At 60.7% G+C, this 48,982-nt stretch carries 46 protein-coding genes (1 of these 46 only partly in view); 21 read left to right on the forward strand and 25 right to left on the reverse strand.

The features are described 5' to 3' along the window. The 6 genes from VJ369_RS11730 to VJ369_RS11755 form a co-directional block, all read right to left on the reverse strand. Positions 1-17: the 5' end (the start) of a class I adenylate-forming enzyme family protein gene (locus tag VJ369_RS11730; protein ID WP_324092252.1), read on the reverse strand. It extends 1,540 nt beyond the left edge of the window; 17 of the gene's 1,557 nt are visible here — the first part of the coding sequence; the start codon lies at positions 15-17; its stop codon lies beyond the left edge, outside the window. Positions 18-26: 9 nt separating this feature from the next. After that, a complete protein-coding gene (locus tag VJ369_RS11735) occupies positions 27-1,028 on the reverse strand; it encodes a branched-chain amino acid ABC transporter permease (protein WP_324092298.1) in 1,002 nt (333 codons plus the stop codon). A 179-nt stretch (positions 1,029-1,207) separates the two neighbouring features. Continuing rightward, positions 1,208-2,080 (reverse strand): branched-chain amino acid ABC transporter permease, encoded by an 873-nt coding sequence (locus VJ369_RS11740; RefSeq protein WP_324092253.1) that lies wholly within the window; start codon positions 2,078-2,080, stop codon positions 1,208-1,210. Beyond that, positions 2,077-2,841: an ABC transporter ATP-binding protein gene (locus tag VJ369_RS11745; RefSeq protein WP_324092254.1), complete on the reverse strand. Its 765-nt coding sequence runs from the start codon at positions 2,839-2,841 to the stop codon at positions 2,077-2,079. Before VJ369_RS11745 ends, VJ369_RS11740 begins: the two co-directional genes overlap by 4 nt. Continuing rightward, positions 2,842-3,606: an ABC transporter ATP-binding protein gene (locus VJ369_RS11750; RefSeq protein ID WP_324092255.1), complete on the reverse strand. Its 765-nt coding sequence runs from the start codon at positions 3,604-3,606 to the stop codon at positions 2,842-2,844. Positions 3,607-3,648: 42 nt separating this feature from the next. After that, on the reverse strand, positions 3,649-4,848 hold the full coding sequence (locus VJ369_RS11755) for a substrate-binding domain-containing protein (protein WP_324092256.1): 1,200 nt from the start codon (positions 4,846-4,848) through the stop codon (positions 3,649-3,651). Positions 4,849-5,213: 365 nt separating this feature from the next. Between VJ369_RS11755 and VJ369_RS11760 the strand changes: the two genes are divergently transcribed. Continuing rightward, a complete protein-coding gene (locus tag VJ369_RS11760; protein WP_324092257.1) occupies positions 5,214-6,104 on the forward strand; it encodes a dihydrodipicolinate synthase family protein in 891 nt (296 codons plus the stop codon). A 12-nt stretch (positions 6,105-6,116) separates the two neighbouring features. Here the strand turns inward: VJ369_RS11760 and VJ369_RS11765 are convergent, their stop codons facing one another. Then, positions 6,117-7,253: an acyl-CoA dehydrogenase family protein gene (locus tag VJ369_RS11765; protein WP_324092258.1), complete on the reverse strand. Its 1,137-nt coding sequence runs from the start codon at positions 7,251-7,253 to the stop codon at positions 6,117-6,119. 199 nt (positions 7,254-7,452) lie between these two features. Between VJ369_RS11765 and VJ369_RS11770 the strand changes: the two genes are divergently transcribed. Then, complete coding sequence (locus VJ369_RS11770) at positions 7,453-8,142, forward strand: NUDIX hydrolase (RefSeq protein WP_324092259.1); 690 nt, start codon at positions 7,453-7,455, stop codon at positions 8,140-8,142. Between the two features lie 94 nt (positions 8,143-8,236). Here the strand turns inward: VJ369_RS11770 and VJ369_RS11775 are convergent, their stop codons facing one another. Beyond that, positions 8,237-9,730 (reverse strand): aldehyde dehydrogenase family protein, encoded by a 1,494-nt coding sequence (locus tag VJ369_RS11775; protein WP_324092260.1) that lies wholly within the window; start codon positions 9,728-9,730, stop codon positions 8,237-8,239. Between the two features lie 127 nt (positions 9,731-9,857). Further along, positions 9,858-10,223: a helix-turn-helix domain-containing protein gene (locus tag VJ369_RS11780; RefSeq protein ID WP_324092261.1), complete on the reverse strand. Its 366-nt coding sequence runs from the start codon at positions 10,221-10,223 to the stop codon at positions 9,858-9,860. Positions 10,224-10,304: 81 nt separating this feature from the next. Between VJ369_RS11780 and VJ369_RS11785 the strand changes: the two genes are divergently transcribed. The 5 genes from VJ369_RS11785 to VJ369_RS11805 all read left to right on the forward strand — a co-directional run bounded on the left by VJ369_RS11785 (position 10,305) and on the right by VJ369_RS11805 (position 16,043). After that, the gene (locus VJ369_RS11785; protein ID WP_324092262.1) at positions 10,305-10,913 is read left to right on the forward strand and encodes an NAD(P)-dependent oxidoreductase; all 609 of its coding nucleotides are present in this window, start codon (positions 10,305-10,307) and stop codon (positions 10,911-10,913) included. 138 nt (positions 10,914-11,051) lie between these two features. Next, entirely contained in the window at positions 11,052-12,710 is a 1,659-nt protein-coding gene (locus tag VJ369_RS11790; RefSeq protein ID WP_324092263.1) for an ABC transporter substrate-binding protein, read from the forward strand. Between the two features lie 17 nt (positions 12,711-12,727). Next, entirely contained in the window at positions 12,728-13,660 is a 933-nt protein-coding gene (locus VJ369_RS11795; protein ID WP_324092264.1) for an ABC transporter permease, read from the forward strand. Next, positions 13,657-14,454 (forward strand): ABC transporter permease, encoded by a 798-nt coding sequence (locus VJ369_RS11800; protein WP_324092265.1) that lies wholly within the window; start codon positions 13,657-13,659, stop codon positions 14,452-14,454. Before VJ369_RS11795 ends, VJ369_RS11800 begins: the two co-directional genes overlap by 4 nt. After that, on the forward strand, positions 14,451-16,043 hold the full coding sequence (locus tag VJ369_RS11805) for an ABC transporter ATP-binding protein (protein WP_324092266.1): 1,593 nt from the start codon (positions 14,451-14,453) through the stop codon (positions 16,041-16,043). Before VJ369_RS11800 ends, VJ369_RS11805 begins: the two co-directional genes overlap by 4 nt. A gap of 31 nt (positions 16,044-16,074) precedes the next feature. On the opposite strand, the gene VJ369_RS11810 is transcribed toward VJ369_RS11805, so the two are convergent. After that, on the reverse strand, positions 16,075-17,763 hold the full coding sequence (locus VJ369_RS11810; RefSeq protein ID WP_324092267.1) for a long-chain-fatty-acid--CoA ligase: 1,689 nt from the start codon (positions 17,761-17,763) through the stop codon (positions 16,075-16,077). Between the two features lie 105 nt (positions 17,764-17,868). After that, complete coding sequence (locus tag VJ369_RS11815; protein ID WP_324092268.1) at positions 17,869-18,789, reverse strand: EamA family transporter; 921 nt, start codon at positions 18,787-18,789, stop codon at positions 17,869-17,871. A gap of 90 nt (positions 18,790-18,879) precedes the next feature. Between VJ369_RS11815 and VJ369_RS11820 the strand changes: the two genes are divergently transcribed. The 3 genes from VJ369_RS11820 (at position 18,880) to VJ369_RS11830 (ending at position 21,553) form a co-directional block, all read left to right on the forward strand. Then, a complete protein-coding gene (locus VJ369_RS11820; protein WP_324092269.1) occupies positions 18,880-19,815 on the forward strand; it encodes a LysR family transcriptional regulator in 936 nt (311 codons plus the stop codon). Between the two features lie 34 nt (positions 19,816-19,849). Beyond that, positions 19,850-21,298 (forward strand): nuclease-related domain-containing DEAD/DEAH box helicase, encoded by a 1,449-nt coding sequence (locus VJ369_RS11825; protein ID WP_324092270.1) that lies wholly within the window; start codon positions 19,850-19,852, stop codon positions 21,296-21,298. A gap of 63 nt (positions 21,299-21,361) precedes the next feature. Continuing rightward, complete coding sequence (locus VJ369_RS11830; protein ID WP_414652652.1) at positions 21,362-21,553, forward strand: hypothetical protein; 192 nt, start codon at positions 21,362-21,364, stop codon at positions 21,551-21,553. Between the two features lie 9 nt (positions 21,554-21,562). On the opposite strand, the gene VJ369_RS11835 is transcribed toward VJ369_RS11830, so the two are convergent. Further along, positions 21,563-22,663: a D-TA family PLP-dependent enzyme gene (locus tag VJ369_RS11835; protein ID WP_324092272.1), complete on the reverse strand. Its 1,101-nt coding sequence runs from the start codon at positions 22,661-22,663 to the stop codon at positions 21,563-21,565. A gap of 69 nt (positions 22,664-22,732) precedes the next feature. After that, the gene (locus VJ369_RS11840; protein WP_324092273.1) at positions 22,733-23,521 is read right to left on the reverse strand and encodes an IclR family transcriptional regulator; all 789 of its coding nucleotides are present in this window, start codon (positions 23,519-23,521) and stop codon (positions 22,733-22,735) included. 150 nt (positions 23,522-23,671) lie between these two features. Between VJ369_RS11840 and VJ369_RS11845 the strand changes: the two genes are divergently transcribed. Genes VJ369_RS11845 through VJ369_RS11855 form a run of 3 tightly spaced genes read left to right on the forward strand, consistent with a single transcriptional unit; the run spans position 23,672 to position 26,195 of the window. Next, positions 23,672-24,376, forward strand: a complete 705-nt coding sequence (locus tag VJ369_RS11845; protein ID WP_324092274.1) for a CoA transferase subunit A — start codon at positions 23,672-23,674, stop codon at positions 24,374-24,376. A gap of 2 nt (positions 24,377-24,378) precedes the next feature. Further along, positions 24,379-25,029, forward strand: coding sequence for a 3-oxoacid CoA-transferase subunit B (locus VJ369_RS11850; protein WP_324092275.1), 651 nt, complete (start codon positions 24,379-24,381; stop codon positions 25,027-25,029). After that, entirely contained in the window at positions 25,026-26,195 is a 1,170-nt protein-coding gene (locus VJ369_RS11855) for an acetyl-CoA C-acyltransferase (RefSeq protein WP_324092276.1), read from the forward strand. The genes VJ369_RS11850 and VJ369_RS11855 overlap by 4 nt, the downstream gene beginning before the upstream one ends. 75 nt (positions 26,196-26,270) lie before the next feature. Here VJ369_RS11855 and VJ369_RS11860 read toward each other — a convergent pair whose 3' ends face one another. From VJ369_RS11860 to VJ369_RS11870, 3 genes are read right to left on the reverse strand one after another with little or no spacing between them, the layout of a single operon-like run. Further along, positions 26,271-26,831 carry a histidine phosphatase family protein gene (locus VJ369_RS11860; RefSeq protein ID WP_324092277.1) on the reverse strand — a complete coding sequence of 187 codons (561 nt, stop codon included), beginning with the start codon at positions 26,829-26,831 and terminating at the stop codon, positions 26,271-26,273. Continuing rightward, positions 26,828-27,688 carry a metallophosphoesterase family protein gene (locus VJ369_RS11865; RefSeq protein ID WP_324092278.1) on the reverse strand — a complete coding sequence of 287 codons (861 nt, stop codon included), beginning with the start codon at positions 27,686-27,688 and terminating at the stop codon, positions 26,828-26,830. Before VJ369_RS11865 ends, VJ369_RS11860 begins: the two co-directional genes overlap by 4 nt. Next, positions 27,685-28,347, reverse strand: coding sequence for a tyrosine-protein phosphatase (locus VJ369_RS11870; RefSeq protein ID WP_324092279.1), 663 nt, complete (start codon positions 28,345-28,347; stop codon positions 27,685-27,687). The genes VJ369_RS11865 and VJ369_RS11870 overlap by 4 nt, the downstream gene beginning before the upstream one ends. 252 nt (positions 28,348-28,599) lie before the next feature. Here VJ369_RS11870 and VJ369_RS11875 point away from each other — a divergent pair, with 252 nt between their 5' ends. Next, entirely contained in the window at positions 28,600-29,550 is a 951-nt protein-coding gene (locus VJ369_RS11875) for a beta-ketoacyl-ACP synthase III (protein WP_324092280.1), read from the forward strand. Between the two features lie 90 nt (positions 29,551-29,640). On the opposite strand, the gene VJ369_RS11880 is transcribed toward VJ369_RS11875, so the two are convergent. Next, positions 29,641-30,738 carry an NAD(P)-dependent alcohol dehydrogenase gene (locus tag VJ369_RS11880; RefSeq protein ID WP_324092281.1) on the reverse strand — a complete coding sequence of 366 codons (1,098 nt, stop codon included), beginning with the start codon at positions 30,736-30,738 and terminating at the stop codon, positions 29,641-29,643. Positions 30,739-31,194: 456 nt separating this feature from the next. On the opposite strand from VJ369_RS11880, the gene VJ369_RS11885 reads away from it, so the two are divergent. From VJ369_RS11885 to VJ369_RS11900, 4 genes are all read left to right on the forward strand, one after another. Next, on the forward strand, positions 31,195-31,899 hold the full coding sequence (locus VJ369_RS11885; protein WP_324092299.1) for a FadR/GntR family transcriptional regulator: 705 nt from the start codon (positions 31,195-31,197) through the stop codon (positions 31,897-31,899). Beyond that, on the forward strand, positions 31,896-32,894 hold the full coding sequence (locus VJ369_RS11890) for an asparaginase (protein WP_324092282.1): 999 nt from the start codon (positions 31,896-31,898) through the stop codon (positions 32,892-32,894). Before VJ369_RS11885 ends, VJ369_RS11890 begins: the two co-directional genes overlap by 4 nt. A gap of 74 nt (positions 32,895-32,968) precedes the next feature. After that, positions 32,969-34,384, forward strand: coding sequence for an aspartate ammonia-lyase (locus VJ369_RS11895; RefSeq protein ID WP_324092283.1), 1,416 nt, complete (start codon positions 32,969-32,971; stop codon positions 34,382-34,384). 15 nt (positions 34,385-34,399) lie between these two features. Next, a complete protein-coding gene (locus VJ369_RS11900) occupies positions 34,400-35,902 on the forward strand; it encodes an amino acid permease (RefSeq protein WP_324092284.1) in 1,503 nt (500 codons plus the stop codon). Between the two features lie 78 nt (positions 35,903-35,980). On the opposite strand, the gene VJ369_RS11905 is transcribed toward VJ369_RS11900, so the two are convergent. Continuing rightward, positions 35,981-36,748, reverse strand: a complete 768-nt coding sequence (locus VJ369_RS11905; RefSeq protein ID WP_324092285.1) for a hypothetical protein — start codon at positions 36,746-36,748, stop codon at positions 35,981-35,983. 187 nt (positions 36,749-36,935) lie between these two features. Here VJ369_RS11905 and VJ369_RS11910 point away from each other — a divergent pair, with 187 nt between their 5' ends. After that, positions 36,936-38,993, forward strand: coding sequence for a S9 family peptidase (locus VJ369_RS11910; protein WP_324092286.1), 2,058 nt, complete (start codon positions 36,936-36,938; stop codon positions 38,991-38,993). A 79-nt stretch (positions 38,994-39,072) separates the two neighbouring features. On the opposite strand, the gene VJ369_RS11915 is transcribed toward VJ369_RS11910, so the two are convergent. The 7 genes from VJ369_RS11915 to VJ369_RS11945 form a co-directional block, all read right to left on the reverse strand. Then, positions 39,073-41,631 carry a DUF5129 domain-containing protein gene (locus VJ369_RS11915; RefSeq protein ID WP_324092287.1) on the reverse strand — a complete coding sequence of 853 codons (2,559 nt, stop codon included), beginning with the start codon at positions 41,629-41,631 and terminating at the stop codon, positions 39,073-39,075. After that, entirely contained in the window at positions 41,628-42,434 is an 807-nt protein-coding gene (locus VJ369_RS11920; RefSeq protein ID WP_324092288.1) for a hypothetical protein, read from the reverse strand. Before VJ369_RS11920 ends, VJ369_RS11915 begins: the two co-directional genes overlap by 4 nt. Before the next feature lie 42 nt (positions 42,435-42,476). Continuing rightward, the gene (locus VJ369_RS11925; protein WP_324092289.1) at positions 42,477-43,088 is read right to left on the reverse strand and encodes a hypothetical protein; all 612 of its coding nucleotides are present in this window, start codon (positions 43,086-43,088) and stop codon (positions 42,477-42,479) included. Between the two features lie 100 nt (positions 43,089-43,188). After that, positions 43,189-44,613 carry a dihydrolipoamide acetyltransferase family protein gene (locus VJ369_RS11930; RefSeq protein ID WP_324092290.1) on the reverse strand — a complete coding sequence of 475 codons (1,425 nt, stop codon included), beginning with the start codon at positions 44,611-44,613 and terminating at the stop codon, positions 43,189-43,191. 23 nt (positions 44,614-44,636) lie between these two features. Then, the gene (locus tag VJ369_RS11935; RefSeq protein ID WP_324092300.1) at positions 44,637-45,602 is read right to left on the reverse strand and encodes an alpha-ketoacid dehydrogenase subunit beta; all 966 of its coding nucleotides are present in this window, start codon (positions 45,600-45,602) and stop codon (positions 44,637-44,639) included. Between the two features lie 13 nt (positions 45,603-45,615). Then, positions 45,616-46,761 carry a pyruvate dehydrogenase (acetyl-transferring) E1 component subunit alpha gene (gene pdhA, locus VJ369_RS11940; RefSeq protein WP_324092291.1) on the reverse strand — a complete coding sequence of 382 codons (1,146 nt, stop codon included), beginning with the start codon at positions 46,759-46,761 and terminating at the stop codon, positions 45,616-45,618. A gap of 121 nt (positions 46,762-46,882) precedes the next feature. Next, positions 46,883-47,998 carry a histidinol-phosphate transaminase gene (locus VJ369_RS11945; RefSeq protein ID WP_324092292.1) on the reverse strand — a complete coding sequence of 372 codons (1,116 nt, stop codon included), beginning with the start codon at positions 47,996-47,998 and terminating at the stop codon, positions 46,883-46,885. A gap of 81 nt (positions 47,999-48,079) precedes the next feature. Between VJ369_RS11945 and VJ369_RS11950 the strand changes: the two genes are divergently transcribed. Both VJ369_RS11950 and VJ369_RS11955 read left to right on the forward strand, forming a co-directional pair. Further along, positions 48,080-48,466: a phage holin family protein gene (locus tag VJ369_RS11950; protein ID WP_096254787.1), complete on the forward strand. Its 387-nt coding sequence runs from the start codon at positions 48,080-48,082 to the stop codon at positions 48,464-48,466. 138 nt (positions 48,467-48,604) lie between these two features. Further along, positions 48,605-48,982: hypothetical protein (locus VJ369_RS11955; RefSeq protein WP_324092293.1), on the forward strand; the 378-nt coding region annotated here is incomplete at its 3' end.

A 48,982-nucleotide genomic window follows, 5' to 3' on the forward strand; every position in this document is an offset into this window, starting at 1 on the left:
CCAAGATCTCTTGTCATCGCCGCTTCCTAATTCCGCTTGGCTGCTGAATTAGCTGAAAGACGCTCACGCAACCGGCGCACCGCACCGGTGAGACCACCAGGCATGAAGAGCACCACCAGCACAAACAGTGCGCCAAGGATAAACAGCGGCTCGGACAGTGGCACATGCAAGATGGCTGGTAATGACTCGACGGCGATGGAGTTCGCGAAGGCACTCAACCGCTGATCAAGTAGCGTGTACAGCACTCCACCAATCACCGCGCCCCACTTCGACCCGACCCCGCCGAGCACCACCATCACCAGCAAGGTGATCGTGAAGTCAGCAGAAACTTGCCGAGGCACGGTTCCCGATTGCAAGAGCACAAACACCATGCCCACCGCTGCGGCCAGGACACCTGCCACCACAAAAATCAGCAGTTTCGCCCAATAGGGCTGCAACCCCAGCACCCGCACACGCAACTCATTCTCGCGTACGGCCGCCGCCACATGTCCGGCACGTGACGACTGCACCCAAGTGACCACCACAATCACTATCAGCAAGGTCAGCAGCGAGAGCCAATAAAGGTTGCGGGTATTGGCCACGCCAATCAAAAAGTCTGGGATACCAGCGGCATCAGGGCTCACCCCCTCCTCACCACCGGTAGCTCCGCCGGGATTACGGCGAACCAGCACGCTGCCGGCCTGTGCGAAAGCCAGAGTCACCATGGCAAAAGGAATACCCGTCACCCGTAACGCGACCATGCCCGTCACTGCGGAAAGCGCCAACGCCACCACCAGGGTCAACCCCATAGCCGGCAACAACGGCAAACCGAAGTTATTCAAAATAATCGCCAGCCCATAGGACCCTGCACCAAAGTACAGCGCGTGCCCGAAGGACAATAGCCCGGCCACGCCAATGAGCAGGTGATAGCTCAGCGCCGCAGCAGCCATCAACATGCACATCGCCAGGAGCTGCAAGGACCCCGGCTGATAAGTGGGGGTAGGCAAGATGCCCGGAATTGAGATGTTCAACAGCGGCAACGCCGCCATAAGCAGCAATCCGGCCAGACCCAATCCCCAGGCGCCGACCTTTGAACGCGGGCCTTGAGCGCTGCGTGCTGGTTGGACGCGAACCCGGCGGGCTACTTTATCCACGGTATTGACCGCAGAGGTGTTGTTGCGCTCGCCGGTAGATTCTTCAGAAGGCAAAGTATTTGTAGGTTCAGGGCTCATGCTGTCTTCCCCATCAGTCCGGTGGGCTTAGTCAATAGGACAACCGCCAACAACACGATCACCACGAAGTCACCCACGCCCCAGTAGAAGTTTGTAATCTGTTGCAGCACCCCGACCACCACGGAGGCTATGGCAGCTCCCGCCAACGAGCCAAGCCCGCCGATCACGGTCACGATGAACGCGAAGATCAGCAGTGAACCACCCAGTGCCGGGGACACATACCCGAAGTAGTGGCTTGCCAGTACCCCGCCAATGCCGGCCGCGGCCCCACCAATGGTGAACACCAAGGTGAAGGCCTTGCGTACATCGATGCCCAGCGCGGTCACCATTGAACGGTTCTCCACGCCGGCTCGGATGATCATTCCGTAGCGGGTCTTCTTCAAAAACAGCACCACGCCTAGCAACACCAGGGCCGCCACAATTATGGTGACAAATCGATCGTTGGGCACCTGGGCCCCGAGTACGTCTGTGGTCCGGGTGAACCATTCGGGTCCCTTGGTGTACTGCGGGTCGGTTCCCCACACACCTTCGAAGATCGCTACGGCCGCCAGCGATAAACCAACGGTCACCAGTACCTGTTCAATATGCCGGTTGTACAGCGGACGAATCAGCGCAAATTCGGTCAGGGCCGCAAATACTCCGCCGACCGCGGCACCAATGACCAGCGTAATAATAAAGGTCAGCCAGGTACCCTCGCCAATACGCCGGGACATCTCCCAAGAGACAAAGGCTCCTAGCGTCAAAAAGGCGCCGTGGGCAAAGTTCAGCACGCCCATCAGTCCGTAAATCAGTGACAGCCCGGAGGCCACCAAGAAGTACAAGGCGCCAAGCCCAACACCGGTAATCAAAAGAAGTATCAGGGTGCTCATAGCATCCCTCCGCTAGTTGTTTCGGCAGATTGCTCCACCGCGCCTTCGCTTTGCACACCTAAGAACCGCTGGGTCAGTGCCTCGTCATTGAGAAAATCGGCGGCAGATTCGGTACGGTGCACTACCTTGCCTCCGGAGAGGATGATCGCGCCAGCCGCCAGTTGGCGGACCACCGCGAGGTTCTGCTCCACCAGCAGGATCGGCACACTTTGAGCTGCTATGGCAAGCGCCTGCGCAACCTCCTGCACGATTTTTGGTGCCAGGCCCTTGGTCGGCTCATCGACCAGCAGCAATTTGTTGTTGTTCAATAATGCACGCGCCAGCGAGACCATCTGCTGCTGGCCGCCCGAGAGCGAACCGGCCGCCTGATGTGCACGCTTGACCAGGTCGGGGAAGAGCTCGTCAACTAATTGGCGGTTGGGGTGCTCATCACGTTCTGCAAGTTTCAGGTTTTCGGCCACGCTCAGCGCGGAGAACACCTCCCGGTCTTCGGGTACATATCCCACACCACGTTGGATGATCTTGTGCGTCGGAACCTTTTCGATTCGTTCTCCGGCCAACTCGATGGTTCCGCCAGTGCGCGTAATCAGACCGATGATTGACTTGATGGTGCTGGTCTTACCCACACCATTGCGGCCAAGAAGCGCGGTAATGCCCGTGGCAGGGACGTCAAAGTCGACCCCGTCCACGACCTGGGAGCCGTCGATGGCGGCGCGCAGGCCCTGCACGCGGAGGATTGGTTCAATATTGTCCGGGCTCATCTAAGCTGCTCCCTGTCCGAGATAGGCGCTTTGTACCGTCTCATTAGCGATAATCGCATCCGGTTCATCGATGGCCAGTAGGCTGCCGTTGTGCATCACAGCGACCCGGTCAGCCAGCCCGAGCACTACGTCCATGTGGTGCTCGACCATCATCAGCGTGCGTCCTGATTCTCGGTGCATGCGGCGGATGATCTCTACCAGGCCGGGGACATCACCGGAGCCGACTCCCGCCATCGGTTCATCGAGCAGGATCACCGCTGGGTCTGCCGCGAGCAGCATCGCAATCTCAACCTTGCGTTTATCGCCATGGGAAAGATCTGCCGCACGGGCGTGAGCCTTAGCCTCTAGGCCCACTTGCCTGATGCAGTCCTCGGCAATCTCGCCAGCCTGATCCCCGCTGCGCGGGAAGCTGAGCAAAGACAGTGACTTTCCGAGTTTGGATTGGGCGGCCAGCCGGATATTTTCGGTGACGTCCAATCCTGGGAATAGTGAAGAGGTCTGAAAGGTGCGCCCCAGCCCGGCGGCTGCACGAGCGTGAATCGGTAGCTTGTCCATGGTTCGTCCGGACATCGCGATGGTACCGCTGGTTGCCTTGAGCACCCCCGAGATGAGGTTGAACAAGGTGGTTTTTCCGGCGCCGTTGGGTCCGATCACGCCGATCATTTCGCCGGGCTGCACGGTGAAGCTGACATCTTCGAGGATGCGAGCTCCACCGATCTGCAGTCCCACGCCTTGAAGCTCCAAGGCTGGTGTTGTCTTCTGCATGGGGTTTACCTTTGTGAGTTTTTGGTGCGTGAGGCGCGGGGATTAATTAACAACCTCTGGAGGTGCGACTTCTTCGCCCGGCACCGTCTCCACAAGTTCTGGAATCCACTTCTCGCCGTCCTTGGACAGGGACACCTGGTACATGTTCTGGATCAATGCGTGGTCCGAGGCGCGTACGGTTGTTTCGCCCTTAGGGCCTTCAAAGGTCCACCCTTCGAGCGAGGTGACCATTTTTTCTACGTCGTCCCCGCCCTCGGAGACCGCCTGGGCAATCATTTGTCCGGCGACAAATCCGTCAGGAGAGAACAGGTCAACTTCCTTGCCTGCTTCTTCAATCGAAGAAATCATAGACTTTTCAATCTCGGTGCCGGCAGCACCCGGGAAGTAGTGGTTGAGGAAAGAGATCTTTTCCCCTGCGTCGCCGAAGGCACCGTAGGTTGCCACATCGCCCAGACCGGTGACGATTGGTGCGACATCAAAGGCGCTTTGCTGATCCAGTGCCTGCCACATGGAACCGGAGGTTGCACCGGCCCAGGCTGCGAAGACCAGGTCTGGTTTGGCGTCGACTAGCTGGCGTGCGAAGGGGGTGAACTCGGTGACGTCCTCGGGAACGAGGATGGAGCTGACCTTGGCGCCCTCCGCGCCGAGGATCGCGTCAACGGCGGCCAAGTTACCTTGCCCAAAGGCGTTGTCCTGAGCGAAAACCGTGACCTTTTTGTCCTTTAGATCATCAACGAAGGTACCCGCGGTAGCCACATCCTGCATGGATTGGCGTCCCGAGCGGAAGGTGTACTTGTTCGCACCTGTAATGGCATCCGAGGCTGCCGGACCGGAAATGTAAAGCACCTTGTTCTGTGCCGCCTGCTCCACGAGTTTCAGCGCGATACCAGATGAGGCGGTCCCGGCGAGGATCTTGTAGTCCTTGCCGATCAGCTCTTTGGCGACGGTCACCGCCTTATCCGGATCTCCGCCATCATCGTGATAGGTAATGTTCAGTTCGGTATCGCCGACCTTGTTGGTACCATCGGTGGCGTAGTCGAGGCCTGCTTTCAGCCCCTCGTAGTAGGCATCCCCGTAAGCGGCCAGAGGGCCGGTCTTCGAGTAAACAATGCCGACGTTGACAGTCTTCGCGGCGTCGCCGCCTGCTGTACTGGTTCCGGTTTCGGCGGTGGGTGCGCAGGCGGTTAATGCCAACCCGGCACTAAGTGTCAGTGCCGTTACGACCTTGCTGCTTCGCTTCACGTGTCTAGCCTTTCCTCGCGGGGCGTCCAATGCCTGGAACAGGTCCCGAAGTGAAATTGTGCGGAGTGTGATTCCCCAAACCTGAAAGGTGATTCAGGTTACACATCAAAGCTATGGCGGCCGCTCGGGCCAGTCAATGGATTTTGCGCACAGAATGCTTGAAAGCTCGTGCATTTTTGCAAAGCCCTCGTGCACTCTTGGCCCCTCCAGAACCGGAACAGGCCGCCCAAGTCAGAAATTTTGGACCTGCAGGTAACCCTTTTTGTCACCTCGCTGGCACTCGGAGAGCACCGTGCTAACCTACGAATTGGCGCTCGAAAGGCGTTCTAACCTCCATCGACTCGGCAACCGCGAAAGACTCGATCATGTTTACCGGCCTCAGTGCATTCCCACTTACCCCGCTGATCGACGACCAATTAGATGAAGCCGCATTCTCCACACTCATCGGACGTCTGAGCCGCGCAGGAGTAGATTCTATTACCGCGCTTGGCTCCACCGGATCCTATGCTTATCTCTGCGCGCAAGAACGCGCCCGGGTTGCGCACCTGGCGGTTGAGCATGCCGGGGACACACCGGTCTTTGTCGGAGTTGGTGCGCTGCGCACCTCACAGGTTCTAGCCCATGCCACGGCGGCACAACGCGCGGGAGCTTCAGGACTGCTGCTGGCACCCATGAGCTATCAGCCGCTGACCGAAGCCGATGTTTTCGAGCTGTTTCGCACGCTTACCGAACACAGCGACCTACCGGTGATTGTCTATGACAATCCCGGCACCACGCATTTCTCCTTTAGCCTCGACCTCTATCGGCGTCTGACCGAGCTACCGGGTATTGCCTCTATCAAAATTCCGGCAGTTCCACCCGTAGCGGCCAAAGCCCGAGAACACGTAGCCAGAATTCGGGCAGTCATTCCCGAGCACGTGAGCATCGGGGTATCCGGTGACGCTTCGGCCGCCCAAGGCTTAACTGCAGGCTGCGACGCGTGGTACTCGGTTATCGGCGGAACCTTACCCGAGCTCGCATTACGGATCACCCGCGCAGCCCAAGTGGAAAACACTGCCGAGGCGCTGGCCGAATCGGCTCAACTAGCCCCACTATGGGCGTTATTCACCGAATGCGGCGGAAGCCTGCGCGTAGTCGCAGCAATCGCAGAACAGCTGGGTCTGGCTCAGCGATCCTGCCTTCCACTGCCAATTTTAGGACTGGACGATAGTGACCGGGGACGCGTTGCCGCATGCCTGACGCAATTAGGACTCTAAGTTTGCCAGCGGCTAGGACTCGATTAGTCCGCGCCCCACGATCAACTGCATGATCTCGTTGGTACCCTCCAGAATCTGGTGCACCCGCAGATCACGGACAATCTTTTCCAGCCCATATTCGCAGAGGTATCCGTATCCGCCATGTAGTTGGATCGCCGTATTGGCAGCGTTAAAACCGGCGTCGGTGGCCACTCGTTTCGCCATCGCACAAAGCCGCACGGCATCCGGCGCCTTCGCATCCAGCGCCGCAGCAGCCCTGCGCAACAGGCTTCGCGCGGCTTCTAATTCCATATCCATGTCGGCAAGCTTGAACACCAAAGCCTCTTGCTTGGTCAGCGGGCCGCCAAAAGCTTCGCGTTCTTTAAGGTAGGCCACCGACTTTTCCAGAGCGAGCTGCCCGCCGCCGATGGAGCAAGCACCGATATTCAGCCGGCCACCGTTGAGGCCACTCATTGCAATCGAGAAACCCTGCCCCTCAGCACCCAAGAGGTTGCTGGCGGGAATACGCACGTCCTGCAAGAAGACCTGCCGGGTGGGCTGGGCATTCCAGCCCATCTTCTTTTCCTTCGGGCCAAATGACAGCCCTTGAGTATCTGCTGGAACGAGGAAAGCACTGACCCCTTTCGCACCCGTATTGGCGGTGCGTGCCATCACTAGATACAGCGCGGACGAGCCAGCCCCAGAAATGAACTGCTTGGCACCATTGAGGACGTATTCATCTGCGTCCAAGACTGCACTGGTACTTAGCGCCGCCGCGTCCGAGCCGACACCGGGTTCGGTTAAGCAATAGGATCCCAGGTCCGACATGGCTGCCATCCTCGGGAGCCAGGTGGAACGCTGTTCGCGGGTTCCATAACTATCGATCATCCACACCACCATGTTATGGATGGAAATGTAGGCGGCGATGGTAGGGCAGGCCTTCGATAATTCTTCGAAAATCAGGACGGCGTCGCTACGCGTAAGCCCGGAACCGCCGTACTCTTCGCTGACGTAGATACCCCCGACGCCAAGTTCGCCAGCCTCGGCCAGCACATCAACGGGGAAATGTTCCTTCTGATCCCATTCCAAAGCATGAGGGGCAATTTTCTCTGCGGCAAAATCTCGAACCGCTTCAACTAGCTCACGTTGTTCCTCGTTGAGCTCAAACATGACAAACCCTTCCTGACCACCACTCGTTGTGATCCACACTACATCGATTGTGTAGTCATTAAATCCGCAGGACAACTAAGGATCAATGAAACTTGCTCTCACCTGAACACGTCGTGCAGCTTGGGCCATAGGTTCCCCCGGCTCCACCTGCGCGTCATAGTGCTCCCTGCTCCGGAACATCTCGGCCATACTAGGAATCATGGACCCCAGCTCACCTGCACCGAAAAACCAGCCAGTGATACCGCGACGTGCCGCCAGCGTCCTGATGATTCGGGAAGGCGCTCAGGGGTTGGAAGTTTTCATCCAGCATCGCGTGTCCACCATGGACTTCGCCGCCGGAATGGTTGTTTACCCTGGCGGTCGGGTTGATGCCCAAGACGTGGCCGAGGCCCAATCGGAATCAATCCCGCATGCGTTAGCCGTGGAGCACGCAACGTTGTGGAAAGACTCATCGATCTGGGAGAAGGACGAACAGCAAGCTGTACTGGATGCCGGAACACTACTGGCAGCTGCCCGACGTGAAATCTTCGAAGAAACCGGCGCACAATTAGACGTCACTCAGCTGCGCCCGTGGGCCAATTGGATTACTCCCCCGGATAACCCCAAGCGCTTCGACACCTTTTTCTACGTGGCCCAGGTTCAGCCAGGCCAGGAGCCGAGACACCAGACCACCGAGGCTGACAATTCAGAATGGATCAGGCCAGCGGAGCTATTCGCCAAGTTCAAGCGTGGCGAAGTGGGACTCATGCGCCCGACCCGAACCACACTGGAAGACCTTGCGGCGTTAGGAACTGTGGCAGCCGCGATGAGCGTAGCAACTCCCATCGTGACGGTTCGTCCTCAGCGCATGCCACCGGCAACGGATTCCAAGAAGGAAGTGACCAGCTAATCGCAGACGCCGGCTGGCTCAACAGCGAACAACCCCGAGATGCTCTTGCGCATTTCGGGGTTGTTCGCTGTGCTCTAAGAACGCTTACCGCGGTCTAAAACGGGTACTGCTTATCCGTGGTCTGCACACCGATCCAATGGTCGGTGGTGAATTCCTCGATGGCCCATTCGCCGTTGAAGCGGCCCAGTCCGGAGTTCTTTTCTCCACCGAACATCACATGTGGTTCATCGTTGACGGTGATGTCATTAATATGGGTCATCCCTGCCTTGATCCCCCGGGCAAAGCGCACGCCCTTTTCAATGTCGGTGGTGAAGACCGCGCTGGATAATCCGAACTCGGTATCGTTAGCCAACGCAAGCGCGTGCTCCTCGTTATCTGCCTTAACGATGCCCACTACCGGACCGAAGATCTCTTCACGGAACAACTCCATTTCGCTGGTGACATCAGCAAACACGTGGGGTGGAATCACCCGGCCAACAATCTCTCCAGCCAGCACCTCGCGGGCGCCTTCACTTCGTGCCTGGTCGATCTTGCCGCGCACGCTGGCCACCTGCGAGTCGTTGATGATCGGTCCCACAACGTTTTCAGGGTTGGCCACATCGCCATATTTGATGGTGGCCGCGTGGGCCGCGAACTGCTCGACAAATTGGTCGTATACCGGGGCTTCGACAATTATTCGGTTAATCGCCATGCAGATCTGACCTTGGTGCAGGAACTTACCCATTGCCGCCGCGCGAACCGCTTGCTCCATATTTGCGTCGGCAAGCACCACAAACGGTGCGTTTCCGCCCAGCTCCAGTGCCACCCGCTTCATATGCTTACCGGAGACGGCCAGCTTTCCAACATTTTGCCCTACCGGGGTGGACCCGGTGAAGGAAATGAAGGACGGAGTCTTATGACCTACGAAGTGATCACCAATTTCCGAGCCAGAACCAATCACCACGCTGAACACACCGGCAGGGATTCCAGCAGCTTCGAACGCCTTAGCCAAAACCAGCGCACCGACCAGAGGCGTGTCACTGGCTGGCTTGAGCACTACCGCGTTGCCCAGCGCTAAAGCGGGGGCTACCGAACGCTGGGAGAGCAGCATCGGGAAGTTCCATGGGCTAATCACCCCGACTACACCTACCGGTTCGCGGTACACCCGGTTTTCCTTTCCAGCGCTGTTGGAAGGAAGGATCTGGCCGTGCACGCGCGTCGGATAGGTCGCGGCCTCACGGGTTGCGGCGATAGTTCCAGAAACTTCCACATTGGCCTTGAGCACCGAGGAACCAGACTCAGCCACGAGTAGCTCAACGAGGTCATCATAATTAGCTTGCAGGTAGTCGGCGGCCTTGTTCAGCACTGCTGCGCGTTTGGCAGGAATGAGCGCCGCCCACTCTCGCTGCGCTTCGGCAGCCTTCTCATAGGCTTCGTCGACGTCCTCGGTGGATGCCTGGCTAATTTCAGCAAGTACCGAATCATCAAATGGATTGCGGGTGACCAGCGTTGCGGCGCTACGTCCTTCGCTCCATTCTCCGGCAATAAAAAGCTGTGCCGGGAGTTGATCTAAGAACGCCGGTCGGTTGGATACTACTTGATCGGTCATGGACTATCCCTTCCCACGGTGAGGCGCTAGCCCCACTTCGAATCGAGCTCTTAGCCCCATTGTTCGCGGGAAGCCAGCGATCTTCAAGACTCTTATCGCACAGCGCAATTACCAGCAGCAGGTGAGCTTACATTTCGTCAAAAGCATCTCTCGCGGTGAGCACTTTGCCCGCATGCTTTTCGGCCCAGATGCGGATCGCGTCCATGGGTTCGAGCAGGCTACGGCCTAAATCTGTCAGTTCATAATCAACCCGGATGGGAACCTGCGCGGTTACCTGACGATCCACCAGGCCATCACGTTCCAAGGTCCGTAGTGTGCTGGTGAGCACCTTCGGGGTCACCGCGCCGATCTGTTGACGTAACCCGGAGAAACGAAGCGGCCCGTTAGCTAGGGTAAGCATCACTAAAGGGGTCCATTTATCTCCCAAACGTTGCATAATTTCACGTGAGGGGCAGTCCTGGATGAGTACGTTAAATGTCTCGTCACTATCCATCAGGTAACCTAGTTTCGTTGAAGTAGTCAGTATCCAAAGGATACTATAAATGCGTACGACACATCTAGCGAGAGGACCATCATGAAGATTGCAGTTTACGGAGCCACCGGAATGGTAGGCAGCCAGATCACCGCCGAAGCACTAAGCCGAGGGCACGAAGTTACCGCCGTGAGCAGCACCGGCAAAACCGTCGAAGGCACCACCGCGGTCACCGCGCAGCTGAACGACACCGCTGCCTACCGCGATCTGGGTAAAAACCACGACGTCGTAGTCATCTCCGTACCCCCATCGCGCACCGGCGGCGATCATCAGGAATACGTTGATGCCTTCGAGGAAATCACCGAAACCCTCATCCCTGCGCGTCTGCTCGTCATCGGCGGTGCCGGAGCCACCGAGGTTGACGGAGTACGCCTCTATGACACTCCCGGATTCCCTGAAGCCTACCTCGCCGAGGCAGTCACCAGCGGCAAGGTTTATGACATGCTCACCTCGGTCTCCGGGATCACCTGGACCATGGCCGCCCCGGCGCCGGTCATTGAGCCGGCCACCCGCACCGGCAACTACACTCTCGGCGCAAATTCACCTGCTGGCGACTTCGTATCTTCTCAGGACTTCGCCGTAGCCATCGTTGATGAGATCGAAACCCCGGTTCACGAGAACCGCCGCTTCACCGTCGCCAGCGAAAAGTAAGCAACTGACAGCCAGTCAGCCAAGTCCCGGGTTGTCTTCTAAATTCCGCGCTCTAAGGCACGGAATCGGGACTTTGGGTCTTGGTTGACTAAGGTTGTCTACGACATCACTCACTCGCTCAAAGGTATATCTGCGTTCATGCGACGAAATCAGCGCGCCACCCGCCTGTTCACCGGGGCACTAGCCCTTCCGTTGGCTGCAGCCCTCATTGCTGGCTGCTCCTCCACCAACGATCCAGCCGCTTCCAAAGACGCGGAACCCGTTGCCGGCGGGACCTTGGTTTACGCCTCGGGTGATGCCGAGCCAAGCTGCTTAGACCCGCACGTGGGTGGCAACTACCCGCAGGCGCTGGTCGCATCCCAGTTCATGGAATCGCTGTTCACCAAGGACGCAGAGGGGAAGATCATCCCCTGGCTGGCCGAAAAAACCGAGGTCTCCACCGATGGCCTGACCCGCACCATTACAGTGCGTGACGGGATCACCTTCCACGACGGAACCAAGCTCACCTCAGAGGCGATCAAAGCCAATATCGAGCACCTGCAGAATCCAAATACCGCTTCGTCCACCGGCTATCTAGCCGTGGGCAAGGTGGATCGGATCAAACTCGTCGACGAGCTCACCGCAGAACTTAAGCTTTCCGCGCCAGATAATGCATTGCTCGAATCGCTATCGATGCCATGGACCGCAATTCAGTCCCCCCAGGGACTGAAACGTGATCAGGCAGCAAACTGCGCCGCCCCTGCAGGCACCGGCCCTTTCAAGGTTGAATCCTGGGACCGCCAGCAAGCTGTCAATCTGGTGCGTTACGAAGATTATGTCTCCCCGGCAGCAGATGCCGAGCGAGCCAGCGCAACCTCCTATCTGGACGGCATCACCTGGCGCTTCATCCCTGAGGCCGCCAGCCGTTATGCAGCACTGCAGTCCGGCGAGGTTGACGTCATTGACAACCCGCAGCCAGACACCATCTCCACCGCCGCCGATAACGGGCTGGGCCACCTGGACGCGCCTCGCCCGGGCGCATCAAATCGTCTCGAGCTGAACAGCTCCAAGGCACCATTTGATGATGTGCGTGTGCGCGAGGCGTTCATGCACTCTGTCGATGTGAACTCCGGAATCAACTCGCTGTACTTCAACACCGCAAAGCGCAGCTACTCATTGCTCTCCAGCGTTGAACCACTGGGCATCTCGGATGAATCAAAGTTCACCACCGACGCCACGAAAGCCAACGAGCTGCTCGACGCTGCCGGCTGGACTCAGCGCGATTCCGAAGGTTACCGGGTTAAGGACGGCAAACGGCTGACTCTGAAGTTCCCGGTTTCCACCAACCAGTCGGTTCCTGCCGAGCAGTCATTGTTCGAACAGATGCAGGCCGCCGCTAAGCCGGTTGGTTTTGAGATCAAGATCGAGTTGCTGGACCTGTCCAGTTGGTACGGCGCACTGGCAAAGCACGAATATGACCTTGTTTCCGCTCCGTACACCAAGGTCGGCCCGAGCGTCCTGCGCATCTTGTTCCACTCCGATTCAACGGTTCCCGCACCCAGCGGTTACTTCGCCAATAATGCACAGGTGAAGGATCCTAAGCTCGATCGACTGCTGGTTGACGCGGAGCAGACCAACGACGAAACTGAGCGTGCCGAACTCTACAAGCAGGCTCAGCAGATCGTGCTGGACGGCTATTACGTAATGCCGCTCTATGATCAGCAGAACCACTTCCTGTATTCGAAGAACGTCCACGGCATGGGCCAGACCACCGCGGTCTCCTCCCCGATCTACTACAACGTATTCCTCGATAAATAAGCGGTAAACACCTCATCATGAAACTGCTCGCTTGGTTGGGTCGCAAGGTTGGCGGCGCGCTGGTGGTGCTGTGGCTGGTTGCCACCGCCATCTTCATCGGCGTACGCCTCATCCCCGGCGACCCAGCCGAAGCGATCATGGGTGGTCCAGGTTCACAGGCTTCGGCCGAAGCGCTGGCCAACGCCCGCTCCGAGTACGGTCTTGATCTGCCGATCGTCAGCCAATATTTTCTGTTCCTCGCCAAACTCATCCGCTTGGACTTCGGGACCTCTTACTCCTTCAAGGATCCGGTCCTGCAGATCATGGGCGAGGTTCTTCCGCCGACCATCAACCTGGCGTTAATGGCGCTGGCAGTGGCGTGGCTGTTGGCATTGCTCCTTGCGCTGCTAGCGATGCGCGCCAATAAATTCGGTCAGCTGTTGGGTAACGCGGTAGAGATTGTGGCAGCGGCGGTCCCGCATTTTTGGCTCGGCGCGGTACTCATCATGCTGTTCTCCTCGATGCTCGGCTGGCTTCCCGCCGTCGCCAACGGAACTGCCGCCGGACTGGTCTTGCCGGTACTCACCTTGGCGCTTCCGCTGGCCGGATTCCTCACCCAGCTGATGCGCGATTCGCTGAATACCGCGATGGGCAGCCAGTTTGCGCTGGCGGCCCGCGCCCGCGGCGAAAGCCGGCTGACGGTGTTCCGGCGTCACGGTTTGCGCCATGCAGCGCTGCCGGCTCTTGGGCTGACCGGTTGGGCTTTTTCTTCACTGCTTTCCGGTGCGGTAGTCGTCGAGGCGATTTTCGCTCGTCCGGGGTTGGGCCGGTCCTTGCTTTCCGCGGTGCTTGCCCGCGACATTCCCATGGTCACCGGCATCGCATTGTTCTCTGCACTTGTTTATATCGTGGTGATGGCGTTGACCGAGGCCATCGAGCGGCTCATCGACCCGGCGGGGGCAGAATCATGAGCCGCACCGCAAAAATTCTCAGCTTACTTTTCATTGCCTTCTGGGTACTCACGGCGTTTGTCCCCGCCCTTATTGCTCCGGCGGATCCGCTGGCGATCAATCCGTCCCAGGCTTTCCAAGCGCCCAGCGGAGCGCACATTTTTGGCACCGACGAGTCCGGCCGCGACGTATTCACCCGGGTGATCCACGGCGCCGGAGATTCGCTCTACATTGGTTTGGCCGCCACCGCACTGGGCATGGGTTTGGCATTGGTCTTAGGAACCGCGGCCGCTTTGGCTCCGCGCTGGCTCGACGAGGTGATCCTGCGGGTGCTCGAAGCTCTCTACTCGGTTCCTTCGTTGCTCATGGCGTTACTGATCATCGCCTTTACCGGGCCAGGAGTGGGCCCGGCGATTGTCGCGGTGGGCTTATCCACGGCGCCAGGTTACGCACGGCTGGTACGCAGCCAGATCCGCACCTTGAAAAACTCGGAAATGCTGGAGGCAGCTACCGTACTTGGCCGCGGCACCTGGCGCAAGGTCCGTAATCACCTCGTGCCCAACGCATTGCAGCCGTTGCTCGCACTGGTCACGCTGGGCATTGGCCAAGCGGTGATCTGGGCGGCGGCACTATCCTTCCTCGGCCTGGGCACTCCCCCACCGGCGCCCGAATGGGGTGCGATGCTCTCGGCAGGGCGCACCTACCTGCATCTTGCGTGGTGGCTCAGCTTCTTCCCTGGACTTGCCATCGTTGTTGTTGCCGCCGGTGCCACGCTGATTGGACGCGCCCTCGGCGGGAAGGTGAAAGCCATATGAATCCACTACTGGCAGTTGAGAACCTCTGCGTCAGTTTTGCCGGCCAACACGCCGTGGACGCCGTATCCTTCGAGCTCAACGCGGGCGAATGCCTAGCGCTGGTGGGCGAATCCGGTTCGGGAAAGTCGGTCACCGCGCGCAGCCTTTTGGGGCTGAGCGGCGGAAGAGTCAGCGCCGAAAAACTCGTGGTCTGCCAAGAAGATGCGCTGACATTGACCGAACCGGCATGGCAAAAAATCCGTGGCAGTTCGGTAGTCATGATTCTGCAAGACGCGCTGATGGCCTTGGACCCGCTGCGCCCGGTGGGACGCGAGATCGAAGATGTCCTGAAAGAGCACGGCACGCTGAACCGTGCAGCGCGCAGCACCAAGGTGCTTGAGGCTTTGGCCTCCGTGGATCTGCCGGATCCCGAGCGTCGCATGAAACAGCGCAGCACCCAGCTCTCCGGTGGCATGCGCCAGCGCGTCCTGATCGCCCAAGCTCTGATTGGCGACCCACAAATTGTCATCGCCGACGAGGCCACCACCGCGCTGGATTCTCGTCTCGCAGCCCTCGTACTTAAACAGTTAGCCGCGCTCAAGGATGAGGGCCGTGCGGTGTTGATGATCAGCCATGATCTCGCTCAAGTGGCCCAGCTGGCAGATCGCATCGCGGTGATGCGATCCGGAAAAATCGTCGAGTCCGGGACCACCGAACAGATTTTGAACCACCCGCAGCATGAATACACGCGCACCTTGTTGCGGGCCATTCCCTCTGGGGTGCCACGCTTTGCTCCCTTGAGCACCAAGGCCATAACAAGTGAACCCCGCCAGTTGCCGCCGACCGACCCTGATGCCACTCCCGCCTTGGTCGTAGAAAACCTGTCTAAGTCCTTCTCAAGGCACCCCGCCGTGATCGAGGCAGGCTTTGTGCTTCCCCGCGGTTCGACTCTAGGCCTGGTGGGAGAATCTGGCTCCGGAAAAACCACCACCGCACGGATGATCCTTGGATTAGAACGCCCCGATGCCGGCAGCGTCACCCTGCTCGGTGAGCGTTTCGCCCCGCACGGCGAAGCAGCCCGGCGCAACTTACGAGAGAATATTGGCGCCATCTATCAGAACCCACTGGGCTCTTTTGATCCGCGCTACTCGGTGGGCCAGATCCTCACCGATGCGTTATCAGCAGGTCGCAGCAAGCGCGGCTCAGGATACAAAGATCAGGTGGCCCGGCTACTGGAACAAGTGGAGTTGGATCCCGATTTAAGCGGGCGTAATCCTCGTGAACTCTCCGGTGGGCAACGCCAACGCCTGGCGATTGCCCGCGCGCTGGCACCGGAGCCCCAGGTACTCGTACTCGACGAACCCGTATCTGCCTTGGACGTTTCGATTCAGGCAACCGTTTTGGATCTGCTGGACCGTTTACAGCAAGAGACCGAAACCAGTTATCTGTTCATCAGCCATGACCTGTCAGTCATCGAGCATATGAGCGATTTGGTAGCCGTGATGTATCAGGGCCGAATCGTTGAGCAGGGCAGCACTGCGGAAGTCTTCGGCGATCCACAGCATGAATACACCCGGTCTCTACTGACAGCAATGCCGCGGCTGCGTTAGCAACCGCGGCACCACCAGCCGTAAATTCGATTTAGACTTTGTCGCTGAATTCTTCACGGACCTGCTTGCGCAAGATCTTGCCCAGCATGGAGCGTGGCATCTCTTCGATAGCGACGATGCGCTTTGGCACCTTATAAGCCGCCAATTGACCGCGACAGTGCTCGCGCAGTGCCGCCTCATCCAAGGTTGCCCCCTCGTCGAGTTGAACCGCTGCCACCACCATTTCACCCCCGCGTTCCAGCGCCTTGCCGAAGACCGCAGCGTCCGAAACATCTGCGTGTTGACGCAGTGCATTTTCAACTTCAGTAGGTGAGACGTTAAACCCGCCGGTGATAATCAGTTCCTTGGCTCGGTCCACGATCTGAGTGAAGCCATCTTCGTCCACGGTGACCACATCCCCGGTGTGCAGCCAACCGTCTTCGGTCAGAGTTTTTGCGGTCTCTTCCGGGTTGTTCCAGTAGCCCGCAAACACCTGCGGTCCCTTGATCAGTAATTCGCCTGGTTCACCCTGAGCAACTTCTCGGCTCGGATCATCCACGTCGACTACCTTCATCAGGGTCGAGGGGAAAGGTACTCCAATGGTCCCGTTACGCCGCGAAGGATGGAATGGGTTGCCCAAGGCCACCGGTGAGGACTCGGTCATCCCGTAGCCTTCCACCAACAAGCCGCCGGACATCGATTCCCACAGTTCCACCACGTGATCTGGCAGGTTCATCGCCCCGGAGATGCAGTACTTCGCCGAACGCAACGAAATACCCTGTTCCTTGGCTGCCATCGCGGTGCGTTCATAAATGGGCGGAACCGCACAGTACACGGTGGCCGGGGACTTCTTCCAGGCATCCAAGATCAGCTGCGGATCAAACTTCGGGAAGAGCACCAGTAGTCCTTGCTTCTTGATCCCGAAAGTCAGATACAAGGTCATCCCAAAAGCGTGGAACATCGGCAGGATCGCGTAGAGAATTTCCTTGCGCTGCTGCGCACCTTCCATCCATGCTTCACCCTGCAATGCGTTGGAATACAAGTTGAAGTGCGTGAGCATCGCACCCTTTGGACGGCCCGTGGTACCCGAGGTGTACTGAATAACCGCAAGGTCTTCCACAGCTGGGAATGGATGCTCGGCGTCCAAGCTTCCGGAGGCCAACAGCTGCTTCCAGGCCATGGTGCCGGTGGTAGCGGCGGTCAATGATTTTCTGGTTTCACGCAGTTTTTTCAGTGGAAGATTCAGCGCCATACGCTTGACCGCAGGGAACGCTTCGAGCAGGTTCACCGCAATGATCGTATCGATCTGCACGTCGCCGGGGAACTTCTGCACGCTGGAGACTACCTTGTCCCAGGCGATGACCACGCGTGCTTGGTGGTCTTCAAACTGGTGGCGAAGTTCGCGAGAGGTGTAGAGCGGATTGTGCTCCACCACGACCGCTCCCAGACGCAGCACCGCGTAAAACGCGACCACGTGCTGTGGGCAGTTCGGCAGGATCAGCGCCACCCGGTCTCCGGCTTTCACGCCGAGTTTGCGCAGCCCCTCGGCTGCTTGCAAAACTTGTTCGCCAAGCTGCGCGTAGCTGACCTGGCGGCCGAAGAATTCGGTAGCCGGACTCGGACCGGCTTCGCGCACGGAACGTTCGAACATATGGCTCAGCGATTGTGTGGGAAGCTCAATCTGTGCAGGAACGCCTGGCTGATAGTTGGCTACCCAGGCCGGTGCGGCAGTATTATCCATGAATCTAATCATGCCCGATACCGGTGGTTTCGGGTTACACGACGAGGCGGATTTCGGCCGAATTTTCGCCACTGCGGGACCAGAAACCTTAGACCAGGAGGGTGACTAGCTGCGTCTTGCAGGCTCTTCGGTTCGGTTTCCGGCCGAAGCTGCAAGCGCGAGGGCCCCGGGATCAATGAGCCGCTGGCCGGTACGGGTGGCTCCGATGCCTGCCGCAATAACCAGCGCGATGCCCACCATGGCGGCGGGGCGTGGCACCTGCTGCAGGAGGAGCAGACCAACGGTCATCGCGATGGCAGGTTCCAAACACATCAGTGTGCCAAAGGACGCTGTGGTCAGCCTGCGCAGCGCGAAAATTTCCAAGCTGAAGGGAATCACCGGCAGCAGCAGGGCCAAGCCCACGCCGATGGCAAGCGTCTGCAGGTCGATGGCTCGCAGCATGGCAGGTCCCACCATGAATGTTGCGGCGATCGCTGCTACCGGCATCGAGACAGCCAACGCGCCAACTCCGTCAACAGCATCTCCAGCACGTTGGGTCAGCAGTACATAGACTGCCCAGCAGACCGCTCCACCCAAGGCATAGAGCACACCGCCCAGATCCACCGCACCATACCAAGGTTCGGTCAGCCCCAGCACTCCGAGCGCCGCGATCACCGCCCACCACCGAGCCGAACCACGCCCCTGAATCACCGCCACCGCCAACGGACCCATAAATTCCAAGGCACTTGCGGTACCCAGCGGGATGCTTTCCACCGCCTTCATGAAACTCACCGTCATGCCTGCGGTGGCTAGACCCAGTAGCGCGCAGATGAGCAGCGTTTCGCGCGTGAACGTCAGCCTCCAAGGCCGGGCAATGATCACCAGAATCACCGCAGCCCAAGCCAACCGCAGCCAGGCTACGGCCCCGGAACCGATGTTGTCGGCCAGCACAATAGAGGCCGTCAACCCCAGCTGGACGCAGCTCATCGAGCCAAAGGCCATCAGCGATCCAATCGAGGCGGAGCTGGGTGCTGATGCGGACTTCATGTTCATGCCTTCCAGTAGAACGCACACTTCTCGTTCACGTCCACGCGAGAATCCGCAACATATCATTCAAGATTAATGGACAATAGGCCTATGGAAACCCGTCGCCTGCAATATCTCTACGAACTGCACCGCACCGGCTCGATGCGCGCCGTAGCAGACATCCTAGGCGCCACCACCTCCACGGTCTCCCAGCAAATCGCCCAGCTCACCCGCGAAGTCGGCACCACCCTGATCGAACCCGATGGACGCGGGGTGCGATTGACTCCGGCAGGTCGCAGGTTTGCGGAGCATGCACGCATCATCCTGAGCGCCGTGGACGCCGCACGCCTCGACCTCGATACGGGCGCCGAACCATCGGGAACTGTGCGGGTGGCAGGATTTGCCACCACGATCCGGCGGTCCCTGATGCCGATCATCGATGACCTCGCTACACATCACCCCCAGGTGAATATCGTGGTGCTCGAACATGAACCGGCCGAGGCCCTGAACAAACTCGCCGCCGATGACATCGACCTGGCGCTGACCTACGACTACAACTTGGCTCCGGCGCAGGTGGCCTCGGACGTCGAAACTCTCAAGCTCTGGAGCACCGAGTGGGGTTTGGGTGTTCGAAGCGCACACGCTAGCCTGCTCAAATCCCAGAGCGGCCAACCGGATGCCAGCACCCTTTTCTCGGCCTTCGCGCAGCATGACTGGATTGGCAACTCGCGTAATATCGCCGACGAATCGGTGTTGCGACTTATTTCTTCCATGGCAGGCTTCGAGCCAACCATGCGCCATCAGTCAGACAGTCTTGATCTGGTCGAAGATCTCATCCTCGCCGGTCTTGGCGTGGGGCTGCTGCCTCGGGACCGCGCCCCACGTGCGGGCCTGAGCATCCTGCCGTTAGCCAATCCAAAGCTAGAATTGCGCGCCTTCGCCCGAACCCGCAAGGGCCGCAGCAGCTGGCCCGCCTTGGCATTAATACTGCAACGGCTGCGCGAATCTGACTTGGTCCCCGGCACAGATTCGCGCTTTCCCACATAGACTCCGAGTAAGCGCAACGTATCGAGGGGGATCAATGCTCCGCTGCATTCCGCAGGAACCTGAATTTTCAGATGGCCAGTCTGCCGAAAAGGCCGTATGGGAACAGCTGTGCCGCTCCTTGCCCGATGAAGCGGTGATCGCCCACTCGGTAGCGATCCGCCACGGCGCCGTGGAGCACGAGATCGACCTGCTGATCTTGTGGCCCGGAGTCGGACTGGCAGCCATCGAGGTCAAGGGCGGGCTGGTCGGCGTGGAAAACGGTGCCTGGTACCAGTCTGATTCCAAAGGCCGGCACCCTCTGAAAGACCCTATGGCCCAGGTGCAAAGCGCCGCCCATGCGTTTAAGAAGTGGATCACGCAGCAAACCGGCACACCCTTGAACAGCCGCTTTGCCCACGTGGTCTGCCTGCCCTACACGGAAGTTCCGGCCACTTGGACGAAGGCCGGCCTTCCCCGGGATCTGCTCATGGATCACAACGATCTGAAGCACAGTGCAAACTACCTGCACCGTGCAATTCAAGAGCAAGGTGGTGGCTATTCGGCCCTGGCGCAATCCTTCACGGACCGCATCTGCCGGCACCTGGCCGCCGATTTTGCGCCCGAACATCTGCAAACCTCCGAAGCGCTGGAAAATGAAGATCTTCAAGAGCACCTCACCGCACGCCAAGCGATCCTGCTCGGCGCTACGCGTGCGCTGCCCCGGGTCAAATTCATCGGTGGAGCCGGTAGCGGCAAAACCTGGATGGCAGTGGAAAAGGCCAAGCAGCTGTCCAAGGACAACGAACGCGTAGGACTGTTCTGCTACAACAAGGGCCTGGGCCACTACCTGAAAAAGCAGGTTACCAGCTGGCGCCAGAACAAGCCCGTGCACGTCGGAGAATTCCACGAGTACGCGCGCAGCCTCGGCGTTCCCGACGGCACCGGACAAGATTATTTCGATGTCCAGATGCCGCGGCTGCTGCGCGATCTGGCCCGTGAAATACCCCAGGAGGACAAGCTCGACGCGATCATTGTCGATGAGGCCCAGGATTTTGCCCCCGAGTGGTGGGAAGCGTTGTTGGCCTGCACCAAGGATCCCCTGCAGGGCAAGATCTATGCCTTCATGGATGTGCGGCAAAATGTGTACCGCCGCTGGAACGGCGAGGATCTGGGGGCAAGTTTCGGCGCCGCGGCGCAGTTGGTCCCCATTCATGTGGACGACAACCTGCGCAATACCCGGCGCATTGCGCAGACCTTCAAAAATCTCGCTGGCGAGAAGGTCAAACCCCGTGGCGGGCAGGGAGTGCCGGTGCGTTTTGTTTCCTGTTCCACACAAGAGGCGGTAGACCTCGCCTCGGACTGCGTGGATCCGCTGATCGCGGAGGGCTGGGCGAACAATCAGATCGCCCTGCTCACCACGAATCGACGCCACCCCATCCATCAGGAGCACTACGACCTTCGAACCATCGACTCAGCCTACTGGCCAGCATTCCACGCCAACTAAGAGGAATTCTACGGGCACGTCTTGGGTTTCAAAGGACTAGAACGATCGGTGGTGGTGCTGTGCGTGAACGGTTTTAAGGACATGTCCCGCGCGGTGGAGCAGCTTTACGTAGGTCTCTCCCGCGCCCGGAGCCTCCTGGTAATCGTCGGCGACAAGGAGCTGATCGACGAAGCCTGCGGCACCGAGCTGCAGGGGGCACTGTCCTCGGCCACGCATTGGTCACCCAGCGCCGTTGCGGATCAGCTGGCCCGGTAGCACCGCGGCCTAGAAGTTCAACCCGCGAGCTGCCACATCCCAGCGTTCGATCATCTTGCCGCCGCGCACCACGCAGACCTGGTCCACCAGATTCACCGCCACGCACACGTGGTTGGGAATGACCCGCAGCTGGTCTCCATAGGCCGGAAGCGGTTGGCCTTCGGGCCAGAGCACGGTCGCGTGGTGTTCCGAGAGAGCACTGATTTGCGCCTCCGGGTTTTCCAGAATCCGGCCAAAGCCGGTCGCCCAACCCGGGCGGTCCGAGCCGAGGATCTTGCTTCCCGCGTCCACAACGATGCGCCGGGGGTTCTGGGCATCGCCCTCGTGGCGGCTGATCACCGTGGTGGCCACACTCAGTGCGATGTCCTCCCACCGGCAGCGTCCCAGCTCAAATTGCTGCGCGTCGCCGAAAACGTACACTCCCGGGCGCACCTCGGTCAGCAGGCTGTTGTCCGCCAGTTCCGCTGTGGGAGTTGATCCTCCACTGATGCGTTTGAGTTCAAAGCCGTCCTCGCGCAATAACGCGGCCGCCTCGCCGAGAGCCTGTTGTTCCTGGTCAGTGGCTTCCTGGGGTTTGCCCGGGGCGTAGCTGTGGCCTGGGAAGGTGAAGATTCCGATGACGTTTAGTCCAGCCTCCCGGGCGGCTCGCGCGACATCGAGCACCTCGGCCGGCTGCACACCGCTGCGATGGTGTCCGCTGTCGATCTCGATCATCAGCCCAAGCTGGTCTTTTTTATCTGCGAGCTGACGGGCAAGCTGTTGAACCGCGGCAATTGAATCGGTACCGAGGGAAAGTTTGACGTAGCTAAGTAGTTCGCGGATCCGCTTGGCTTGAGCATCGGAAATCCACAGCGGGTAAGCCACGAATAGGTCCCCCACGCCATGCAGTGCAAAAGTTAGCGCCTCACCGATAGTGGCAACGGTCAGCCCCACTGCTCCGGCCTCCAGCTGACGCCCGGCGATCTCGTGCATCTTATGCGTCTTGGCGTGTGGGCGGAGCGCCAACTCCTTGCCGGCGACATTCTTGGCTACCCGATCGATATTCCGGTCTAAAATATCAAGATCTATCAAGATCTGCGGAGTCAGTAATCCCTGTGGGAGCCCAGTCATTAACGCCAACTTTCTCAACACCTGCCGATGATTCATCTTGTACGTTACCTGCCCCGCGGGCGGCGACGGCTATCGCTTAGCTGACAGCGCAGATCCGCGTAACTTCATCGAAAGTTCGTGGGCGTGATGCAGCAGTAATTTCCCTAAGGCTTCTTGGCGGGAGGGTTCGAAGCGCGATTCGATCCCGGTTAAACTCAAAGCCCAGGCAGGCTGCCCGGAAGCGTCAAAAACCGCGGCGCCAATGCCCCAGCTGCCCTCGACGATCAGCCCGGGATTCAACGAATACCCCAACGTGCGAGTCTGATCGATCTTGCTTCGCACCTGCTCGGCACCGTGCGCCTGACCATATTCGGCGACCAAATTACTGGATTCGAGGTACCGCTCCATCGCCTCTTCAGGCAGGAAAGCCAAGATGGCGATGCCCGCCGAGGCTACCCCTAACGGGAATCGTCGCCCTTCATAGAGCACAAAGGAACGGATCGGGAAGGCACCATCTTGACGCAATAGGCAGACCGTTTCGTCGCCACGGCGGGCGGAAAGAAATGCGCTCTCTCCGGTTTCTTCGGCGAGCGCCGCGACGTGTAAGCGAGCCAATTCGCTGATGTCGTAGCGTTCTGCGGCTACCGCGCCCATCAAATACAGTTCCGGCCCCAGCAGCCAGCGTCCAGCCTGGTGGTCATGATCGCAGAATCCCTCGGCGGTCAGCGCCGAGAGTAGTCGGTGCACGGTAGGCCTGGCTAATCCGGTATGCCGGGCTACCTGCGTGGTGGTGATCCCTTGGGGCATCGAGGTACTGACCGTTCGCAATACCGCAGCCAAGCGTCCGACCACTTGGGCGCCGGCAGGAGTTTTACTCATATCCACATTATGAACGATTTACGGATAGTTCATCACCTATCGAGCAATATTGAGCAGTTCGCGCAGAACTATTGAGCTATCCACTTGGAGTTACTACGGTCATAGTTAATCAACACTCAAATCCATATTGTGGACGGATGGGGTACGAAGATGTCAACGAAGTATCGTCAGGACGCCGCGCAGGCACTCGCCGCGGTGGTCAAAGATGGAATGATCATTGCCGTAGGCGGCTTTGGGCTCAGCGGCATTCCCAACCGGCTGATCACCGCGCTACGCGACTCCGGCGCCAAAAACCTGACCATTGTTTCCAACAATATGGGCGTCGATGGCAAGGGCTTAGGCGTCCTGCTGGAAAACAAACAGGTGGCCAAGGTACTCGCCTCCTATGTGGGGGAAAACAAACTTTTCGCCCAACAGTTCCTCAACGGCGACCTTGAGGTCGAATTTGTACCGCAGGGCACGCTGGCCGAACGACTTCGTGCAGGCGGCGTGGGAGTACCGGCCTTCTACACTCCGACCGGGGTGGGCACCCCCATCGCCGAGGGCAAAGAGGTGATGGAATTCGACGGCAAGCCAGCTATCTTAGAGCGCGGCATCGTCGCAGACATCGCCCTGGTGCGTGCGCACCAAGCCGATAGCGAAGGCAATCTGCGCTACCGGATGACCTCGAAGAACTTCAACCCGCTGGTAGCCATGTCCGGCAAGCACACCTTCGCGGAGGCCGAGGAAATCGTTGACGGTTACCTTGACCCGTCCTTGGTGGAAACCCCCGGAATTTTCGTGAATACCCTCGTGGATACCGACGACGTCAAAGACATCGAACAGCGCACCGTCCGCCCGAAGCAGGAGGCCTAACCATGTGGACCAGAGATCAAATGGCCGCCCTGGCCGCCAGCGAGCTTACCGACGGACAGTATGTGAACCTCGGCATCGGCATCCCTACTTTGGTGGCGAATAATCTGCCAGAAGGCGTCTCGGTGAAGCTGCAAAGCGAAAACGGGCTACTGGGCATGGGCCCCTTCCCCTTCGAAGGCGAGGAAGACGCGGATCTGATCAATGCCGGCAAGCAGACCGTCACCATCCTGCCCGGCGGCAGCTTCTTCGACTCGGCCACCTCCTTCGGCATGATCCGCGGCGGCCATGTGCAAACCGCGATCTTAGGAGCCCTGCAGGTAGCCGCCAACGGCGACCTGGCCAACTGGACCATCCCGGGCAAGCTGGTCAAGGGCATGGGCGGCGCCATGGATCTGGTGGCTGGCACCCCTCGGGTTATCGTGCTCACCGACCACGTGGCCAAGGACGGAAGCTCCAAGATCGTCGAGTCCTGCGATCTTCCGCTGACCGGTGCGGGGGTTGTGGACCGCATCATTACCGACCGCGCGGTTTTTGACATCGTTAATGCCACACTGGTGTTGCGTCAGGTCGCACCGGGGGAAACCCCCCAAAGCATCAGGAACATTACCTCAGCGAAATTCACCGTCGAACTCCAGGAGGACCTCACCCCATGAACGTCAAAATTGTAGGTTACGCACGCACCCCCTTCATGAAATTTAATGGCGCCCTCGCGGCCATCCCCGCCACCGAGCTGGGAGCCCACGCCGCCAGGGCCGCGCTGGAGCGTGCCGGAGTTGCCCCGTCCGAGGTGCAGCGCGTTTTTGCCGGCCAGGTGCTCCAGGCCGGCGCCGGGCAGAACCCTGCACGCCAGACCTCCATCGGTGCGGGCATCGGGTTGGATGTTCCGGCAATCACGCTCAACGCGGTCTGCCTCTCCGGCGCCGAGGCGGTGGTGGCAGCCGAACGTTTAATCGCATCCGGCGAGGTTGACGTGGTCTTGGCGGTTGGCCAGGAATCGATGTCTTTGGCCCCGCATGTGCAACGTGCCCGCGCTGGCACCAAATACGGTGCCATTGAAATGATCGACACCCTGGAGTACGACGGACTCACCGACGCCCACGAGAAGCGCTCCATGGGTGTCTCCACCGAGGAACATAACGCCACCTTAAAGCTCGACCGCGAGTCTCAGGACACCGTCGCGGCGCACTCGCACCAGCGCGCTGGGGCATCAGAAGAATTTTTCGCCGGCGAAATCGCACCGTTCACCATCACCACCCGCAAGGGCGAGACCGTGCACAGCACCGATGATGGAATCCGCCCGCAGACCACCGTTGAGTCCCTTGGCGGTTTGCGGGCCGCCTTCGCCAAGGAAGGCACGGTCACCGCGGGCAACTCCTCGCAGATCACCGATGGCGCGGCAGCTGTGGTGCTCGCTTCGGATGCGGCGATCAAGCGCCTAGGACTAAGCCCCATGGCCGAGATCTTGTCCCACGCATTTGTTGCCGGACCGGACCGCACCTTGCACGATCAGCCATCCAACGCGATCAACACCGCGCTGGCCAAGGCCGAGGCAAAGGCCGCGGACCTGCAGGTTGTCGAGATCAATGAGGCCTTCGCGGCCGTCGCCGTGCAGTCCACCGCCACCTTGGGCATCAACCCCGATATCGTCAACCCGCACGGCGGGGCGATCGCGCTGGGCCACCCGATCGGAGCTTCCGGTGCCCGCATTATCGGCACCCTAGCCCGTCAGCTCCAGGAGCTCGGCTCCGGATCACTAGGTGCGGTAGGCATCTGTGGTGGCGGCGGCCAGGGCACCGCGGTAGTGCTGCGTTCGCTCTAATCACCCACGACTGGTCTCGTTGACGCACAAGACCCCACATTGAAGTTCAACGTGGGGTCTTTGCCGTTTATTGTCTTAGTGCCACAGCGGCTCGCGAGCCACATGATCAGTCAGAAGCTGAGTTTCCACTCGCAGTACCTGACCATTAGGCACCCACTCATGACGAGCACCATGCAAAGCGCTGAGCACCGAACGGATCAACGAGCCGTGGCTGACCACCACCACACGCTGGCCCGGGTGCTGCACACTGATCTTGAACAACACGTTGATGGCGCGTTCCACCAGATGTTCTTCGCTCTCGCCTAAGTCCATGAGGCGTCGCACGTTCTCCTCACTCAATCCGGTGACGACGGTGCCCTCCGCGTCGCCGTAATCGCGCTCCATCAGTTCCGGAAATTCTTGCACGCGCGGAGCTCCGAGCAGATCCGCGATGATCTGCGCGGATTGGCGGGCACGGAAAAGCGGGGAAGAAACCACCACATCCCAGGGACCGGTTCCGGCAAGTTCCAGCGCCGCTGTGGCTGCCTGTCGACGCCCAGTCTCATTCATCGGTAGGTCACTGCGCCCTTGCAAGCGTCCTGCCCGGTTTGATTCGGTTTCTCCGTGCCTCACGAAGACGATTTCTGCTGCATTCATGGTGTTCTACCTTTCGAATGCGCCGGAATTCTGGCGCGTGTTGCGTTTTTAGTGGTGCTTGCCTGCTGGTTTTTGGGTTTACGCGATCCGTGGCGCACCGGGATCGGGGTGCTGCTCATCGAGTGCGAATCGATCTGGAGCAGCGAGAACCATGAGCCCTCCGGCCCGCTGAGAATCTGCTGCGGTGCGTAGACGTCGGTGTTGTACGAGGTCGCCGGTGCCATATAAACGTTGGTGCCCTTGAGCTGTCCCACGCCAGCCTGGTGAAAATGCCCGCAGAGGATTCCGCGCACATCGCTGCCGCTAAGTACCAGCGCGAGATCCTCGGGATTCGCTAGCCCGCGTCCGATCATTTGCTCATTCAGGGAATCCACCGGCGGGTGGTGCAAGGCAATGAGCGAACCACGCGGCGCCGGGACCCGAAGCAGGCCTGAGAGCCACTGCAGCTGATCCATATCCAGCCGCCCCTGGGATTCGCGATACCCGCCGCTATCCAACCCGATGATGCGAAGCCCGTTGATCTCGTGGACGGTGTTTGCGATGCGTGGTCCGGTCGAGAGCCGGTAAACGTTGAACGCTTCGTTGATTGAATCTTGCGGGTCGTGGTTGCCAGGCACGGTAATGATCGGGCAGCCAAGCTTGTCCTGGAACTTGGCGAAAAGTTTGGCCGCCCGGCCGTGGATCGGTGCCCCGCGGTCAGCAATATCCCCGGTCACCACCACCACGTCGGGATTAAAATACTTGGCCGAATGCAGCGCGGCGCGCAATCGTGCCCATGCGTCGATAGTGCCGTGCAGCAGTTTCCCTTCGGCGCACAGGTGGGGGTCGCTGAGCTGCACCACATTAAGCTTTTTCATGAGCTGGCCGCCAGCGGCCACACTGTGCTGGCTCTGGCATCTGCGCCTAGCTCCAGCAACCGATGAAGTTCGGCCCCGGTCAACCCCTTGCTCAGCAGGTAGCCGGTCACCGAGCCATAACTTTCAACCAGCCAATTCAGGGTGTCATTCATGGTGGCCGCGATTTGGCCGGGCAGGCCATAGCCCGGTTCACGAACCGCCGACGCGAAGTCGGCGATGATCAGCTCACGCGCAACTCCCATCGCTTCGAGCAGCAGCGCGATCACCAGCCCGGTGCGCTTTCCACCGGTCTGGCAGACCACCGCGGTGTTTCCGTCCGTCGGCTGTCCGATAACCCGAAGGGCCGCGATCAGCCGCGCCCCACGGCCATCGAGCAACAAGCGCTGGTTCTCACTCAGCGTCCGATCGCCAGGGTTTTGCCCGCAATAAAGCGGGATGCCCCGGTAGCGTAACCCGGGAATGTCCCCCAGTGGTTCGCGTGAAATTTCGTTTAGTTCACGCAGATCGATCAGCGTGGTTATTCCCCGCAGGCGCAACTGCCCGGCGTACGCAGCGTCCGTGGTTCGTGGGGCCACACCCCGGTAGATGGTTTTTGCTCCGAACCCCGGAACCGGGCGCAGGCTCGTGAGTTCGGCAGTTGCGACCTGTAGTGGTGACATCATGCTCCCCTTGCCTCGATTCCTTCCGCAATGCTTTCCCACCATTGCACCGCAGCGGGTTGGACGGCAGATGAACGATGAGCCACCGTGTCATGAACCTGCTGAGAAAAACGGTTAATCTGGCCAGTTTTGCGGGCGTTGAGCCGGTTTTACCATATTGGCCCGGCGCCGGTGTCCGTTGTGAACGGCAAGTAGGCTCCAAAACGACTAACCTTGAGAGCAAGAGTGTTCATTTCCCAAGGAGTTAAACTCATGACCGGCAGCAAAGTTGTAGCCTTTGGCCATTTCCAGCCTGAGCGCATCGTGCCCAACACCGAGTTGGAAACGCTGGTCGAGACCAGCGACGAGTGGATTACCCGCCGCGTAGGGATTCAGGAGCGCCGCTGGGGAACCGGCGTCGAGACCGTTGATTCGATGGCAATCAAGGCCGCGAAGATGGCTCTGGACAATGCCCCGGACATCAACGCCGAAGACATCGACCTGATCATCGTCGCCACCTGCACCGCGACGGATCGCACCCCCCATATGGCCGCCCGCGTAGCCCTGGGTCTTGGCATGGATCAGGGTCCGGCCACCATGGATCTGAACGCCGCCTGCTCCGGGTTCGCACACGCGGTAGGCATGGCACAGGGCGCGATTGCCGCCGGCAGCGCCACCAAGGCACTGGTAATCGGCTCGGAAATGCTCACCGATTACACCGACTTCACCGACCGCAGCACCTGCGTGCTGACCGCTGACGGTGCCGGAGCATTCATCATCACCGCTTCGGATACCGCAGAAATTTCGCCGGTGGTCTGGGGTTCGGTTCCTTCACTGTCCGACGCCGTGCGCATTGAGGCAGACAATGATATGAAGTTCGCGCAGAACGGGCAGAGCGTTTACCGCTGGACCGTCACCCAGTTGCCAAAGATCGCGTCGAAGATCATCGACCGTGCGGGCCTGAAGCCAGAAGAACTAGACGCAATCATCTTGCACCAGGCTAACCTGCGCATCATCGAGCCATTGGCGGAGAAGATCGGCGCACCCAACGCCCGCGTGGCCACCGACGTGGTCTACTCCGGCAACACCTCGGCCGCCTCGATGCCGCTGGCACTGTCCAAGCTGATGGCCTCCGATGAGCCTCTGGCCTCGGGTGATAAGGCTTTGCTCTTCGCCTTTGGCGGCGGACTTTCCTACGCCGGACAGATCATCACCATTCCTTAAGCACCACGGATACAGATAATCCCGGATCGATTTAACATTCGATCCGGGATTACCTATTTAAGCGCCAGATGCGTCTCCAAGCGATGAAGCTTAGTAGACGATGACCGGCTTGAGCGTGGATCCATCAGCTGAATCAGCGAAAGCTTGATTGATGTCTTCAAACTTGTACGTTTTGATCAGCTTGTCGAAGGGGAACAGCCCCTGGCGGTAGAGGTTGATCAAGCGCGGAATGAATTCCTTCGGTACGGCGTCGCCTTCGACGACCAGATGCACATTGATTCCGGCGAGCAGCTGGGTTCCAATATCGATTTTCGCTTCGGTGCCCAGTTTGGCCGCACCCACCAGCGCCGCGTGACCGCGGATGGCTAGCGAATTGGTCATCTGGGTGAAGACCATGGGTACTCCCGTGGTGTCCAGCGCGTACTGTGCCCCACCGCCGGTGATCTCCTTGATCGCTTGGACTGGATCAACTTCTTTGGAGTTCACCGTGTGGGTGGCACCAAGTTCTTTGGCGTATTCCAGCCGGGATTCGACGATATCCACCATGATGATCGTGGTGGCGCCGGCCGCCTTCGCCGCCAGCATACCGGCCATGCCTACAGCACCGGTGCCGAAAACCACGACCGATGAGCCCGCTTCCGGCTTGAGCACATTGAGCACCGCACCGGAGCCGGTCATGATGCCACAGCCTAGCGGGCCGAGAATATCAAGCGGCACATCATTTGGGACCTTTACCGCGCTATGGGCGACCACGTTGGTGTATTCGGCGAAGGAAGACTGCCCGAAGAAGTGTGAGCCAACCGGGGTGCCATTCTCCGAAAAAGCCTTGGAACCATCTGGACGCTGCACCCCGAAGTTGCGGTCGTAGAAGTTCACGCAGTACATCGGATGTCCGGAGACGCACTGCTCACAGCTGCCACAGTAGGCAGGGCCAAGAACCACCTTGTCACCGATGGAGAAGCCCGCAACGTCAGAGCCTACCGCGTCAACAATACCCGAACCCTCATGACCAAGGACGACCGGAAGCGGCACGGGATACCACTGATCTCGGATAATTGCGTCGGTATGGCATACGCCCGATGCAATGATTCGCACTCGAAGTTCATTGGAACGCGGTTCGTCAAGTTCCAGTTCCCGGATGTCCAGAGCTTGCTCTGGTGCCATCGCTACTGCTGCACGAGTTTTCATTAAATCCTCTTCTCTTCGCTGTCCGCGAGTTAATCCCGGACAGGGCGGTGGATTGCATCTGGTACCGATCTGTCGAGAGCGAAAACCGCCTTGTCGGAAACGTGCGACCTGCGTGGGCAACAGTTCCGCGAATCCGGCTAAAGATTGTCTTCATCACTCTCCCGGTGACGCAACATTTTCACTCTATCGCTTTATTCAAAAATTATGAATGACGCGTCAATTAATTTCACAATCGGCTCAAACCTGGAACTATTACGCATGCTCGATCTACTGGAAGCTACGTACGAACCAACGCGCAGCTTGCGTTTTTGATGCGCACCAACAGCCGACCGCCCTTCCGCGATCGCCGGCTCGGCTTGCCGGAGCGGGAATTGAGCCGGCGTGCTGACTAGAGCATTCGCATCCGCAGAAGCAAGGACTTGACGTTGGGTGCATCACACCCGCACACTGGTAATCATGAACCTGTCAGACAGCTGGACAGCCGGACAGCAGCCGATCGCTCGGACCAGCGCCTCCGAGGCCGTGTTTAATACCCTGCGCACCGCCATCGAGGCCCAAGAGATCCCGCTGGGGGCCAAACTCGGCTCCGAAGCTACCCTCGCCGCAACCTATGGGGTCAGCCGCTCGGTAGTTCGCGAAGCGCTGCGTTCCTGCGCTGCTTTAGGGCTGACCCGCACCGAAACCGGGCGTGGAACCTTTGTCATCGCCCACCGGCCCACCCGCGATCTGGTGCTTGGCACGTTCTCCTCGGCCGACCTCTACGAGGCCCGCCCGCATATTGAAATCCCGGCCGCCGAGCTGGCCGCTACCCGGCGTACCAGCGAAGATCTGGAACGACTGACCGGACTCATCGAAGACATGGAAGCAGAAGACGGCTCCGAAGCTTGGGTGCAGCTGGACGCCGCCTTCCATGCGGCCATAGCCCGGGCCAGCGGCAACTCCGTTTTTGACCGCGTCGTGGGCGACATCCGCGACGCGATGGCCCGCCAGTCAGAAACCGTCAACCTGGTCACCGGCCGCCGCTCCCCCTCAAATTCCGAGCACCGTGCCATCGTCGAGGCCATCCGAGCCGGCCAGCCCGAGGCCGCCGGCCAAGCCATGGCCGATCACCTGAGCGCAGTGCAGCACGCAGTATCCACCATCGTCAGGAGCACCAAGTGAATCCCTCGCCAGCAACATCTGTGGCGCACCCCTCCACGGCAGCGGCGCTGCCTGCCCACATTCCGCTGGTCGCCGCCAGCCGCGGAAACGTCCTGGAGTCGATCCATTATGGGTCAGCGGTCTTGCTTGACCCCGACGGACAGCCGTTGATGACCCTGGGCGATCAGCAGGCACGCTTCTACCCGCGCTCCGCGCTCAAGCCGCTGTTCGCCGTCGCGATCCTCCGCTCCGGTCTGGAGCTCACCGACGAGCAGATCGCCTTGGCGTCCGCCAGCCACTCGGGCTCCCCGCGCCACCAGCAGGTCGCCGAATCCACGCTGCAGACTGCCGGACTATCCGCCGCAGATTTGGGCAACTCCACCGACCTGCCCTACGGCGTGGAAGAACGCGCCGCCTGGCTGGCCCAGGGCGGCACCGCTACCCAGCTGGCGCAGAACTGCTCGGGCAAGCACGCCGCGCTGCTGGCCATGTGCAAGCACAACGGCTGGGATACCCAGAACTACCTCGCCGCCGATCACCCGCTGGCAGCCACCCTGCGCGCGGTAGTTGAAGAGCTGACGGAGGAAAAAATCCTGCGCTCCAGCACCGATGGCTGCGGCACCGAGGTCTACCCGTTGACCTTGGCCGCGTTGGCCCGCGGTTTTGCCAAGCTGTCCGGCGCCGCCAAGAACACCGCAGAAGGCCGGGTCGCACACGCCATGCGCACCCACCCGGAACTGGTGGCCGGCGAGGGACGCGACGTCACCGCGCTGATGCGCGCACTTCACGGCTCCGTGGCCAAGGACGGCTTCGAAGGCATCCAAGCGGTCGGCCTCGCCGATGGGTCTTCGCTGGCGGTGAAGATTTCCGACGGTTCAGATCGGGCCCGCATGCCGATCACCGTGAAACTACTGGCCGAACGCCTGGACGGCGAAGCCCAACACCAGTTACGCGGCCTCGCTTCCACCGACCTGCTTGGCGGCGGAGAAGTCGTCGGGCAGCTCCAAGCGCTCTAAAACACCGGCAAAATTTAGCATCATCAACCACCTAGGGTGCGCTCAGTGCGCCCAAAAATCAGGAGTGAGCAGACATGTCTGAAACCCTTCAGGCTCCCGTAACCCGCAGCGAACACGACCTCATCGGCGACCGTGAAATCCCGGTTGAAGCCTATTGGGGGGTGCATTCGCTGCGCGCCAAGGAAAATTTTGACATCACCGGGACTTCCCTGTCCGGCAACCCGCACCTGATCACCGCGCTGGCCCGGGTCAAGCAGGCGGCGGCGCGCGCCAACCATGAGCTGGGCTTGCTTGACGACGCCCGGGCGCGGGCCATCGACCAGGCCTGCGAGGCGATCGCCAATGGCTCGCTGCACGACCAGTTCATCATCGACCCGATCCAGGGCGGCGCGGGCACCAGCACCAATATGAACGCCAACGAGGTCATCGCCAACCTCGCGCTGGAAATCATGGGGCACGCCAAGGGCGAATACTCGTTTTTGCACCCCAACGACCATGTAAACCTTTCGCAGTCCACCAACGACGCCTACCCCACCGCGGTGAACATCGCCACGCACTTCGCCACCCAGCCGCTGCTAGCCGCCATGGCGGTGCTGGAGAACTCCTGCCTGGCCAAGGCCAAGGAATTCCGCAGCGTGGTCAAAATGGGCCGCACCCAGCTGCAGGACGCGGTGCCGATGACCGTCGGCCAGGAATTCGGCGGCTGGGCGGTCACCCTGCGCGAGGACCGCGACCGCTTGGCCGAGTCGCTGTCCCTGGTCACCGAGATCAACCTGGGCGCCACCGCCATCGGCACCGGGCTGAACGCCCCGGCCGGCTACGCCGAATCGGCCCGCGGCCACCTCGCAGAATTGACCGGCCTGCCGCTGAAAACCAGCGAAGACCTGATCGAGGCGACCAGCGATGTGGGGGCCTTTGTGCACCTTTCGGGGGTGCTCAAGCGTGTGGCGCTGAAAATCTCGAAGATCTGCAACGATCTGCGTCTGCTCTCCTCGGGCCCGCGCGCGGGACTCAACGACCTGCAGCTGCCTGCCGTGCAGTCCGGATCCTCGATCATGCCCGGCAAGGTCAACCCGGTGATCCCGGAGGTCGTGAACCAGATCGCCTACCAGGTGGTCGGTTATGACATGACGGTGACCATGGCCGCCGAGGGTGGCCAGCTGCAGCTGAACGCCTTTGAGCCGGTGATCGCGCATTCCATCGGGCTCTCGCTCAAGCACCTGACCAACGGCTGCCTCACCCTGGCTGCCCGGTGCATCGACGGCATCACCGTCGATGAGGACGCGTTGCGCCGCGAGGTGGAGAACTCCATCGGGCTGGTCACTGCGCTGAATCCACGGCTCGGTTACGCCGCTTCCACCTCGATCGCGCTCGAAGCGCTGCATTCCGGTCGCGGCGTGGCCGAACTAGTACTCGAACGCGGCCTGCTGTCCGCACAAGATCTCAACGAACTGCTCAAGCCAGAGCGCCTGGCAAATCTCTCCGACTAACTGTTAAGGACTACGATGGAGCATTCCACCACCCGCGCTACCGCTGCGCACGTCCCGGATGCCGGCCTGACCGCCGGCGACGGGGACTACCACAAGGGACTTTCCTCCCGCCAAATGCAGATGATCGCCATTGGCGGCGCCATCGGCACGGGCCTGTTCATGGGCGCCGGCGGGCGTCTGGCGGCGGCCGGCCCAGGCATCGTCATCAGCTACGCGGTCTGCGGATTTTTCGCATTCCTGATCTTGCGCGCCCTGGGCGAACTGGTCATGCACCGCCCGTCCTCGGGCTCGTTCGTCTCCTACGCCCGGGAATTCTACGGCGAGAAGGCCGCCTTCGCCACCGGCTGGCTGTACTGGCTGAACTGGGTGATGACCTCGATCGTGGACATCACCGCGGTGGCGCTCTACATGGCGTTCTTCGGTAAGTATGTGGCGTGGATCGGCAGCGTTCCGCAGTGGCTCTGGGCGCTCGCGGCGCTGGCGCTGGTGCTGGGCATGAACCTGGTCTCGGTCAAGGCCTTCGGCGAGATGGAGTTCTGGTTTGCGCTGATCAAGGTAGTTGCGCTGGTGGGCTTCTTGATCGTCGGCTGCTACTTTGTCATCTTCGGCACCCCGATCGACGGCCACGAGGTGGGCTTCAGCATCCTCTCCGAGAATGGCGGACTGCTGCCTAATGGGCTGCTGCCGGTGCTGGTGCTGATGCAGGGTGTGGTCTTCTCCTACGCGTCGATCGAACTGATCGGCACCGCGGCTGGAGAGACGGAAAACCCCGAAAAGGTCATGCCGAAGGCGATCAATACCGTGATCATCCGCATCGCCGTATTCTACGTCGGCTCGCTGGTTCTGCTCTCGCTATTGCTGCCCTACAGCGCATACAAGGCCGGCGAATCCCCGTTCGTAACCTTCTTCGGCTCCATCGGCATCCAGGGCATGGACGTGGTGATGAACCTGGTGGTGCTCACCGCCGCGCTCTCCTCGCTGAACGCCGGGTTGTATTCCACCGGGCGAATCATGCGTTCGATGTCGCTGAACGGCTCGGCCCCGCGCTTCGCCGGGCGCATGAACAAATCCGGGGTCCCCTACGGCGGCATCCTGATTACCGCTGCCGTGGCGGTGCTCGGCGTAGTGCTCAACGCCTTTGTTCCGGCCGCAGCCTTTGAAATCGTATTGAACTTCGCCGCCGTGGGCATCATCGCCTCCTGGGGCATGATCGTGTTGTGCCAAATGGCGCTGGTGAAGGCGGCACGGCGCGGAAGCCTGGCCCGGCCAAGCTTCCGGATGCCGCTGGCTCCGGTCTCCGGCTGGGTGACGCTGATCTTCCTGGCCGCGGTGCTGATCCTGATGGCCTTCGATAATCCGGTCGGCACCTGGACGATCGCCTCGCTGGCCATCATCATCCCGCTGCTGATTCTTGGCTGGTACGCCAGCCGGAAGCGGATCAACGAGCTGGCCGATGTGCGGCTCGCCGCGCAGCAGCAGCGCACCGATGACCCGGGCAATGAGAAGGCTTCCGTATAGCCACCGAAAACTACGCATGATTATCCGGCGGGAGCTACGGCTCCCGCCGGATATTTTTATCTCCTTGCGGCGCCGGAGTTAACCTGCCGCATGGCGCACGCTGAGCAGGATCGCCTCCACGGTTTGGTACTGCTCGCTGGCCAGGAACTTGTCCACCCCTTCCCGGGTGGGGTCATCGCCGATCCCCTGATCCTCCATGTACTCGTCTTCTACCCAGAACATCGGGGCCTGGGAATCGCCGATCTTGAAGTACTCAAGATCCGGCATTTCGGTACGATCGGCCAGCACCTGGTCATCGATCAACGCCAGCGAGAACCCTGTCTCCTGCTCGCCATCTTCTTGGCTGGTCCCGGTCCAGAATTCTGCCAGCAGGCTGGTCGGGGTCTTCAGCCCCGGCACCGGTACCTGCTTGAGCACCTCGCGTTCATACAGATTCGGATCCCCATCCGGGGAGGTGGCGGTATTCGGGATCAGCGTCAGCACATGCTCCCCGCGCCGATCCTTCACCTCCCAGTTGTCATACTCGGTGCATTCGCCCTGGCAGTCATCACCGGCCACGGACCAATCTTCGGGAAGTTTAAAACCGATGCCCATCACTTCTTTGTTCACCGTCAGCTCCGCCGGCCTATCCGTCGGCGGTTGCGCACTGGCCGGCGGCTGGGTAGTTGCGGCAGTTGCGCTGCCATCGGTACTCGATGCCGGCGAGCTGGCCGACTCCTGCGGGCTCTGCGATTGCTCCTTGCCGCTGGAATCCGCTGCCGGATCGCCGGTTGAACATCCGGCAAACAGCAGCGCCGAGGCAGCCGTCAAGCAGAGCAGCCGAAGACGGTGCGGACGTTGTTTCATTTTTCTCTCCTCAGCGTGAGCCATGTGATGAGCGTTCTCTAAGCTACGATCCCTCATCGGTTGTCCTATTCCAATATCGACAGCATTAAATCTTGGCCGCAAATCCGGCATTTCGCCTGATGCTGCGTTAAATCTGGGGTGCCCGGCGCACTAGTGCCTGCCACGCATTAGTGGAAAGATGTGAGCTATGACATATGCCAAGCAACCATTTCACAATCTAGACGAGTACATCGGCCTTCCGCGGGTAGCTGGCCTGGCGCTATCCCCCGACGGCACCAAACTTGTCACCACGCTGAGCACCCTCAGCAGTGACCAAACAAAATACTCCTCCGCCCTGTGGCAGCTGGACCCGCAGGGAAAAACACCTGCCCGGCGCCTGACCTTCGGAGAAAACGGCGAATCGCAGCCGAGCTTCGGCGCCGACGGCGACCTCTTTTTTCTCGCCAAACGCGGCAGCGGGGAAGACGCCAAACCCGAAGCCTGGCGCTTGCCCTCCGCCGGAGGAGAAGCCCGATCGATCCTCACCCACCCGGCGGGGATCGGGTCGCTAACCTGCTTCGCCCATAACAGCGAACGCGTGCTGGTCTGCGCTGCGGGTATGCCGCGTGCCAGCGATCTGGACCACGAAGCGAAAATCCTGGAGGAGCGGAAAACAAAAAAGATCTCCGCCATCCTCCACACCGGCTACCCGGTGCGCTACTGGGACGCGGACCTCGGACCGCAGACCCCGCACTTTTATACCGCAGCCCTTGAACACGATGCGGATGCCGAATCCGCGGCGCTGAAGGATCTGACCCCCAGCAGCGGCGTGCAGCAGACCGATACCGGCTTCACCGCCGCGGACAACGGCGAATTCTTGATCACCGAATGGCTCGTTCCGGAGGGCCGCGGCTCGCTTGCCACCGGCCTGATGCGCTTAGATCTGCACAGCGGTGCGCAGGAAATGCTGCTCGCACCCGATGAGACCTACGAATACACGGTCGGCAAGATCAGCCCGGATTCCAGCAAACTCATCTACGCCCGATGGACCCGCTCCACCCCGCAGCGTGCCGGAGCAATGACCCTGTGGCTCATGGAGCTCTCCAGCGGCGAAACCCATCAGATCGCCGTCGGCTGGGATCGCTGGACCAACGACATCACCTGGTTCCCCAACGGAAACTCGCTGCTGCTGACAGCCGATGACAACGGCCACGGCCCAATCTTCCATCTCGACCTTGAGAGCGACAAGATCACCCGGATCACCGCGGATGGCGCCTACACCAACGTGCTGATCAGCCCGGATTCGCGCACCGCCTACGCACTGCGCTCCAGCTACCAGTACCCCGCCGAGCCGGTGTCCCTCGAACTGACCCACCTCAGCGAGCTGGAGTCGGGTCAGTACGCCGCACTGACTAAGCTGCTCTCCCCCGCCGGTCAGCCAGAACTGCCCGGCACGCTGACCGAGGTGAGCGCCACCGCCGCCGATGGCGCGGCGGTCCGCGCCTGGCTGGCGCTGCCGCACGGTGCATCCGCTGCCAGCAAGGCGCCACTCTTGCTCTGGATCCACGGTGGACCACTGGGTTCATGGAACGCCTGGAGCTGGCGCTGGAGCCCTTGGCTCGCGGTCGCGCAAGGCTACGCGGTGCTCTTGCCCGATCCGGCGCTGTCCACCGGTTATGGTCAAGATTTCATCCAACGCGGTTGGGGCCGGTGGGGTAGCGAACCATACACGGACCTGCTGGCGATCACCGATGCCGCCGAGGCGCGCGCGGACATCGATCAGACCCGCACCGCGGCCATGGGCGGATCCTTCGGCGGTTATATGGCCAATTGGATCGCCGGGCATACCGACCGCTTCAAGGCAATCGTGACTCATGCGAGCCTGTGGGCGCTGGATGGTTTCGACAAGTCCACCGATGCCTCGTTCTACTGGACCCGGGAGATGAGTCCGGAAATGATCCAGGCTAATTCCCCGCATCACCACGTGGCGCAGATCATTACCCCGATGCTGGTCATCCACGGGGATAAGGATTACCGCGTGCCAATCAGCGAGGGGCTCAAGCTCTGGTACCAGCTGCTGGCCGATTCGGGCCTGCCGCAGGCGCCGGACGGCACCACCGATCACCGGTTCCTGTACTTCCCCGACGAGAACCATTGGATCCTCAGCCCGCAGCACGCGAAGATCTGGTACCAGGTGGTCTTCGAGTTCCTCTCGCAGCACGTATTGGGCAACGAGCCGGGTCAACTGCCCGAGGTGCTGGGCTGAAGAGCGGATTAAACGCCGATGGCGGTCCCCATTGCCCTGCACGCGGGGCAATGGGGACCGCCGCCTGCGTGGAAGCCTACTAGATGGGCAGCAGCACCGAAGCCGGTTCGTCTCCGCCGGCCCCACGGGTGGCCGCCACTAAAACGTTCGCACGCCGAGTGACATCTTGATCGCGTTCCCCCAGGCGCGCCACCAAACGCTCAAGGTGCGCCACCCTGCGCGCGAAGGGCTGGCCCCACCGCTCGCCCACGGGCAGTTGGGTTAGTTCTTGCGCCTCATGCCAGGCCATCACCAATGCGCGCTCGAAGAGCCGCTGCCCCGCCTCATCGGCGCGCCCGTGAGTATCTGCACCGAGCACCGCCACCGCGTTAATCTGCGAATCCTCCAACCCGAGCAGCAGCGCTTCAAGCTGCCGCTTCGCCTGTGCCAAGCTGCGTGCGCCCCGCCCGAACCGGCCCAGCCGGGTAGCCGTCGACAGCAGGTAACGCACCACCAGTACCAGGTTGAGCACGGTCAGGCAGAACAGGAACGTGAGCATCCAGAACAGCGCCGTGCCAGAAAAATCGACCGGCTCATAGCCGTTGCGCGCTAACGCGTTGTTGTAGTCATCCAAGGCCCCGGCCACCTCCATCTCCAGGTACTTGGACTCGCTGATCGAGCCGTGCTCCCAGGCGGCCAGCTGCCCCCACCCGTAATCGCCGCGCTGCAGCTGCGCGGAGATCACCCCCGGCACGACGGTTCGTTCATCGTCGGCAAGCAGCACCGGGACGATCACTTCGCCTTCACGCAGCTCCCCGGTAAGCGGATCAACCTTGTCCTTGAATTCGCTTTTCAGCCGCCATTTGGCTTCCAAGATACTGCGCGGACGCACCTGGTGGAAGCTTCGCCCCGCTTCAAGCGGAAGGAAATCCAGGTAGCTTTCGGCATCGCGTACGGCCAGGGTAAAGCTGGTGCCGGTCTGAAAATCGGTGTCCATATAACGGCGGACCTCGTCTTCATCGAGCAGCTTGGCCGGATCATCAACCTCGAAGCTGACGCCCTGGCCGCTGCCGCCGCGCGGAACCTCCGGTTTGCCGGTCAGGGTGCCCACCGTCAGCCCGGCGGCGATCATCGCGGCAAGCAGCGTCGCCACGGCCCCGGCAAGGCGCAGCCCACGGCGCCTCGGGGCAGGTTCGTCACTGCCCGGTGAACGCGCTGTGCGGCCGGCGGGAGTTTTGCCGGCGGCAGGCAGAGCGGGCGCCGGCTGCTGCCTCCGGGTATCGGAGGCGAGCGTATCGCCCAAGGTGGCGCGGACCAGCGCGTTGGCAAGACTCAACTGGTACAGGGCGCTGGACTGCTCCGCGGTTTTAAGGCCCAGACTTTCGCGCAGCTGAAGATGCTCCGCGGGAACCTGCGCCACTGCGGGGATTTTCCCGCGCGGGTAACGGCGCAGGCTGCGGGCCAACGCCTTGGCGTGTGCGGCCAGCTGTATTTCGGCCTTGCGCCAGCGCTCAACGGCCTGCGAACTATCGGTCTCCAGGGCCGAGGCCTGCAGCAATTCGCCCAGATCATCACGCAGCCTGCGCACGTCGCTGCCGGAAATCATTTTTCCCGGGGCGTGCTCAAGGCGAATCAGCAAAGCGGTTGCCGCATCGTTGATCGGCCGGCTCAATTGGTCAAAGGTGGAACCGGTCCCGGCAAGGTTTGCATGCACCGACCCGGCTCCCAGCAACGCGTCGGCGAGCTGAGTCAGTGTGCGGGTGCTCGCTTCGAAGGCGGCGAGCTGGGCACCGGTGTGCGCACTGGCCGCCTCCTTTTTGGTAAACAGCGCGGTGACCAGCGGATCTTCACTGCGCGCCGCCTGCAGGGACAGGCTTTGCAGCTCCTCCCAGTTTCTGCTGAACCCCGCCGGACGCGAGCCAGCTGGTACGGCAGCATAGGTCGCCTCCAGGGCTTCAAGGTCCAGCAGCACCCGGGCCAGCTTGCGTCGCGCAGCAGTCAGCCGGCGATGCCGCGACCCCCACCGCGAGCGGTAGCGCAGCGCAGCATACAGCAGCGCGGCGGTCAGCATCGCGCAGAGGCCAATCGCACCAAACCAGTAGACGGGGTTTTGTACGCCTTGCGCAGAGAGCACGATCGCGGCGCGCTCGGCGGCCGCCACCACCGCCTGCGGGCCGTGGCCTAAGCCCAGATTGTCTCGGAAAGCCCCACTAATTTCAAAGCGTGCCGCGGTATATTCATCGCTGCCGGCCACCAGATCCGAGTCCAGCGCGGCCCCGGTGAACCGCCGCTGCACGCTGCCATTCTGGCTCTCCAGATTCTCCAGCTGAGTGGAGAGCAGCACCTGCTGCGCGGGCAGCTGTCCGCGCAGCAGCTCATCACCGCTCAAGTACCGGTCGGTGACCGTGAGCCGCAGCGGCTGATGCGATTTGATCGGATCACTCAGCGCCGCGTCGACCGTGGCCTGGCTGATATTCCAGTCCGGTGTCCCTTCGACCACGATGTCCACCTCAAAGCGTGGCTCTTCGGGGATCGACCGGTAGCCCTGCAGGGCTACGAAGGTGGTTATCAGTGCCATCAGCAGCGCGCCGAGCGCGGCCCAGGATCGTGGCCTGCGCAGCTTGCGGCCCCGTGAATCGTAGAACCCGGGCCGGCTCATGAATTCTCCTGCAGGTGTTCACCGGTCAGCGTGTGAGCCCGCACCAGCGCGGCGTCCACGGTGGTCAAAGGATCTGAAAATACCTGCCGAGCGCCGTCCGCATCCATTCGCCGGCGCAGAGAATCAATCAGTTCTACCCGTGCCCCGCGCGCCTGGGTGAGGGCGGCACTATGGTTTTGCTGCAGTTCGGCACGCAGTTGCCAGAGCTCGTCCAGGAACTGCACCGGGCTGTGCTGACGGGGCGCGCTGGCCTGCACCCAGTTTTGAATCTTGTCCAACCGGTTGGTGTGTTCGATAATCATGGTCCGCAAATGCGGCAGGCAGTCCAGCTGACCCACAGAGTCCAGGTTGAGGAATTGCGCGGTGTCTTCGAGCCGTTCCCGGTGCGTGAGCACGATGGCTTTCCAGTCGGCGCTCTGCCCGCGTTTTGCCTCAAGCAGCGTATTGAGCGCCTTCGTGGCGGCGACCAGCAGCTCCTGATCGGCGAGGCAGGCTTCCATCCGCGCTAACTCTTCGACGCTCAGCGCGCCGCCGTCCTGATAGTTCTGCGCAAGCCGTACAGCGCGCTCGTTCAGCACTGGTATCGCCGCGTTGATGGACTCGCTGGCCCGCCTGCTGCGCCCAGGTGGCTCGCCGGCAGGCAGCGGTGCCTGGAATTTCTGCAGCCGGAAGGCACGATGGCGGAGTAATTCGACGAGCTGCTGTCCACGCTGGGCACGCTGGTCCGCAGCCTGGGCGCGCACCTTGCGCCGGTGCACGATGAAGGCCGCGATCACCACGCCGAGCACCAGCAGTGCAAGCATGCCTGCCCCTTGCCAGCTGGTGAACATGGATTTTTTGGGCGCCTACAGCTGCGCAGCACTCGCCTTGCTCACCTCGATGATTGCCTGGGTGTAGTTTTGGGAATCAAAATATTGCTGGCCCGCGCGTTGAATACGCTCGGTCGCACCCTCGGCCTTGGGCCTGACATCTCGGCCCGGATCCACAAAAACTTCGGTGGGTGCACCGGCGAGTTCGGGAAGCATCACCCCCACCACGATCCACCCTTTACCGACGTACCCGCGTTCTTTCCCGTGCTCCAACCAGTCATCGCTGAGCGCATCACCGTCGCCAAAGAGCAGCAGGCCGCGCACTAGCTGCGCAGCACCCTTGAGCTTATTGGGTTTTTTATCCACTCCCACCAGGATCTTTGCGTGGGTTGCGCCCATCGATTCGCGCACCTGGTCAACGATCGCCTGCTGATCAACCGAATCCTGGGCCGCCTCGCTGACCGCCAGATAGAAGTTCTCTTCGTGCGCGCTGATCAGCGGGATCAGCACCGGCTCGCTGTCTTGAGCCGGGGCGCTGGACTCGGTGGTGGGATACACCGGCGCCGGCTGCGCCACGTGCGCGCTCATCGGCAATATGAAAAACGTCAGCACTAGCGCGGCAGTGGCTGAAACAAGCGGTCGAATCATAGTCCTGCGAGTATATCAACAATACTTTGAGTAACCGGGAGTGAAAAACCCGTCGGGTGGATGCCTTGCGGGCACCCACCGGACGGGTTTTTCCGTGGTTTCAGTCAAGCAATAATGCAGGTTCTTCCATGATCGAGGCGACATCGGCCATGAACCGTGCGGACAGATCCCCGTCCACCACCCGGTGGTCAAAGGAACCGCCCAGCGTGGTGATCCAGCGTGGCACTACCTCGCCGTCGAGAACCCATGGCTTCTGCTTGATCGTGCCGAAGGCGACGATCGCAACCTCGCCGGGGTTGAGGATCGGCGTTCCGGTGTCAATGCCCAGCACCCCGATATTGGTGATGCTCAACGTGCCTTCGCGCATATCCTCCGGGCTGGTCTTGCCGGCCCGGGCGGTCATCGCCAGGTCATTCAGCGCGATCGCAAGTTCCCGCATATTCAGCGTGTGGGCGTTCTTGATATTCGGCACCAGCAACCCGCGCGGGGTGGCTGCCGCGATCCCCAAATTCATGAAGTGCTTCTGGTGGATCTCCGCGCCGGATTCGGTCTCCACCCACGAGGCGTTCACCGACGGGTTACGCGCCGCGGCCCAAATGACCGCGCGCGCCAAAACCAGCAGCGGGGAAACCTTAATTCCCTCAAAATCGCGGGACTTCTTCAGCCTGGCCACATACTCCATGGTGCGGCTGGCATCCACGTCGACGAAGATCGACACGTGCGGGGCACTGAATGCCGACTGCACCATCGCCTTCGCAGTGGCCTTGCGGACCCCGCGGACCTGCGAACGTTCGATCAGTGCGCCACCGGCGGCGCCATGGCCCCAGTAGGTCGGGGCCGCATCACGTTCGGCTTCGCGCTGCCCCTGGTAGCTGTTGACGTCTTCGCGGGTCACCTCGCCTTGTACGCCGGTGCCGATCACCTCGTTGATATCCACGCCGAGGTCTTTGGCCAAGCGGCGCACCGGCGGTTTAGCCAGCACCCGGTCCATGAAGTTCGCCATCGCAGGCTTGCGGCGGTCCACTTCGCGGGCCACCGCCTGTCCCAGTCCCTGGGCGCGGCGTGAAATAGTATCCGCCAGACCGGCGGCACCCGCGCCAGCCTTGTTCGCCGCGCTGGTCCGTTCGTCACCCGTGGACGGGGCCGGGCGGCTGGTCCGGGCTCGGCGCACCGCCGAATCCGCTGCCGGGCCGGAACCAACCAATGGGCCCGGCTCCTCGCTATGGTTCGGAGTTTCCGTGTTGGCGACCTGCACCGGTTCGGGCACGCCGGTGGGAAGCACCGGGTCGCCCTCCTCGTTGATGGTGATCAGCGGCTGGTCCACCAGCACGGTCTCCCCTTCGGCGGCATGCAGTTCGGTGACCACCCCGGCGAAAGGGCACGGCAGCTCTACGAGCGACTTCGCGGTTTCAATTTCGACAAAGATCTGGTTGACCTCAACGGTGTCGCCCACCTGGACCTTCCATGAAGCGATATCGGCTTCGGTCAGCCCCTCGCCCACATCGGGAAGATTAAAGACAGTCATGTTTTTCTCCTTGAATCCGTCGCTTAGTAGGCGAAGGACCGGTCGAGGGCTTCGAGTAGCTTGTCGATGTCCGGCAGGTACTGGGATTCGACCTTAGAGATCGGGTACGGCATATGGAATCCGCCCACACGCAGCACCGGCGCTTCCAAGGAGAGGAACGCGCGTTCGGTGATCCGCGCGGCGATCTCCCCGCCGATCCCGCCAAAGGTCGGTGCCTCATGGGTCACGATCAGCCGTCCGGTCTTCTGCACCGACTCGGTGATGGTGTCAAAGTCAATCGGCGAGAGCGAACGCAGGTCGATGACTTCCACCGAGCGCCCGTCTTCCCGCGCTGCCTCTGCCGCCGCGAGTGCGATCGGCACCAGCGGGCCGTAGGCCACGATGGTCGCGTCATCGCCGGGACGCACTACCTGCGCCTTGAACGCGTCCAGCGCCGGAGTTTCGGTATCCACCTCGCCCTTGAGCCAGTAGCGGCGCTTGGGTTCCAGATAGATCACCGGGTCCTGGCAGGCCGCGGCCTGCTGGATCATCCAGTACGCGTCGTGCGCATTCGACGGGGTGATCACGCGCAGCCCGGCGGTGTGCACAAAGAGCGCCTCAGGAGATTCGGAGTGATGTTCGATCGACCCGATGCCGCCGCCATAAGGGATGCGGATGACCACCGGAACCGTTAGCCGGCCCTCGGAACGCGCATGCATCTTGGCCAGCTGCGTGGTGATCTGGCTGAAGGCGGGGAACACAAAACCATCAAACTGGATTTCTACCAGTGGGCTGATCCCGCGCAGCGCCATACCTACCGCGCCGCCGACGATCCCGGCCTCACCCAGCGGGGAGTCGATCACCCGGTGTGCGCCATATTTGTCGATCAGCCCGTCGGTGATGCGGTATACGCCACCGAGGCGGCCAATATCTTCACCCATGAGGATCGCACGGTCATTGGATTGCAGTATCTTGTCCAGGCCGTTGGTGATGGCCTTGGCAAGCGTCATAGTTGTCGTCAATTTACTTCTCCCCCGCGCCTGATTCGTCCGCAAACCCGGCCTCGTATTCCAAATGCCAAGCCAGCTCCTCCTGAATCAGCGGGTGCGCCTCGGCGTACACCTGCTCGAAGGATTTGGCCAGCGGCGGGACAGGGAAAGCCATGGCGTCCTTGCGAACCTTTGCGGCCATTTCATCGCCGTCGGCAGCCAGCTGCGCAAAGAATGCTTCGTCAGCAATCTTGTTTTCACGCAGGTACGTTTCCAACCGGATCAGCGGATCCTTCGGAGCCCAGGCGAGCTCGTCTTCGCTCATTCGGTACTTGGTTGGATCATCTGCGGTGGTATGTGCACCCAAGCGGTAGGTCATCGCCTCAATGAGTACCGGCCCCTTGCCGCTGCGTGCATGTTCCAGCGCCCAGCGAGTTGCTGCCAGCACCGCGAGCACGTCGTTACCGTCCACCTGGATGCCCGGCATGCCGTAACCGGCCGCGCGGTGAACCAAGTCCACCTTGGACTGCACGTCGAATGGCACCGAGATGGCCCACTGGTTGTTCTGGCAGAAGAACACCACCGGAGCGTTAAAGGAGTTCGCAAAAACCATCGCTTCGTGGGTTTCACCCTCGGTGGAGGAACCGTCGCCGAAGTAGGCCACCACCGCGTCGCCTTCGGCGGCACGTTTAGCCTCATCCCAGCCATGCTGGTCGAGGTTGATCGCCATTCCATAGCCCGATGCGTGAGGCATCTGCGCCGCGAGCACCATCGTGTACATGTGGAAGTTATTTTCCCGCGGGTCCCAGCCGCCACCGGAGATTCCACGGAAGAGCCGCAGCATCTCGGAGAAGGAGACGTTGCGGGTCAGTGCCACACCGTGTTCACGGTAGGTCGGGAAGATGTAGTCGCTGGGACGGGTGGCCCGCCCCGAACCGATCTGCGCCGCTTCCTGCCCACGCAAGGGAACCCAGAGGCATAGCTGCCCTTGGCGCTGCAGGGCAGTAGCCTCTTGGTCGAATCGGCGAGTCAACGCCATATCGCGGTAAAAACCACGCAACATGTCGTCGTCAACGTCACCCAAATACGCATCGTACATTTGGTTGGGAAGACGCTGGCCTTCCGGAGTCAGAATCTGCACTAGACCCTGGTCCGTCGCCTCATTCGCGGCACGCGACATAAAACATCCTTCAATCATTCATATGCCCCTCAAGGAATACATTCCCTATGGGACATATAGCGGCTTAACTACTAAACAGCCTATATCTTTCGGCCTCTAAAACGCGAGAATTAGAAGCACGTCAGCCGAGCTTTAAATCCTCAGAATTCTTGCACAATTCGATGAAACGATCATTCGCTTCAACCTCCGCGATCGAAATGCGCACACCCTCGGAGCCGAACCCGCGAACCGACAACGCCCGCTTCTGGGCACGCTGCACGAACTCTTGGGTGTTTTCACCCAACGGCAACCAGATGAAGTTCGCCTGCGTTTGCGGGAATACCCAACCCAGCGCTCGCAAAGCCGCCACCACACGATCACGTTCCTGAACTAAAATCTCCACGCGTTCAAACACCTTATCGATGTTTGCCAGCGAGGCAACGGCGGCATCTTCGGCTACCGAAGAAACAGCAAACGGGGTCGCCACCACGCGAATATTTTCGGTGATCTCCGGGTGCGCAACGCTGTAGCCGATGCGAAGATTAGCCAAGCCGTGCGCCTTAGAGAACGTGCGCAACAACACCACGTTTGGGTTCTCGCGGTAGGTGTTGACACCGTTCACTGAATGCTCATCACGGACAAACTCGATGTAGGCCTCATCTAAGACGATCAACACGTTACGTGGCACGCGGGCGATGAAGTCATCAACCTCGGCCTGCGTCAGGATGGGACCGGTGGGATTATTCGGAGTGCATAACAAAATTACCGAGGTGTTTTCGTTAACGGCTGCGATCATCGATTCCAGGTCGTGACGCCCATCGGGCAAGACCGGAATTTCTACCGGCAACGCCCCGGCACTTTGCACCAAGATCGGGTAAGCCTCAAATGAGCGCCACGCGTAGATGACCTCATCCTGAATTCCATCCTCGTTCTGCCCCGCGAAGGTAGTCAGAATCTGAGTCAGCGCACCAAGCGAACCGGCACCGGTGACGATATCTGCGGCAGGCACGTCGAGGTACTCGCTCAGGCTCGTCCGCAGCTTCGTCGACAGGCTATCCGGGTAGCGGTTCAGCGCATCCTGCGCCAAGACCGCCTGACGCACCTCATCAATTGGGCCAAAAGGAATCTCATTCGACGAAAGCTTGAACGGTTCAAGCCCTTCGACCACTACCGGTGGTTTGCCGGCGGCGTACTTGGGCAAGCGCGCAACGATGGAACGAGGTTGCACCAGGTCTTGGATTACAGGGTTCTCACTCATAGCTCAAGCCTAGTGCCCGGCGGCGCAATCGGCAGATTCCTTTTCCACCGATCATCCAGTCTTCTATGCCAAAATTGGCTTATGAGTTTTTTGATTCGAGTCATTATCAACGCCCTCGCGCTTGCCGCGGCCGTGTGGGTTGTCCCCGGCCTTCATATCTCGGCGATGAGCGATGACCTGATGGGCTCCGTCATTGCCTACTTGATCATTGGTCTGATCTTCGGTCTGATCAACGCCTTAGTGCGTCCGATCGTCGCGTTCTTCACGTTGCCCATCACCTGCCTGACCTTGGGCTTGTTCACCGTGATCGTCAACGCCTTGATGCTGCTGCTCACCAGCTGGCTGACACAATTCACCCCGGTCGGACTAAGCATCGATAAATTCTGGTGGGACGCAATCGCGGGCACCATCATCATCTCGATCATTTCCGCGGTCCTCGGCGTATTTGTAGGTAAGGAAAAACGCTAGCACCTGCGTGACACCGGTGCCCGTTGGACGATGAAATAGTTCATCGTCCAACGGGCACCGGAACTATTCAGCTGGCTGAGTTTTCCACAACTTTCAAATTCACCAGCCACGGCGCAGTATCCCGTTCATACTCAACTCATGAACACCACCGCCGGGGCCACCCTCACCGAACTGCACACGACGCTCACCGAGCTCACCGCAGCCACCGGTGAGCCAGAAAACCTCACCGGTGAAACCCTGCGCAAACTAGCCACCACCGGCACCAAGCTATTCACCTTCCTGCGCCTGCACCTGGCAGACACTACCGATCCCCGCCTCGCCCTGGAACTAGCCACCACCGGCCAGCACCTCGAAGACGAAGCAGCCCGCCTCCGAGTCACCGGCGCCGACCGGCTCGCCGCCACCAACGCCCACACCCTGGACGAAACAGAACTCGACACACTGCGCACCACACCCCCGGACACCAGCCGCGCGCCGCGCCGCTGCCCGGGTAAAGCAAGCTTCCAAACCCCCGCC

This window comes from Glutamicibacter sp., from assembly GCF_035257265.1.
Taxonomy (GTDB): domain Bacteria; phylum Actinomycetota; class Actinomycetes; order Actinomycetales; family Micrococcaceae; genus Glutamicibacter.

Excerpts from the sequence above, each read along its gene's own strand:
- VJ369_RS11735 (WP_324092298.1), bottom strand. The coding sequence starts at position 1,028 with ATGGCGGCGTTGCCGCTGTTGAACATCTCAATTCCGGGCATCTTGCCT.
- VJ369_RS11740 (WP_324092253.1), bottom strand. The coding sequence starts at position 2,080 with ATGAGCACCCTGATACTTCTTTTGATTACCGGTGTTGGGCTTGGCGCC.
- VJ369_RS11745 (WP_324092254.1), bottom strand. The coding sequence starts at position 2,841 with ATGAGCCCGGACAATATTGAACCAATCCTCCGCGTGCAGGGCCTGCGC.
- VJ369_RS11750 (WP_324092255.1), bottom strand. The coding sequence starts at position 3,606 with ATGCAGAAGACAACACCAGCCTTGGAGCTTCAAGGCGTGGGACTGCAG.
- VJ369_RS11760 (WP_324092257.1), top strand. The coding sequence starts at position 5,214 with ATGTTTACCGGCCTCAGTGCATTCCCACTTACCCCGCTGATCGACGAC.
- VJ369_RS11765 (WP_324092258.1), bottom strand. The coding sequence starts at position 7,253 with ATGTTTGAGCTCAACGAGGAACAACGTGAGCTAGTTGAAGCGGTTCGA.
- VJ369_RS11770 (WP_324092259.1), top strand. The coding sequence starts at position 7,453 with ATGGACCCCAGCTCACCTGCACCGAAAAACCAGCCAGTGATACCGCGA.
- VJ369_RS11775 (WP_324092260.1), bottom strand. The coding sequence starts at position 9,730 with ATGACCGATCAAGTAGTATCCAACCGACCGGCGTTCTTAGATCAACTC.
- VJ369_RS11780 (WP_324092261.1), bottom strand. The coding sequence starts at position 10,223 with ATGGATAGTGACGAGACATTTAACGTACTCATCCAGGACTGCCCCTCA.
- VJ369_RS11785 (WP_324092262.1), top strand. The coding sequence starts at position 10,305 with ATGAAGATTGCAGTTTACGGAGCCACCGGAATGGTAGGCAGCCAGATC.
- VJ369_RS11790 (WP_324092263.1), top strand. The coding sequence starts at position 11,052 with ATGCGACGAAATCAGCGCGCCACCCGCCTGTTCACCGGGGCACTAGCC.
- VJ369_RS11795 (WP_324092264.1), top strand. The coding sequence starts at position 12,728 with ATGAAACTGCTCGCTTGGTTGGGTCGCAAGGTTGGCGGCGCGCTGGTG.
- VJ369_RS11800 (WP_324092265.1), top strand. The coding sequence starts at position 13,657 with ATGAGCCGCACCGCAAAAATTCTCAGCTTACTTTTCATTGCCTTCTGG.
- VJ369_RS11805 (WP_324092266.1), top strand. The coding sequence starts at position 14,451 with ATGAATCCACTACTGGCAGTTGAGAACCTCTGCGTCAGTTTTGCCGGC.
- VJ369_RS11810 (WP_324092267.1), bottom strand. The coding sequence starts at position 17,763 with ATGGATAATACTGCCGCACCGGCCTGGGTAGCCAACTATCAGCCAGGC.
- VJ369_RS11815 (WP_324092268.1), bottom strand. The coding sequence starts at position 18,789 with ATGAAGTCCGCATCAGCACCCAGCTCCGCCTCGATTGGATCGCTGATG.
- VJ369_RS11820 (WP_324092269.1), top strand. The coding sequence starts at position 18,880 with ATGGAAACCCGTCGCCTGCAATATCTCTACGAACTGCACCGCACCGGC.
- VJ369_RS11825 (WP_324092270.1), top strand. The coding sequence starts at position 19,850 with ATGCTCCGCTGCATTCCGCAGGAACCTGAATTTTCAGATGGCCAGTCT.
- VJ369_RS11835 (WP_324092272.1), bottom strand. The coding sequence starts at position 22,663 with ATGACTGGGCTCCCACAGGGATTACTGACTCCGCAGATCTTGATAGAT.
- VJ369_RS11840 (WP_324092273.1), bottom strand. The coding sequence starts at position 23,521 with ATGAGTAAAACTCCTGCCGGCGCCCAAGTGGTCGGACGCTTGGCTGCG.
- VJ369_RS11845 (WP_324092274.1), top strand. The coding sequence starts at position 23,672 with ATGTCAACGAAGTATCGTCAGGACGCCGCGCAGGCACTCGCCGCGGTG.
- VJ369_RS11850 (WP_324092275.1), top strand. The coding sequence starts at position 24,379 with ATGTGGACCAGAGATCAAATGGCCGCCCTGGCCGCCAGCGAGCTTACC.
- VJ369_RS11855 (WP_324092276.1), top strand. The coding sequence starts at position 25,026 with ATGAACGTCAAAATTGTAGGTTACGCACGCACCCCCTTCATGAAATTT.
- VJ369_RS11860 (WP_324092277.1), bottom strand. The coding sequence starts at position 26,831 with ATGAATGCAGCAGAAATCGTCTTCGTGAGGCACGGAGAAACCGAATCA.
- VJ369_RS11865 (WP_324092278.1), bottom strand. The coding sequence starts at position 27,688 with ATGAAAAAGCTTAATGTGGTGCAGCTCAGCGACCCCCACCTGTGCGCC.
- VJ369_RS11870 (WP_324092279.1), bottom strand. The coding sequence starts at position 28,347 with ATGTCACCACTACAGGTCGCAACTGCCGAACTCACGAGCCTGCGCCCG.
- VJ369_RS11875 (WP_324092280.1), top strand. The coding sequence starts at position 28,600 with ATGACCGGCAGCAAAGTTGTAGCCTTTGGCCATTTCCAGCCTGAGCGC.
- VJ369_RS11880 (WP_324092281.1), bottom strand. The coding sequence starts at position 30,738 with ATGAAAACTCGTGCAGCAGTAGCGATGGCACCAGAGCAAGCTCTGGAC.
- VJ369_RS11885 (WP_324092299.1), top strand. The coding sequence starts at position 31,195 with ATGAACCTGTCAGACAGCTGGACAGCCGGACAGCAGCCGATCGCTCGG.
- VJ369_RS11895 (WP_324092283.1), top strand. The coding sequence starts at position 32,969 with ATGTCTGAAACCCTTCAGGCTCCCGTAACCCGCAGCGAACACGACCTC.
- VJ369_RS11900 (WP_324092284.1), top strand. The coding sequence starts at position 34,400 with ATGGAGCATTCCACCACCCGCGCTACCGCTGCGCACGTCCCGGATGCC.
- VJ369_RS11905 (WP_324092285.1), bottom strand. The coding sequence starts at position 36,748 with ATGAAACAACGTCCGCACCGTCTTCGGCTGCTCTGCTTGACGGCTGCC.
- VJ369_RS11910 (WP_324092286.1), top strand. The coding sequence starts at position 36,936 with ATGACATATGCCAAGCAACCATTTCACAATCTAGACGAGTACATCGGC.
- VJ369_RS11915 (WP_324092287.1), bottom strand. The coding sequence starts at position 41,631 with ATGAGCCGGCCCGGGTTCTACGATTCACGGGGCCGCAAGCTGCGCAGG.
- VJ369_RS11920 (WP_324092288.1), bottom strand. The coding sequence starts at position 42,434 with ATGCTTGCACTGCTGGTGCTCGGCGTGGTGATCGCGGCCTTCATCGTG.
- VJ369_RS11925 (WP_324092289.1), bottom strand. The coding sequence starts at position 43,088 with ATGATTCGACCGCTTGTTTCAGCCACTGCCGCGCTAGTGCTGACGTTT.
- VJ369_RS11930 (WP_324092290.1), bottom strand. The coding sequence starts at position 44,613 with ATGACTGTCTTTAATCTTCCCGATGTGGGCGAGGGGCTGACCGAAGCC.
- VJ369_RS11935 (WP_324092300.1), bottom strand. The coding sequence starts at position 45,602 with ATGACGCTTGCCAAGGCCATCACCAACGGCCTGGACAAGATACTGCAA.
- pdhA (WP_324092291.1), bottom strand. The coding sequence starts at position 46,761 with ATGTCGCGTGCCGCGAATGAGGCGACGGACCAGGGTCTAGTGCAGATT.
- VJ369_RS11945 (WP_324092292.1), bottom strand. The coding sequence starts at position 47,998 with ATGAGTGAGAACCCTGTAATCCAAGACCTGGTGCAACCTCGTTCCATC.
- VJ369_RS11950 (WP_096254787.1), top strand. The coding sequence starts at position 48,080 with ATGAGTTTTTTGATTCGAGTCATTATCAACGCCCTCGCGCTTGCCGCG.